This is a genomic window from Pontivivens marinum (genome assembly GCF_900231835.1).
In the GTDB taxonomy this organism is placed as follows: domain Bacteria; phylum Pseudomonadota; class Alphaproteobacteria; order Rhodobacterales; family Rhodobacteraceae; genus Pontivivens; species Pontivivens marinum.
Window position 1 is genome coordinate 227795 of record NZ_OCTN01000005.1, and the last position, 51474, is coordinate 279268.

Below are 51474 nucleotides of genomic sequence, written 5' to 3' on the forward strand. Positions count from 1 at the left end.
CTGACCTACCCGGGTTGGACCCTGTGCCGCTGGCCATACGGCTGAGCATGATTATCGCAGGCGGCGTTACGCTGGCCATCGCGGCAAAGGCGATCATCGGGCAGGAGCGAATCGCCGCCTCCGGCCGTCGTTTTGACGGGATCGCGGCCTGCATCATGGTGCTGTTTGTCATACCGCTCTTTGACGGGGTGGGTGGCACGATCCTGAGCGATCCGCAAACCTCGCTGCGCATCCTCGCCCTGTGCTTTGTGCTGAATTTGGGCACTACAATCGCGGTTCTGAAATTGGGCGAGGGTCCGCTGGGCCGTGCGCGGGCCGGTGCCTATGGCGTGCTGTCAGGAAATCGCACGGTTGCGATATACCTTGCGGCATTGCCCTATGATCCGCACATGGCGCTGTTCGTCGCGCTGTACCAGTTCCCGATGTATCTGACGCCGCTGGCGCTTGATGCACTTGGCCTGAACAATCGCAACGAAGCGGTCACATCACCCTGAGCCAACGCGCCTCATCCCGTGCCAACATATTGCGAGCGGGTGTGAATGATTTGAGGTCGGGGAACAGCTCCTGCACCTCGGCGCGGGCCTCAGGCGTTAAGCCCGACAGCGCCTGATCGCCGGGGAACAGAGTTTCGGTCCATAGGCCATCCGCACGGATCACCTCATGCCCCTCACACATCAAATGTAGGTAACTGACCGGTCCCGGTTCGCAGCGCGTCACCGTATCACCATTTATCAGGCCAACAGCCGGTGCCAGTGCCTCGGACTCACCTGTCATCAGCGCCAGCTTTAGCCCCGACAACAAAATGCGATGCTGTGGCGAAACCACCATATCACGGTTGGGGCAATCAGGGCCCAGCGCACCGCGGCTGATGTGGATCGGGGCCAGTTGCGGCTTTGCCTCAACTTCATCCTGCCGCAGGTCGCGACGGCCGACCCAAACCAAGGGGCGAATGCCGTTATCCCGCGTCGCCACCAGATCACCGGGCTGCAACGACTCCACCTTACGCAGGCCCGTTGGCGTCACGATCATCGTGCCGGGGGTAAAGCAGATGACGTTCGTATTATCATAGGTCAGGTCATCCGGCGCGACGCCTGTTAGCTGCAAGCCGCCCGCTGAATCCAGCACGCCATCCGCCGCATCATCGCGCAGCGCATTAATCGCCAAACCAAAATTGGTGCCATTAGCGGCATTATAAGCCGCCAATGTCCCTGAATTATAGAACGCCGACAAATCAACGAAATCGTTGTTGGTCTGGTCATCATCGTCGATGTTCTGACCGGTCGCTGTGTTAAAGTCGGTGATGATATCCGGCGTGCCATCCGCGATGAAAACGTCGAAGCCGTCACCGCCGGTCAGCGTATCTGTACCCGCACCACCGTCCAGCGTGTCGTTACCGGCACCGCCGGTTATCACGTCGTTGCCGTTACCACCCGTCATCGAGTCGTCGCCAGCACCACCGTCGATCTGGTCGGCACCGCCGCCGCCATTAATCGTGTCGTTACCGCCTAGGCCGTAGATAGTATCCGCACCGCCACCGCCATCGATGCTGTCAGCCTCACCCACATCCGCATTCGGGATGGTGGTGAAATAGATGTCAGTGATCGTCGCCGCTTGGTTCGAGGAACCCGCATTCTCATAATCGATTTCGATACGCGCAACCGGGCCGCCAACGGTAACCAGTATCGAACCCGCTGCATCCGCATTGCCTGTACCGGTATTGCCCAGCGCCTGATCCACGCCGGTAAATCCGTCGCCGGATGTATCGCTCAACGTTGGACCGGCGGTGCCACCACCACCCGAGACGAGGGTTACAGCGATCCGGTTTCCATCCGCATCATAAGCGCGAACCGTAACCTGATCCTGAAATCCTGCGCCACCAGCCGTATCAATATCGTTGATACGGAACTGCACATCAGAAACCTCATCCTCCAACGTGGCCGTTGTGGAGGAGAAGTTGATTGTCAGGACAGATGTGTTCGCATCCGCGCCTGAGCGTGTGCCGTATAGCTGACCCGAGGAGTTCGCATTGATCGCGCCAGTATCACCAACATCAATGCCGTTGGTGTACTGGTTGCTGTTCTGGAATGTGACATCGCGGCCATTGGCCTCCTCGTCATAATCCAGTGATACATTGATACCGCCCAAGTTTTGCGAAGCAAAACCGGTCTGATCTGCCGAGGCAAGCACATCCTCGTCATCAATCGCGCTGCCATCGCCCGATGGATCAGGAAGCTGCGACCACTCAAAAACCTGCCGCGTAGGCTCATCACCATCGCCATAGATGACATCCGCACCGCCGCGCCCCAGAATCGTATCAGAGCCGGAGCCGCCATATAGCGTATCCGCGCTGTTCGAGCCGGTAATGCTGTCATTGCCATCGCCGCCTAGCACGGTGCGAGGCCCCGCATCGTCGAGCGTTATTGTGTCATTGCCCTGCGCCGACACGTCCGAATAGTTGAAACCCGCGCTCGAAACGCCCGAGGCAGACCACGACCCGCCTTCGGCCAGCGTGCCCGTGCCAGATTCAGGAATGAAAAAGGCGTAATTGGTGCCGCCCGAGGTGAAGATATTGTAAACGCCAGTTAGGGTGGTTCCACCAACGGTGAACGTTGCTTCGCCAGACTGCCACTCATTCGTGTAGGTGCCATCGACCGATGAACCGGATAGGCTGAATTGCTGATTGGTGTCTGTATTGGTATTGGCAGATCCACCAGTGGCGGACGTAAACGTATTATCGGTCGCGTTATCGACCAGCGTAATCGTAACGCCAGCATCCTCGACCAAGCCTGTAGCGAGGTTAAGAACGTACCCATTACCGTAGCTGTAATTACTCGCCATTCTCACCCCCCCCGTGATTTAGGCTTCAGTCATCACATTCCCATAACCACCTAGAACTCCCTCTGCGGCAGTCAACGGCCAGCACATATTGATGCACATTATCCCGCTGTCTTTGCCCTTGTTTAGTATGAAACATTCCCCAACCGACCTCCAGCCCTATGACGTTAGGGCATTAGTAGAGTCAGTAGCCCCAATGGCCTGAAAAGGGAAAATAAACCGCTGAAATATACGTTTGAGACCATTTACAGCATCAAATGGCCCCAAACTCGTCGCAATTTTACATAGATTGGTGTGAAATCTGCCTGTCGCCCGCCGTCAACATTGCGACCGATTCGGCTAAAGCATTCCGATCTATGCGGAAATGTCGATACAAATCGCCAATTGTACCCGTCTGGCCAAAATGCTCGACCCCGTGCGGAATGGTGCGATGACCTGCAACCGCGCCCAGCCAGCTTAGCGTTGCGGGATGCCCGTCAATCACGGTGACAAGGGCGCATTCGCGGGGCAATTCACCGAGCAGCGTCTCGATATGGCTCTTAGCATCTGCGTTGCCACGGGCGCGATCACGTTGCGCCGCAGTCCACCCCGCGTTCAGACGATCAGCGGAGGTTACTGCCAGCACGCCCACATCACGCCGGTATTCCCCGATCATACCGGCAGCCGCAATCGCCTCATCCGCGACGGCGCCCTGATAGGCGATCACAACCGAGCAATTCGGGCCGGGTTTGCGCAGCCAATAGGCCCCGTCGATGGCCCCCTGCCGGAAATCGTCGTTCACGCGGCGCACGGGCTGCTCCAGCGGCTTGGTCGTCAGGCGCAGATAGACAGAGCCACCGGTTTCATCCCGCAGCCATGTCCGCTCATCCGGATCGCCCTCACCATCGCGCTGAACATAGTCAAAGGCCCAGCCCATGATGACCGCCAGCTCGTCCACAAAGGCAGGCTCAAACGCGGCGAGGCCATCCTGACTCATCCCGATCAGCGGCGACCCGATGGACTGATGCGCCCCCCCCTCAGGCGCGAGGGTCACGCCGGACGGGGTGCCGACCAGCAGAAAGCGCGCATCCTGATAGCAGGCATAGTTCAGCGCATCCAAACCACGGGCCACAAACGGATCATACACCGTGCCAACGGGGATCAAGCGTTTGCCGAACAGCGAATGGCTCAACCCTGCGGCGCCCAGCAGCAGCATCAGGTTCATCTCCGCGATGCCCAGCTCAATATGCTGCCCCTCGGGTGTGAACTCCCATTTCGCGGTGGAGGGGATGTTCTCGTTTATGAACGTGTCATCCTGCGGGGTGCGGGCGAACAGCTTACGCCGGTTCACCCATGGGCCCAGGCTGGTGGTGCCCGTTACATCGGGCGACATCGTGACGATCCGATCCGCCAGTGCGCTGTTCCCCTTGGACAGGGTATCGAGGATCTTGCCAAACGCGGTCTGGGTGGACACCTCGCGGTCGCTGGCCATCTCAATCGCGGGAACTGGCAATTTATCATCGGTAAAGCGGCGGCGTCCCTTGGCAAAGAACGGAGCGGCGTCCAGAAACTTTTGCAACACCTCAGGATCAGAAACAGTGGCGAACTTCTCCCACTCCTGCCCTGCCGGAACGCCCATGTGGTCTTGCCACGCGGCCATCTGCGTCTTGTTCATCAGGCCGCCATGGTTGTCCTTGTGTCCCGCAATCGGCGTGCCCCAGCCCTTGATCGTATAGGCGAGGAAGCAAACAGGGCGGTCATGGTCGATGCTGGCAAAGGTGTCGGCCATCGTCTGCACGCAGTTCCCGCCAAGGTTTTCCATCAGCGCGGCCAGTTCCTCATCCGTGCGCCGCTCAATTAGATCGGTCACATCGCCCTGATCGCCCAGCGCATCCATCAGACGCTTGCGCCACACGGCACCGCCCATAAAGGTCAGTGCGGAATAGAGCTGGTTCGGGCAGTCATCGATCCACTCACGCAGTTTCTCGCCGCCCGGTTCCTGAAATGCGGCACGTTGCAGCACACCATATTTGATCCGCACCACATCCCAACCAAAGGCATCAAAGATCTGCTCAACCCGTTTAAACAGCCCCTCGCGCACGATCCCGTCCAGCGATTGACGGTTATAATCAATGATCCACCACGTATTACGCAGGTCGTTTTTCCACCCCTCCTGCAAGCATTCGTAGATATTGCCCTCGTCCAGTTCGGCATCCCCAACCAGCGCCACCATGCGGCCCTGTGGAATATCCGCGCCCCAGCTTTTCGCCGCGATATAATCCTGCACCAGCGATGCAAACGACGTGATCGCCACGCCCAACCCGACCGAGCCGGTCGAGAAATCAACATCGTCGATATCCTTGGTTCGCGAGGGATAGGACTGCACACCGCCTAGCCCGCGAAAGGCCTCCATCTTTTCCCGCGTTTGATTGCCCATCAGGTACTGGATCGCGTGAAAAATCGGCGAGGCATGGGGCTTTACCGCCACCCGATCCTCTGGCCGCAGCGCCGAGAAATACAGCGCCGTCATAATCGACACCATAGACGCGGAGGACGCCTGATGCCCGCCAATCTTGATCCCGTCTTCCTTTGCCCGCAGATGGTTCGCATTGTGAATCATCCAGTGCGACAGCCACAGCAAACGTTGCTCAACGGTCTTGAGATGCTGGTTCGTGCTCATATCGGTCTATCCTTGGGCTGCCGCAATCAACCACCGATACCACTACGTGCGCGCTACTTTCTTGCAATTCGAACTGTGATCCGCCCATAATTTAGCATGATCCACTACATGATATGCTCAAATGGCTGAAAACACCTCTCTGGATGAGATCGACATCCGAATCCTGCGCGAACTGTCCCGCGATGGCCGGATCAGTGCCGCCGATCTGGCACAGCGTGTGGGGTTGAGCGCGACCCCCGTCATCCGCCGCCTGCGTCGGCTTGAGGATAGCGGCGTCGTCAGCGGCTATACCGCCCTGATTGACGAGACGGCTCTGGGTTATTCCATGTCGGTCTTTGTCTCGGTCAAACTGGACCGGCAGGTGGACGGGGCCATGCGCCGGTTCGAGGCCGCAATCCTGACCCTGCCCGAGGTGGTAGATTGCTGGCTGATGACCGGCAATCGCGATTACCTGCTGCGTATCGCCGTAACAGGGCTAAAGGAATTCGAGGCCCTGATGATCGAGCGTCTGGTCAAGATCGAGAGCGTCGCCTCCATCGAATCCTCGATCCCCATCCGCCGCGTAAAATCCGGTATCGCCCGCAGCCCCTAATCCCCAATGACAGATGCGCGACCCGCCGCTACGCTATCCGCAACAGAGAGGGTAACGCGATGTGTGGCAACAGCAGGGGAACGGCCATTCCAACCGTTCAGATCGACAATAAACGCACCCGCGTTACCGAATGGCGCTTTCCTGCGCGGGGCGACAATACTGGCTGGCACAAACACGCCTATGACTACGTGGTCGTGCCGCTGTTCACCGGAGTGCTGGAAATCGAGACCCCAGATGGCAAACGCATCACCGCGCAAATGACCCATGGCGTGCCCTATTACCGGAATCTGGGCGTCGAACATGACGTCATTAACGGCAATGATTTTGAATGTGCCTTTGTCGAGATCGAGCTTCTGGAACAGGCGGCTTCAGCATGACGCATCAGGGATCATGCCTGTGCGGGGCAATCCGCTTTACCGTCTCGGGCGAGTTGCCAGCCCCGAATGCCTGCCATTGCACGCAGTGCCGCAAACAATCGGGGCATTACTGGGCCTCGATCGACATTGCGCGGGACCGGCTACAGCTACAGGATGACGCACAATTGCGGTGGTATCAGGCCTCGGCCAAGGTTCGGCGCGGCTTTTGCGGCACCTGCGGCTCGTTCCTGTTCTGGGATCCCATCGGTGGCGCGGCAACGGCGGTTGCTATGGGCGCCTTTGATGGCCCCACCCAGACCAAGCTGGCGCTACATATCTTTACCGATGATAAGGGCGATTATTACGACATCACCGATGGGCTGCCACAGAACCGGCACTAGGCAGTTACGACCGCCGTGCCCCACTCACCGCATTGCGCGGCCAGCCCAGCAGGCAAAGCACGGTCGGTAAAGATCGTATCAATATCCGCGAGCGAGGTAATCCGCGCCGGCGCCTGCCGCTGAAATTTCGAGTGATCCGCCACCAGAAAAGTCCGTCGCGCCTGCCGGATGATGGTTTGACTGACGCCAACCTCCTGAATATCGAAATCCAGCAAGTCCCCCTCCGCATCCATTGCGGAACAACCGATGACCGCGAAATCGAATTTGAACTGCTGGATGGTCTGGATCGTCAGCGCACCGATCAATCCCCCATCGGACCGGCGCAGCGACCCACCGGCAACGATGATTTCGCAGCTCTCATTCTCGACCAGGATATTGGCCACGTTCATATTATTCGTCACCACCAACAGATTGCGGTGGGTCAGCAACTGACGGGCCACGGCCTCCGTACTGGTGCCGATATTCAGAAAGATCGAGGCATCATCAGGGATCGCCGCGGCACAGGCGCTGGCGATTGCGTCCTTTGCCCCGTCATTCAGATCGCGCCGATCCTCATAGCCGATATTGACCGTGCTGGATGGCAGGATCGCGCCGCCATGGACGCGCTCCAACTTTCCGGCATCGGCCAGATCGCTCAGATCGCGGCGAATGGTTTGATGGGTGACACCGAAATGCTCGGCCAATCCCTCAACCGTGACCTTTCGCGCGCGGCGCGCAATGTCGAGGATTTCAGGGTGGCGAAAGGTCTGTGACATGCCTCCACTTACCCGCGTTTACGCATGATTTCCAGCCGGATCACCGCGTAATTACCGGCCTATATCGCGCGCGGACAGGGACGAGACATCGGCAACAATCAGCTCCGCCAAGGCATTAAACGCCCCCGATTGCGCCGTTGAAATGCCCGCAATCGTGTCCCCGCCAGTTGGCTGAGTGATGGCAAAGCTCTGCGCATGCTCAAACGTGCCCCGGTTCAGCGCAATGATGAAATACTGCCCCTCCAGCGTGTATTCACCGCCGACCTGCCCCACGGCACGGCTAACCTGTACCTCCACCCGCAAATCGGCTCGGCTCAGCATGGGCCACGGTTCGGCCGCAACAGCCGTTTCCGGCAATCGCGCCGCCAGTGTCTGTGCAAGGCGCATCGTCAGCGCGCGCGGCGGCAGGTCCGCCCACAGCACATCATTGCGCAGGGAAACGGTGCCATCGGCCTGCTCCACCCCGATCTGTTCGCCCTGCGCATAATAGGGCAGGGAAACCTCGCGCAGCTCGATCGAGCGCGCAACACTGGTCGCCGCCACAGGATTAACGGTGACCGGCGCCAATTGGATGCGCGGTTCCGGCGCGGAAGTACACGCAGCCAACAGCACGGCAAGCATAAGGAAACGCATGGTTTAATCCTTTCAGGATGCGGTCAGCGACCGATCAGCAGCGAGTTCGGGTTACGCTCAATCTGACGCACCAATGCGGTGATCGCACGGGCAGTGTCGCGGAATTCACGGATGGCGCGCAGGGCCTCATCATTCACAACAGAGCCCTCGCCATAGGCGGCAATGGTCGCGCTAGACTGCACGCTCAGCGCATCCAGACGCGCCAGCAGATCAGGCACATCAACGGCAGCCAGACGAATGGCCTCCATCGTGCGTTCAGCCGCGCTCAACGTATCGCCCAGCCCCTGTGCAACGCCCGCACCGCGCAAATCCTGCAAGGTCAGCCGCACCTCGCGCAGGGCCTCGGTCAGGATCGCGGGCAGGTCCTGCGCGCCGGGTGCGGCAAGGATCGCATCGGCGCTGCGCAGCACGTCCTGTGCGGTTTGGGCCAATTGGTCCAGCTCGACATTCTCTGCGTCCGAAACCACGGCACCGATCCGCTCCATCAGCTCAGGCACGCCATCTGTCGCCTGCGCAACACTGGCCGCCGCACGGCCCGCATCGGCCAGTGCGGTTTGCAGGCGTTCGCCCAGCTCCGCCGCGACCAGATCGTCCAGCAAAGCGCGCGCACTGCGCACACCCGCACTGATATCTGCCGGAATTGCCTGCGTGGATGGGTCCTCCAGCAAAGCACGTAATGCGGCCAGCGAAGCCGTTGCCTGCGCTGGCAATGCCTGGGTCTGCGGGTCGGACAGGATGGTATCAACCTCCGCGATTACGCCACTCAGCGCATCCGGAATGGTTTTGGAGGCTTCGGCGATTTCCGACAGGCTTGCCGCCGCCTGCGTGGCAGAACTCAGCGTTTCGCCCAGCAATTGCGCGACATTCGCATCATCTATCGCGGCCAATGTGCGGTTGATCGTGACCAAGCTGGCCAAGGTTTCCGCAGGCAATGCTTGCGTTGCCTCATCATCCAGAATCCCCCGTGCCGATCGCAGCACACCCGTCAGTTCCGCCGGAGCAGCCGCCAGTTCGGGGTTGGACAGGAACGTATTCGCCGTATTGGCCAGCGCATCGACATCCTCAATCAACGCGGCCAGTGTTTCGGGCAGGTCAGCGGCACCATCGGTCAGCGCGGCAATGCCAGTGGCGGCCGACGCCCCCTCCTGCAATGCAGTGGCAAGACGCCCCGCAATATCCGCTTCGCCAAATTCAGCCAGAATATCCTCGGCCTGCGCCAATGCACGGCCCAGCGCATCCGGCGCGGATTGCAGGGCGGGGCTAGACGTAACCGCCTGAATATCCGATAGCAATGCCGCCGCCTGGGTCGGCAGGGAACGCGCCGCCGGATCATCAATCAGACCCTGCGCCGAGGACACAAATTCCTGCGTTGCGCGCAATGTCGCGGCAAGGTCGGGCGTCAGTTCGCTGGTCGTTTGATCCACGGTCCGCGCCAATGCGGAAATATCGGCAACCGTCGTGGTGAATGCCTCAACCAATGCGGCCTCCTGCGCGTCCTCCAGCAAACCACGCAGAGCGGTCAGACCGGCCAGCAATTCACCCGGCGCCTGTTTCACACCATCCGATTGCAGCAACCCACGCAGATCGGAGATGGCGGCATTTGCCTCCACCGGAATTTGGCGCAATTCGGGATCGCTGAGCAGCGAGGTAACTGCGTTCAATGCCTGTGTTGCGGCAGTCATGATCGCCTCAACCGGCAATTCGTCGATACGGGTGATCAGCCCCTCCGCCGTTTCGGCCAAGCCTGATGTCGGCGTTTCAACCGTTGGAATCCGCGGGAAGGGACGGTTATCCAGATTCAGCTCCGCCGGTTCCGCATCCGGAATTTCGGCCAGTTCGATGCTTTGCGACCCGGACAGAATGGAGGGGGAGGTCAATTGCGCGCGCAGGCCGCTATCCGCAACCAGTTCACCCAACAGCGCAAGGGTCAGGCTGGCATCCGCCCCCGATGGCAGGCCAAATCGGCCCGGCTCAATCTCAAACGCGGCCAACAGTTCAACCGCGCGGCTGCCCTGCTCACCGGCCAATCGGGCCGAGACACTGGTAACGGACCCGACCGGAATCCCGCGATAGGACACCTGCGCCCCAACGCGTAAGCCGTTGACCGAACCCGGGAAAACCGCAGAGATCGTTACCGGTGCGCGCACCAGCGTATCAAATAGCGAGGATCGCGCCGTGTCTGCATCGGGGTACAGCCGGAACGCCCGCTCCGCCGTCACCTGTTTGCCATCAGGAAACACGGTGTCAAATGTAACACCGCCGCGCAGCAGCGCCGTCAGGCTGCCCACATCCAGCGACGCACCGCTGGTATCAAGGTTGAAGCTAAATCCCGACGCATCCCAGAACCGCGTCCCCTCATTGATCAGATCATTATAGGGTTCACGCACAAAGGCGGTATAGACGATGCGACTGCCATCATCGGACAGCGCTACATCCTCAACCTGCCCGACCTCGATCCCCTTAAACAGCATGGGCGACCCGATCGAAATCGAGCTGGCCAACGACGTGTTCAGCGTCAGCCGCAGGCCCGGTTCATCCAGTGGCGTCAGGGGCGCGCGCTCCAACCCGGTGAAATCATAGGCAGTGCGACCCGGATTCATTGGCAATTGAACGCTCAGATAGGAGCCGCTGATAACCGTGCTAAGCCCCGAAATGCCCTGCGCGGTAATCTCGGGCTCCACGATCCAGAACACCGCCTCGCTGGTCACATAGGGGGCGATTTCAGGCTCTAGCCGGATATGTACCAACACGTCATTCAGGCCGGCGCCAAAGCCGACTTCCTCAACATGCCCAATCGTCACATCGCGGTATCGTAACACCGTTTGCGACGCCGAAACCCCAGAGGCGCTGGCGAAATGCACAACCACAACAGGCCCGCGCGAGGTAAAGGTCTGCACCGTCACCACAGCCGCCACGATCAACGCAACCAGCGGAATCGCCCATACCAGCGAGAAACGTTTCCATAGCGGCGTATGGGCTTCCGTCTCGATCCGGGGCGCGGGGGGCTGCGGCATGTCAGTCAATTCAGATATCCTTCGCCGTACTCTCAGGCTGATCCCAGATCAGCCGTGGGTCAAATGACTGCGCCGATAGCATTGTAAATGCCACGGACAGTGCAAAACAAACTGCGGCCGGACCGGGATGCACGCTTGCTGCTGCGCCCAGTTGCACCAACGCCGCCAACAACGCCACTACGAACACATCGATCATGGACCAGCGCCCAACGAATTCAATGATTTCATGCAGGTGAACCCGCGAATGGCGGCTCAAACCACTGGGCCGCGTGACCGACCACGCCAATAATGCAATCACGCCAAACTTACTCAACGGAACCACCACCGACGCGAAAAAGATAATGGCCGCAATGCCGTAGGCGCCCGCCTCGACCAGAACCACAACACCACCGACAATGGTATCCTCATGCGTCGTGGCCAATTGCCGTGTGGCCAGCATCGGGTACAGGTTGGCCGGAATATAGGCGATGACCCCAACGATCAGCCACGCCCAAACCCGTTGAATACTTTGGGGTTTTCGTGAATGCAGCTTTGCCGCACAGCGTCGGCAAGTGGTCTGGTCTGCATTATGCACCAGCTCACACCGATGGCACGCGACCATGCCTGCCTCACGCGCTGTGGTGACGCTCATTTCTCATCATCCAGAATGGACCAGATCGAAGCCGAATCCGTGATCTGACGCTCAAATGCAATGATAACGACCGCCGCGCAAAATGCCCAAAAGGCAGGGCCAAATCCGATGGTGGCCAGATCCGCCACCTTGACCAAGGCAACTGCGGACCCGAGCACGAAAATCTCAGCCATGGACCATGGGCGCAGCGCCTCTGACCAACGGAATACCCGTGCAGCATGGCGCGGGGCGGCCCCCCCACGCCATAGTGGAAACAGGGCGTAGACCAGAAAACCCACGCGCATCAGCGGGATAGCAATAATGCTGGCCGTAACCGCAGCCGTTAGCGGGATCAACCAACCGGTCAGGAATGCCGCCGCAACACCCAGCAAAGTCGTGGTGTTGCCAAAGCCCAATTCCTCAATCGACAGGAACGGAAAGAACAGCGCAAACAGGATCAGGATCGCCACAGCAAAGGCCATGGCCAGCGTGCGATCCAGCGATGTTTGCCGCCCCGAAACCAGCATTCTGTCACAGCGCAGGCAATAGGCCCGCTGTCCGACCCGCAGGTCAGGCACATCGTGTAGCGCGTCACAGGAGGGGCAAGCGAGTAATGTCATGCAGCCAAGATAGTGCATCCGCGGCCATAGGCCAGCACCGCAAATCCGAATTTATCCACAGGCTGGAAAGTGGCTGCTTTCCGGCTGCTCTGTGGCTGGCAGAATCTGCCCTATCGCATTCTGGAAATATCCCCGCCGGAGGCATTCAACCGGCGGGGATATGCGCCACGTTACAGGACGTAGCGGCTCAGATCGGTGGAGCGGCTCAGCTCTCCCAGATACTTTTCTACAAACTCAGCGTTCACCACGACCGCCTCACCGGAACGATCCGGCGCGGTAAAGCTTAGCTCCTCGAACACCCGTTCCAGCACGGTGTACAAACGTCGCGCACCGATATTTTCGACGTTGCTGTTCACCTCCGCCGCGATGCGGGCGAGGTTTGAGATACCGTCATCGGTGAACGTAACCGTCACGCCCTCCGTTCCGAGCAGAGCGGTATATTGGCGGGTCAGGGCATTGTCCGTCTCCGTCAGAATCCGCACAAAATCGCTCTCGGTCAGGGCGCGCAGTTCAACACGGATCGGCAGGCGACCCTGAAGTTCGGGCAACAGATCCGACGGCTTTGCCACGTGGAACGCACCCGATGCGATGAACAGGATGTGGTCGGTCTTCACCGGGCCATGCTTGGTGGAAACGGTCGTTCCCTCGATCAAAGGCAGCAGATCGCGCTGCACACCCTCACGGCTAACCTCACCACCACGGCCATCCTGTTTCGAGGCAACCTTGTCGATCTCGTCAATGAAAACGATGCCGGATTGTTCAACGACCTGCACCGCCTCACGGGTCAGAGCTTCCTCATCCAGCAGTTTATCTGCTTCCTCAGCGATCAGGATTTCATAGCTGTCGGCCACGCGCAGGCGTTTTTTGGTTTTACGCCCGCCCATCGCCTTACCGAACAGCGACCCAAGGTCCATCATCTGACCACCACCGGGGGGCATTCCGGGAATTTCCATATTGCCCAGCGGGTTCGAGGTATCAGACACCTCAACCTCGATTTCCGTATCGTCCAGCAGGCCGTCGCGCAGTTTTTTGCGGAACATGTCGCGGGTTTGCTCGCGTGCTCCCTCACCGGCCAATGCGGCGATGACGCGGGCCTCGGCGGCCTCATGCGCCTTGGATTTGACCTCCTCACGACGGTATTCGCGAGTCATCACGATGGAGGCGTCCACCAGATCGCGGATGATCTGTTCCACGTCACGGCCGACATAACCGACCTCGGTGAATTTGGTTGCCTCAACCTTGATAAACGGGGCGCGGGCCAGTTTGGCGAGGCGGCGCGAGATCTCGGTCTTACCTACGCCGGTGGGTCCGATCATCAGGATGTTCTTGGGGTAAACTTCCTCGGCCATGGCATCGTCCAGCCGTTGGCGGCGCCACCGATTGCGCAGGGCGACGGCGACGGCACGCTTTGCGTCCGCTTGGCCGATGATAAAGCGATCCAGCTCCGAGACGATCTCACGGGGGGTCAGGTCGGTCATGTAATGTCCTCTCCTAAGGGCAGAGATAGGGGGTAGCCGGAGGTCAGATGACCTCAACCGTGGCGTTGCCATTGGTGTAGACGCAGATATCGGCGGCGATGCTCAACGCACGGCGGGCAATTGCCTCGGCGTCCATATCCTGATCCATCAGCGCGCGTGCTGCGGCCAGTGCGAAATTACCGCCCGATCCAACTGCCGCGATGTCATGTTCAGGTTCCAGCACATCGCCCGCGCCGGTCACGATGAACAGGTCGGTCCCGTCGGTGACGATCAGCATCGCCTCCAGATTGCGCAGGTATTTGTCGGTGCGCCAATCCTTGGCCAGATCAACGCAGGCGCGGGCCAGTTGGCCGGGGGTTGCCTCCAGCTTCGTCTCAAGCCGTTCCAGCAGGGTAAAGGCGTCGGCGGTTGATCCGGCAAAACCGCAAATCACGTCCGAACCACCGGGGCTGAGCCGCCGGACCTTACGCGCGGTGCCCTTCATCACGGTGGGGCCAACGCTGACCTGACCGTCGCCCACAACGGCAACGCGGCCGCCCTTGCGCACCGCGACGATGGTTGTGCCGTGCCAACCGGGGAAACGTGTGTCGTCGCTCATATCGCTCTCCTCATGTCGTCGTTCCGTGGCAGATAGGGGCTGCAAGCGGGATTTGACAGGGCAGAAGCATGCGGCGCGGATATTTCGGGAATGCGAGGCCGCTCAGCGCGCGGTCCGGGCACGACGCAACAGCGGTGGCGCAATCAGCCATCCGGCCAGCGCGCCGCCCAGATGCGCCTGCCATGCCAGCGTGCCACCCAGCCCGAAATGCAGCGCGATGTTCAGCACCGTCATCGTGCCGATAAACTGCAAAACCGGTGTGATCGGCCGACCGCTGGCGCGCAGGGCTGTAAACTCCCACCGCTTCCACGCGGCCATAAAGCCAAAGGCAGCGCCGGACGCGCCCACCATCGGGATCAGGCCGTCCGGTCCCAGCAGTGCAAATCCCGCACCGCCCGCAATGGCAGTCACCGCAAACAGCACCAGCATCCGCAACTCACCACAGAACATCACAACCATGCGCCCGATGGACAGCAGGATCACCGTATTCATCACCACGTGGATGATACCGCTGTGCAAAAAAGCGTGCGTTATGAACATTGAATAGGGTTGCAGATCAAAGGCCGGCTGCACCTCGTCAAAGATCAGCGGCCGCCAGAACGCGCCATGGGTATAGGCCCAGCGCCGTGTGATATCGGTCAGGCCAAGGTCCGATAGTTGCAGCAGCCCCTCGATCGCCAACAACAGGACTGTCAGCGCCCATAGGGCACGCATTGGCGGGGTCGCGGGGGGCTGTTGATCTGTCATTCCTATTGCTTACGACAGTCCGCCCCAGATGCAAATCATGATTAATGCACCGATCTTATGGAACCAATTCAATGTTCGATTGTTGAGCAGTAATGGATTGCGCCAAAATTTCAGCTAACTAATCCGTTGTTCTAACTGTAGTTTTACTGAATCATCTTGTTTGGAAAGAGCAAACCATCGGAATGCAGGTAAAAATCGCGGTCACGCAAAATAGCGCTACGAAACCGGATTTGGCCGCTGATATTGCAGGTGCTTCACAGCGCCACATGATCCGCGATCTGCCTGCACGCAATTACGATGCAGATAACCGCCGTGATTTGCACGCGGAAATGTGGTACGCTTCTGGTAGCGACCACCGCCCAATGCGGGCGCATGACGGGATCAGCGCGCATGCGTTTGGCCGGTCAGCGGCTGAAATACCGGGCTTTATTGATGTTGATGTGCGCGTGGGGGCCGCACTTGTCACTTGTGATTACGCCGACTGCATCTGTGCGTCGCGGGATCGCAGGTTGAGTAAAGTGGACCCCCCTGATGACAACCTTCGAAGATCCCCCACCCGACCCGATTATCGAGCATATGCGCGGTGGCGATATGCGGGTTCGCAGCCTTCTGATCACGATCTATGAGGATCTGATCCTGCCGCGTGGTGGTGAGGTGGGGATCATGGCGCTGCAACGCTTGTTCGAATTGCTGGGGTTGGAGGCAGGCGCCGTACGCACTGCGGTTTCGCGACTGGTGGCCGATGGGTGGTTGATCCGCCGGCGCGACGGGCGGGCCAGCTTCTACCGGCTGGGCGACACGCAAATCCAGACATATGCCGATGATGCACGGCGCGTTTATGCGGCGGTCGGACGGGCCACTGGCAATACCTGGATGCTCGTTCATCATCACGACGCGGATTTGCTCGGCACCGCGGCACGTCTGAAAGGCGCGGGTTTTCTATCGCCTAGCCGTGACGTTTTCATCTGGCCTCTGTCGCGCCCGATCCCCGAAAACGTCATTCCGGCGGATGCGATTGTAAGTCGCGGTGTGTTGTTGTTAAGCGCTCAGCACCGTGCCGCCCTGTGTCCACGGGGAACGCGGGCGGCCTATCTGGCCTTGCTCAAGGACATCACGCAGGTGGAGCACAAGTTGGAGGATGTCACGCTGGATACCTCGCAGGCGATGGCCCTGCGGCTGCTGTTAATCCATCGCTGGCAGGCGATCCTGCTGTCGCATCCGGAATTATCGACCGAGATCGAGCCGGATGACTGGCCATGTGAAAATGTACGCGCGCGGGTTGCCGGCCTTTACCAGCGCGTGCAGCAGCAAAGTGAGGAGTGGCTACGCTCCCACGCGCCTGAGACGACAGGCACGGCATGGGCGGATTTACCGACCCGTTTCTGAACCCGTTTGGGCGCCGATTTCTCGCCCGATGTAACCGAGCAAAAAAGTCGGGATTGACATGTCCTACTATTTTAGTCAGTTTACTCGGAAGTTAAGCCAGCGACATACGGTTGCGAGCCAGAATGTTCAGAAACGGAAAGATAGACATGTCCGAGTCCTGTGCGACGGCCGCAAACCCGCAACGCAACCGCATTGATACGATTGAGGCGAACCGCCCGATCCATGATGCCCGCGTCCTCGTCGGCAGCGATGGCAAGGCTGTTATCCGTCTGGGTGAGACAGAATACACCCTGCGCATCACACGCCAGAACAAGCTGATCCTGACAAAATGACCTATCACGATCGCGATACAATGCCGCCACGTGGCGGTGCCGCTGTGGGTCATTTGAGCGAGCTGCCCCGTTTGGAGGCAGCGGCCATTTGCTATCTACGCCTGTGGTGCGCCGGAACCGAGGGGCGCGACGAGCTGATGCTGGCCTTTACCGATCTGGCCCCCACCGATGCCGCCCAGCGCGCCGAGGGTTTTGCCGAGCTGGTTCGCCTGATGCTGGAAACCGCCCGCCGCCCCCTGCAACGCCGCCATCTGGGCTGTGCCTGTGTATCGGGCGATGAATGTGCATTCGGCCATATGGTCGCCTGCGCCGCGATGGGCGAGCGTGAGGAGGCGATGCTGCTGGCCTCACTGCTGGTTCAGCCAGATGCATGGCTGCCACTGAGCCTGCAAGCGGAACGAATCGGGCTGGAAATCGCCCAGATGCACGTTCCCGCACCAAACATGACGCGCGCCACCCATACCGCGCCCAGCCGTAAGCCAAACTGAAAAAGCCAACCCTAAGAAAGACTTCGTTTATGCGACATCTAACTCTCGGCCTGCTGGCCGCCACTTGCCTGACAGCCCCCGCATTTGCACAGGATCGCGCCGCGGTTCTGGACACCTATGCGAACATCGCACAGGCAAAATTCGCGGACAGCCTGACGACTGCGCAGCGCTTGCAGGAAGCCGTTGAAACACTGATCGCGGCCCCCTCGGCCGAGGCACTGACCGCCGCACGTGCCGCATGGATTGCATCCCGCGTCCCCTACCAGCAGACCGAAGTTTACCGTTTCGGCAACGCCATCGTTGATGAGTGGGAGGGCAAGGTGAACGCATGGCCCCTCGACGAGGGCCTGATCGATTACGTTGATGCATCCTATGGCGGTGCGACCGACGAAAACGAATATGCCGCGCTGAACGTTATCGCGAACCCGACCTTCACCCTGTCTGGTGAGGAAATCGACGCGACCCATATCACTCCGGCCCTGCTTGAGGGCGCTTTGCACGAAGCTGATGAAGTCGAGAGCAACGTCGCGACCGGCTATCACGCCATTGAATTTCTGCTCTGGGGTCAGGATCTGAACGGTCATGATGCCGGCGCGGGTGAGCGTCCGTGGACCGACTACGCACTGGGTGATGACTGCACCAACGACAATTGCGACCGTCGTGGTGAATATCTGTCCGCAGCAACGGCGCTGCTGGTTTCCGATCTGGAGTGGATGACAGAGCAATGGGGCGACAACGGCGCCGCCCGTGTTGAGCTGTTTTCCGACGAGGGCGCAGGCATTTCCGCCATGCTGACCGGTATGGGCAGCCTGTCCTATGGTGAGCAAGCGGGTGAGCGGATGCGTCTGGGCCTGATGCTGAACGATCCTGAGGAGGAGCACGATTGTTTCTCCGACAACACCCACAACTCGCACTTCTATGACGGTCTGGGCATCTGGGGCGCATATAATGGCAGCTATACCGGCATTGATGGTCGCGTGGTTTCCGGCGCGTCGCTGTCCGAGCTGGTCGCGGCGGCTGATCCTGCTGTGGATGCAGAACTGTCGGCAAAGCTGGACGCAACTGTTCTGGCGCTTGGCCGTCTGAAATCCGCAGCCGAGGCTGGTTTTGCCTATGACATGATGCTGGAGCGCGGCAATGAAGCCGGTGAAGCATTGGTTATGGGTGGCGTGAACGCGCTGGTCGATCAGACACGGTCCATTGAGCGTGCAGTTGCTGCGCTGGAAGTTGCCTCGATCGAGTTTGAAGGCTCCGACAGCCTCGACAACCCAACGGCTGTTTTCGAGTAAGCTGATACTATACGGTTCGGGCGCAGCAATGTGCCCGAACCACCCCCGGAGCGATCTAGATGAGCAGTAAGACCCCAAGCCCCTGCATCGGCGTTTGCAAGTTTAAACGCGAGACGCATTGCATCGGTTGCTCGATGACCAAAACCCAGAAATCGATGTTCAAAACGCTCAAAGGTGAAAAATACCGTCGGGCATTTCTCACCTTTGTCATTCATCAGCAAAGTGCCCTTGGGCGATATCGCCACTGGGCACCGGCATATCTGAAACGCTGCGCCAAAAAGGGTGTCAGCGTTGATTTGCCCTAGGGATTAGCCACGACCCTTGGTGTGGGCGCGCAGCATCCATGCAAACTTGTCATGCACCATACCGCGTGAAATCAGCAAATCCTGCGTCAGCAGATCGCCATTCTGTTCAGCAACAGCAGCAGCACCGGACATTGTCTTGGACAGGGTCATCTGTGCCTTTTGCAGGTGGCCGATCATCTCGACATCGGTGTAGTGACCCTCAAGCTCCTCAACCTTGGACCGCGCGATCATGCCTGCCAGCGTTCCCTCGGCGTGCATGTCGAGCATTTTGATCCGCTCCGCCAGGTCGTCCTGACCGGCAAAGTGATCCTCGTAAATCGTCTGGAACAGCGCGTGCAGCGGGCCGAATGTGTTGCTTTCGACGTTCCAGTGGAAGTTCTGTGCCATCATCGTGGTGACAGCGGTTTCCGCGACGGCCTGATTCAGAGCATCCGCAATGGCGGCTTGGGCGTCAGGGGTTAGATCAAGTGCGATATCTGCCATTTTATGTTCCATTCACGGTTTGGGGTCTGGCTGCGCGTTGGCTCGACCATATTAGAATAATTCTAATGTAGTGCAGAAATCCGATCTGCCAACCCACAAATCAGCATTCTGAAATAACGTTGCGACTGTGCTTGCACTCGCGCGCGGATCAAATGCTCGACCGAGGCGGTGTCGCCTGCCATTCGACGCTCCAACAACCGCAACAGCCAGCTTTCATCAAAGCTGCGTTGTAACGTGCGAGGGGCGTAGAAAACCGGCTCGCGGCCCAATGCCTCGCTCAATGTAGCAACCAATATCTGCGCAAATGGTTCCACAGGCCCGTGCGGCGAAAGGACGCGACAGGCCTGCCACAGTTCTGTGCGGCGACCGGCGCGGCACTGTAATGCCGTTATACGCAACAGGGGCAGGGCGTAATCCGCCTCGATATGCGCAGGCGTTACGGCGGGTTGTGCCGATAGATGCAGCGGTGCAGGCTGGGACATGAGCGTGCTTTCGTCTGGCGGAGTCCAATGAACGGGTCTATACCTGACTAGTCTTATCGGAAATATTGAGCCCCATCAATGCGCAGCTTTGTCACAGCACTCGCCCTTATCGCACTGCCCGCCGCCGCAGATACGCCGCTGGACATGCCACATCTGGATATCATCCCCCGCACCGCAGCCGAGCGTGAGCGTATCGCTGCTGTAATTGCTGAAGCTAACGACACTGCCACCGGCGATACCGTTCACCGGTTCGAGCGGATGTCGGCCGGTGCCACAACATCCGAGGCGGCGGCGAATGGCGATGCGTTTTCACACCCCTCGGCCAATCTTAGCTTTGAGGAGCGCGGCGATTTTTTCATCGGCAACGGCCTGTTCCGGCGGCTATGGGCGACTGCGCCTGCCTCAACCATCGCGTCTGACGGCTTGGGGCCGCTATATAATGCGCGGTCGTGCCAGCGTTGCCATCTAAAGGATGGTCGCGGGCACCCGCCTGAAAATACCGATGATCTGACGACCTCGATGCTGGTGAAAATCGGTGTGGTCGGGCTGGATGCGGACCCTGCCTTGCTGGACGCGATCGAGGATTATGTCGGGGCCTCTGCGCATCCGGTCTATGGCGGGCAGCTACAGGATCGCTCCATCGCGGGTGTGCCGCCGGAATATAAGCTTGGCATCACCTATGAACCGTTTGAGGTCACCCTGAACGGTGAGGAGCCTGCGATTCTGCGCCGCCCGACCTATGAAGTCGGCTCCCCCGCCTATGGTCCGCTGGGCGACAACTGGGCGATCAGTCCGCGCATTGCGCCGCAGATGATCGGCCTAGGCCTGTTAGAGGCGATCGCCGTTGAGGATATTCTGGCCCTGACCGACCCTGATGATGCCGATGGTGACGGCGTTTCAGGCCGTGCGCAGGTGGTATGGTCGGATGAGTTTGACCGCGCGCTGCTGGGCCGTTTCGGGCTAAAGGCAGGCGATCCGACCCTGCGGGAACAGGCGGCTGATGCATTCTCGAACGATATCGGGATTTCCAGCCCGATCCTGCCCAATGATCACGGGGATTGCACCGCAGAACAGGCCGAATGTCTGGCCGCGCCGGGTGGTGGGTCGCCCGAACAGGACGGTACCGAAGTCGCACAAAACGCACTGGATCTGGTGACATTCTATTCCGCCAATCTGGCCGTGCCCGTGCGCCGTGATGAAGGGGACGCCGCCGTTCTGCGTGGACGCGCCGTGTTTCACGAGGCTGGCTGCGCCGCCTGTCACAACCCGACCTTTGTCACGCACCGCCTACAGGATGGCGGGCCGCAGAGCTTTCAATTGATCTGGCCCTATACCGATATGTTGCTGCACGATATGGGCCCCGATCTGGCCGATGGTCTGCCCGAGGGGCGCGCCAGCGGGCAGGAATGGCGCACGCCGCCATTGTGGGGCGTCGGCTTGACCCAAACGGTTAGCGGGCACACCTATTTCCTGCATGACGGGCGCGCGCGGTCCCTGACCGAGGCAATCCTGTGGCATGGGGGTGAGGCGGAAACCGCCCGCACCAACGTACAAGAAATGACGCCCGACACGCGCGCCGACCTGATCCGCTTTTTGGAGAGCCTGTAATGCGCCTATCCGCCCTGTATACCGCCCTGTTCCTGCCCGTTGCCGCCTTTGCCCAGACGGATACCCAGATCAACGCGGGGATCGTGGACCAGATTGTCGAGGGGCACATCCTGCCCGGTTTCGCCACGTTTGAGAGCAGCACTGTGCCGCTGGCCGCTGCGCAATGCGATGCGATGACCGCGCCCTATCAGGACAGCTTTGACGCGTGGATGGGGGTCAGCCACCTGCGCTTTGGCCCGTCAGAGCAGGAGGAGCGCGCCTTTGCCCTCGCTTTTTGGCCGGATACGCGGGGGGCGACACCGTCCACGCTAAATGCGCTGCTGGCCGAGGATACTCCGATAGCCGAGATGGATTTCAGCGAGGTTTCGATCGCCGCACGCGGGTTCTTTGCGCTGGATTGGCTGCTTTACGATCCGCAGGCGCCACAGATGGTCGTTGGCGCCCGTGCCTGTGATTTGGCCGAGGCGATTGCCGATGATATCAACCGCATCGCCGTTGATCTGAACGCTGCATGGCAGGATGAGGCCGCACTGCTCAGCAATCCGGGGGCGGGCGGCAATTACAGCTATCTGACCTATGATGAATCGCTGCGCACGCTATATGGCAGCCTGATTAACGGCCTTGATGTAACGGCGGAGCAACGTCTGGGCCGCCCTATGGGCACGGTCGAGCGGCCACGCCCCATTCGCGCCGAGGCACGACGTTCCGAACGATCCCAGCGCAATGTGGTTCTGTCGATTGCGGCGCTGTCTGATCTGGCCGATCCCTTTGCGGAATTCGCCCATGATGGCGGTGATGAACGCCTGCGCGCACAGTTCGCCGCAGCACTGCGCGGGGCGGAACGTTTGCCAGATCCGACATTTTCCGACACCGACACAGTTCAGGGCCGGTTTCGGGTGGAGTCAGTGCAAAGCCGCCTGAACTCGATCCGCGATATGCTGGGGCTGTTGGTCGCGCCGGCGCTGTCAATCTCGCAAAGCTTTAATGCGCTGGACGGTGACTGATGCAACGGCGGCATTTCCTGACAACCTTGGCCGCGGCCAGCGTTGCCCCCTCGGTCAGCTGGGCTGAGGCGGGCGATGCGCGGTTTCTGAGCGCGGCGCAAAATGCCGATGGCAGCTATGCGCTATACGGTCTGAACGCGGCGCTGGACATCGCATTCGCCCATCCACTGCCCGCACGCGGCCATTCGGGCGCCGCGCATCCGCACCGCGCCGAGGCGGTTATGTTTGCCCGCAGGCCCGGCCGCTTTGCCTATGTTCTGGATTGTGCGACCGGCGTGATCCTGAACCATCTGGCCCCGCCAGAGGGGCGGCATTTCTATGGCCACGGTGCCTTTACCGCCGATGGCACCATGCTGCTGACCACGGAAAGTGAATATGCCACCGGCGCAGGTCGGATCGGGCTGTGGGATGTGGCCGCAGGATATGTGCGCACCGGAGAGATTTCCTCGGGCGGGATTGGCCCGCATGAAATTATTCGCCGGTCCACCGGTGGTTTTGCCATCGCCAATGGCGGCATACGCACCCATCCCGATACAGGGCGTGAGAAGCTGAACCTAGACACGATGCAGCCCAACCTGACCCTGCTGGCCGAGGATTTGAGCGAGCTGTCCCGTATGACCCTAGGCTCGCAGGACCGGCTGAACTCGATCCGCCACATTGCCGAGGGGCCGCAGGCCAGCGTTGCCATTGGCATGCAGTGGAATGGCGACTTGTCTATTCAACGTCAGCCCGTCGCAATCGTCACCGCCACGGGCGATGTTATCCGGCCCACAGTGCCCGATGGCCTGATCGGGCGGATTCAGGGCTATATCGGCAGCATCGCGGCGGATGCGGACAGCATCGTCGCCTCTGCCCCGCGGGGTAGTTGTGCGCTGACCTTTCACAATGACGCCATGTCCGGCGTGATACCGGCACAGGATGCCTGTGGTTTGGCCAGTGGATCGCAGGGCATTGTCCTGTCGCAAGGTACAGGCCGGATTACCGTGCCCGGCACATCGCAGGCGCAGGATCATCCGGTGGCGTGGGATAACCACATGGTTGCTGTTCACGCCTGAGGTCTCAACCTTGTGAATGCTCCGTTTCAACAAGGGCTTGCTAATTCCGATTAAATCAGTCAGATAAATACCTGACTGATTTAATATCCTATTCAAGCCGCAGAATTGCATCGCCAGATGGGTCAACCGAACCGGAACCATGGCATGTCTGATATCCTACGCTCACTACTGGCCGCCGATGGATTGGCGCAGCAGGCTGGCATCGCGCTGAAACCCGAATTGCGCGCGGCATTGCTGGCCGAGCTACGCTTTCCCGCGAAATCCTCTGGCCCGATGCAATCCCATATGCCCGATCATGCAGGCGATAACGTGATCCCTCTGCCCACCATGCGCGATCCCAGCAGGAGGTCCGGATGACCGCCGCCACGAACCTGGTCGAACGGCCTGTCAGCCTGCTGAATCCGGTGGAGCGGACGGTCCTGACCGTGATGCGCCATTATCTGAACGCCTTTATCACACCCGAAACGCAGGGCTGGCGCCACGCCATGGCTGCCGCAACCGGCGTGTGGGGCGAGGCGCGGGGGCTGGCAATTGCCAATGCCATTCAGGAATTCCTGAGCACGGTTTTGCAGCATCGCCCCGTTCCCCTGCGCTATAGCGACCCACTGGACTTAAGTGCCCGTGGATATGTGACGCAGGACGAGGATACCGTGTTGAGCCTGATCGCCAATATGCGCCATGACCGTGTTACGCTGGCCCGCGATATGATTGGGCACCTGACCGACGGGCGCATTCATGCGCAGGTGGTGCGGACGGGATTAAACCTGGCCAACCGGCTGGACCCCTGCACCGATACAGGTCCACCACCAAAGCGCCCCCACCTGCGGATCGTGCGGTGAGCGTGCGCCGCCGCGTTGTCGTGGCGCTTGCCACACGACGCCGCATCTCCATGGCCACCATATGGCACCTGCTACAGGATGCGCTGCGTCCTGCGATACCGAAATCATGCAACGGACGTTAAGCAGGGGTCAGCCCGCGCAAAACGTCCGCAATCCCGTGCAATTGTGAATCCAGCGGGTTGGTGCGCCGCCAGATCATCCCGATCGTACGCTTTGGCACCGGATCGGCAAAACGCGCCACGCTGACCGGCGCAGTGCTGGTTTCCAGCGCGATGGCCATTTCGGGAATCAGGGTCACGCCGATCCCCGCACCGACCATCTGCACCAAGGTGGTCAGCGAACTGCCATCCAGCCCGTCACGCGGAATGCTGGTCGGCGTGGCGCAGAACGATAGTGCCTGATCGCGGAAACAGTGCCCCTCCTCCAGCAATAACAGGCGCATCTGACGCAGCGCCTCACCATCGGGAACCGGCTTATCCGCATCTGCCTGCGGGCGGACCAGAACGAAATCCTCGTCGAATAGCGGGGCCTCGGTAAAGGCGGCGTCGGACACCGGCAGGGCAACAACCGCCGCGTCCAGACGCCCCTGCCCCAGCTCCTCCAGCAGACCATTCGTTTGGGTTTCACGCACATGCAGGTCCAGCGCGGGGTTCAGCCGCGTCAAACGCTGCACCATTTTGGGCAACAGATAGGGCGCAACGGTGGGGATGATCCCGATCCGCAGGCGGTCGGGAACCCTGCCTGCCTCGGCCCGCGCCAGATCGCCCAAATCACCCACCGCGCGCAGGATGTCCCGCACGCGAACCTCCAGCGCCTCGCCCAAGGGGGTCAGTCGGACCCTGCGCGCTGTCCGCTCAAACAGTGGCGCGCCTAGGTTTTCCTCCAGCTCGCGTATCTGCACGGACATGGCCGGTTGCGAGATCGCGCACTGTTCCGCCGCATGACCAAAATGGCCGTGCTGCGCCAAGGCCTGAAAATAGCGAAGCTGTCTGAGCGTGACGTTGTTCATAGCTTTTAATTATCGCAACGATGAAAATATGCAACTTAATCTAATCAATCCGATCTGCTATGTGATTCCCAAGCCGGACCCAAAGGTCCCCCCAAAACACGCAAAATCAAAGATTTGGAGAGTAGCAATGGACGGAAATGATATGAGCACGGGCGGCAAATGCCCCGTCATGCACGGCAGCACCAACAGCACACGCACAAACCGCGATTGGTGGCCGAACCAGTTGAACCTGCGCATTCTGCACCAGCACAGTGCCGCAGCGGACCCGATGGGTGACGATTTTGACTACGCGGCCGAATTCGCGAAGCTGGATCTGGACGCATTGCGCGCCGACCTCGCCGCGCTGATGACCGACTCGCAGGATTGGTGGCCCGCAGATTACGGCCATTACGGTCCGTTCTTTATCCGCATGGCGTGGCACTCCGCAGGTACATACCGCACGGCAGATGGCCGTGGCGGCTCCACCTCGGGCAGCCAGCGTTTTGCGCCCCTGAACTCATGGCCTGATAACGGCAACCTCGACAAAGCACGTCGCCTGCTGTGGCCGATCAAGCAGAAATACGGCGCTCAGATTTCGTGGGCTGACCTGATGATCCTGACCGGTAACGTCGCACTGGAAACAATGGGCTTCAAAACCTTCGGTTTCGCCGGTGGCCGCGTTGATATCTGGGAGCCTGAAGAGGACATCTATTGGGGTGCGGAGGCCGAGTGGCTGGCGGAATCCGGTGGTGAGGGTTCGCGCTACACTGGCGATCGTGAGCTGGAAAACCCGCTCGCCGCTGTGCAGATGGGCCTGATCTATGTGAACCCGGAGGGGCCAGACGGAAACCCTGATCCGGCAGCATCCGGCCACGACATCCGCGATACCTTTGCCCGTATGGCGATGAACGACGAGGAAACCGTCGCTCTGGTCGCGGGTGGTCACACCTTTGGTAAGGCTCATGGCGCGGGCGATGCGGCGCATGTCGGTGCAGAACCTGAAGCGGGCCGTATCCAGGATCAAGGCCTCGGCTGGTTGTCCACCTATGAAAGCGGCAATGGCGTGCACACCATCACCTCGGGTGTTGAGGGTCCATGGACGCCAACACCGACAACGTGGGACATGACCTATTTCGATCACCTGTTCGGCAACGAATGGGAGCTGACGAAATCCCCCGCCGGTGCAAACCAGTGGCAGCCTGTTGGCCTGCCCGAGGATGCAAAGGCCCCGCAGGTTGATGGCAACGGCAACGTGCCCATCATGATGACTACTGCCGATATGGCGCTGCGCACCGACCCTGCCTATATCGAGATTTCCAAGCGGTTCCACGCGAACCCCGAGGAATTCGCCGACGCCTTCGCCCGTGCTTGGTTCAAGTTGACGCACCGCGATATGGGTCCAAAGGCCTGCTATCTGGGCCCGCTGGTCCCGTCCGAAGACCTGCTGTGGCAGGACCCGGTTCCCGCTGTTGATCACCCGCTGGTCACTGATGCCGATGTCGCAGCGCTGAGCGAGAAAGTCCTCGCATCCGGCCTGACCATCTCGGAACTGGTTTCGACGGCTTGGGCTTCTGCCTCCAGCTTCCGTGGTTCGGACAAGCGTGGCGGTGCAAACGGTGCGCGCATCCGTCTGGCCCCGATGAAGGATTGGGAGGTCAACCAGCCTGCTCAATTGGCAAAGGTTCTGGAAACCCTCGAAGGTATCCGCGCCGAGTTCAACGCGCAGGGTGAGACGAAAATCTCCATCGCCGACCTGATCGTTCTGGCGGGTAATGCGGCTGTGCAAGCTGCTGCGAAGAAGGCTGGCCACGATGTGACCGTACCCTTCACCGCAGGGCGTACCGACGCAACACAGGAACAGACCGACGTTGAGGGCCTCGCCGTGCTGGAGCCTGTCGCCGACGGTTTCCGCAACTACCTGCTGAAGGAATATAACGTTCCTGCCGAGGAACTGCTGATCGACCGCGCCCAATTGCTGACACTGGGCGCGCCCGAGATGACAGCCCTTGTCGGTGGTCTGCGTGTTCTGGGTGCCAACTTCGATGGCTCCACTGCTGGTGTGTTCACCGATAAGCCGGAAACACTGACCAACGATTTCTTCGTCACGCTGATGAGCATCGACATCGTTTGGACCCCAACCGATGAAAGCGAGCAGGTTTTCGAGGGTCATGACCGTAAAACCGGTGAGAAACTGTGGGATGCAACCCGCGTCGATCTGGTCTTCAGCTCGAACTCGCAACTGCGTGCATTGGCTGAGGTTTACGGCGCTGGCACTGACGGCACCCGTTTCGTCAACAGCTTCGTCGCCGCATGGACCAAAGTGATGAACGCCGATCGCTTCGACGTGAAGTAAGCCTGAACGCTTATGCCCTAAAACTACGGCTATCGGGGGAAACCTCGGTAGCCGTTTTCGTTGCGCGAGATCGCGCCGACATTACGGGACCGGGCCGTTGGTCTGAAGCCACACTACTTCCGACGTACAACGCTCATACAGCGTGCAGGTCAGACAGCTTATGAACTGCTTTACGCTTCGCGATTGAACGGGCAGTGCACCAAGCTTGCTTTGCAGAGACCATTGGCAATCGCTGCCCGGCCGGACTGAACATATCAGGGAAAATTGCGTTAAACTCCGCAAGAGCATCCTTGGTCATTGAGCTCAGCGCCTGTGGGCCGGGGAACATGCTTTCCGCTGGCCGCCCATTGGCAAAGATAATCTGATGAGCATCAAACACCAGATGGACATATGTAATGGATCGACAGCCCTGCATTCGGCGCACCTGCCCGCCACGGGCATCGGCCATATGGGTGGCACGAACCAGGACCTCCTCACCAGCTTGCTTCACAAGCATTGCATGTTGTGGGGAAACGACCAGTGACCGTTCCACCCCGAACAAACCAGCGCTTAGGATGAGCGGCTTTAGCTTCGGATTGCTTGTTAATGTGTCATGGCACAGCTTCCGACATGCCACCATCACCAATGGTTGCAGCTCGTTATCCATTGTCTGGATCAGGTCACCCTGACGTAACTGATCGATCCGCACTTCGCCATTCTGCGTCGCAATCATCGTTTCGCTGGAAAAGCAGACAACACCGGTTTCATCAATCTCCAGACTGTCACGGCCGGTGAATGACAGCGTAGGGCCGGAAAAATCCGTGCCGTTAAAATCGATAACACCATCGGCTATGTCATCATTCATAGCGCCGAATGCGGTGGCAAAATTCGTGCCTGCCGCAGCATTATACGCACTGAGAGTCCTGTCGTTGAAAACACCTGTCAGATCGACGAAATCATTATCACCGGTAAAGGTGGTAACGCCCTCATCACCAGCAGCGCCAGTATTACCAACACCAAAATCGATGATGACGTCATTAGATGCGCCATCCCAGATGAACAGATCGCTACCGTCGCCTCCAATCAGGGTGTCGTCACCACTGCCGCCATCCAACGTATCGGACTGCGTCCCGCCGTCCAATCTGTCAGAACCGTCACCGCCAGACAAAGAGTCAGTGCCCGCCAATCCGGTTAACTCGTTATCCTGCCCATTTCCGGTAAGGACATCGCCAATGGCCGTATTGCTGCCAATGACATTTTCAACATTAATGATCGTTTCTGTCGTGTTGTTATTCAGAAACGCGCTGCCGGTGTTCAGATCAACATTCAGAGTAATGTTCTGACCGGAATTTTCAAAGGTGACTGTATCGACACCGTCACCCCCATCAATGTAATCGCGGTTGATACCGGGGTCGATAAAGTCGTCATCAGCGCCACCCAACAGAGTGTCCGCGCCCGAGCCGCCTATAAGCGTATCGTTTCCTACGCCACCATTCAGCCGATCATTTCTGGCACCACCCGATAGGGAATCATCACCATCCAAGCCTGAAATCGTATCTGCTTGATTGGTGCCATCGAGCGTGTCATCGCCGTTGGTGCCATTTATGACAGCCATGCTCCCCGCCCCCAATGACCGCAGCGACCCAAGTGTGATTGCACATAGGCTAAAACTCTATGGCCAAGCCCAAACTAACCGATCCTGCTGACATTGGTAAGCCGTGCGGCGGGCAGGATTCGCCCCCGTGCGCGGGCACACGACAAGCTTCTGCACCTCAACACTGAGTTGAAATGCCCGAAATCCACCAATTCAGAGTGCATTGCATCAGTGTCAAAAACCATAACCAACTATAATAAAACATAAATTTTTACATATCGCATATTCAAACAAAGCTATCTATGTGACTATACCTAGCACAGTGCCAACCTTCCATTTGATCGCAACCTATCCTTTTGCCCCATCCTTTACCCTTCTGCCGGAGCGATATTTTCTCCGCAATTTGCGAAAACATTGCTCAAGAAATGGTAACCGTGGCGCGCCCTTCTCGTTAGTGGCCGCACTGATCATAGAGATGGCAAGCAATGACAAGCGTAACTTCGCAAGAGACCTACGAGTACCTTGGCACCGATGAAAACGATGCACAGGCTGATGGATATCAAAACCAGGATGGCGCCATTCTGGATGCAAACTCCGATGATGTTAGCAAGGTAAACGGCCTTGAAGGTGATGATGAAATCTTCACAGGCGACGGCAACAACCTGGCTGCCGGCGACATGGTCGGTGATGAGTGGTCCTATATCGACGGTAAGTGGGTATATGATACCTCTGCCGTCATCGTAAGCGATTATGGCGACTCCGACTCCTTTGACGACACAATCACAACCGGCAGCGGCAATGATGTTCTGCTGGGCAATGGTGGTGATGACACGCTTTCGTCCGGTGCAGGCGCAGATATTGTAAATGCGGGCCGTGGTAACGACGTCGCATTTGGCGGTACTGGCGACGACCTGATCAACCTTGAGGACGGCGACGATTACACCGAGGCTGGCCTGGGTGCAGATATTGTAAATGGCGGCGCTGGCGACGATGTCATCTTTGGTGACGTTAAGGGTGCGAACCTGCTGGCTGCATCTGACAAGTCGGCAACAAACTTCGCAAAGCTGGCCGAAGCCGCCGCTTGGTCCATGCAGGACACATACGGTACTTCCACTATCTCGCAGTCTGCTGCGACCGTTGCAGGCGAAACCTACACGATCTCCTTCGATCTGGCCGCTAACCTGGCTGGCGGAAAAGCGACCGGAAAGGTCGAGGTTCTGTGGAACGGTGAGGTTGTCGATACAGTTGAGGCCAAAACCGGTGCCTACGAGAAATTCACCGTTGATGTTCTGAGCACTGGCGATGAGGGCGAGCTGAGCTTCCGCGAATTGCTGCCCGAGGATAGCACCGTTTACAACTTCGACGGCCCAATCGTCACCTACGACAAGACGATGTCCTTCGGCGGCGAAACCACGACCGTTAAGGCATTCGCCGCAGGTCAAGCGAAGCTGTATCAGGTTGTCGATGGCGCACTGAAAATCTTCGACGTGCAGGCCAAGGAATATGTGGATGCAGGCTCCGCGCCGAACTTCCGGATCAACTCCGTTGGCTTCAATATCGACGACGATCTGATCTACGGCGTTGCGAAGTCCGCTGGTGTGGACTCGCTCGGCAATGCAGTAGCCACCACCGATATCGTCATGATCGACGCAGCCGGTGAAACTTACCGTGTTGGTGAAGGCTTCTATGGCGACTACGTCGGCGATTTCGACGATAGCGGCAACCTGTGGACGTTCCATACATCGTTGGACCGCATCAGCGTTGTCGACGTGGATCAGCTCGACGCGAACGGCAATCCAGAAATCACGTACTACAAGTTCCCTGCCGACATGTTCAAAGACCGGACCTATGATCTGGCCTTCAATGCTGCGGACGGTAGCTTTTATGCAGTCGTATCGCCTCGCAGCAACGGAGCCGAAGGCAAAGTCGTAAAAATCGACGTAAGCGAGGTTGCCAACGGTGGTGAGCCGACCTTCTCGGAAGTTGCGATCACCGGAACGCTCTATGGCGATCAGATGGAACCCGGCATGGCAAGCGGTGCCTATGGCGCGGTCTTCATGGATGGCGAAAGCAACCTGTATTACGGCCTGAACAAAGGCGATCACGACCTGGACTCCGGCACTGCGATCCAGGGCGCGATCTTTAAGGTAAATGTCGACTGGAAGACCGGTCAGGCCTATTCCGAATTCATGTCCGAGGCCCCCTCGACCGGCTCCAATGACGGCGCTGTCGATCCACGCTCCACCGATGCATTCAGCGAAATCGACGCTGATGCCGCAGTTCTGATCCGTGAACCCGCCCTGACCTTGGTCGTTGGCGGAAATGATGACCTGCGCGGTGGCGACGGCAAAGACGAAATGCACGGCAACGAAGGCGACGATAAATTGTTCGGTGGAAATGATGACGACATCATTTTTGGCGATCAGGGCAATGACTACGCCGCTGGCGGAACCGGCAATGACTTCGCATCAGGTGGTAGCGGCAATGATACACTTCGCGGCCAAGCGGGCGACGATGAGCTTGAGGGCGGTGAAGGTGATGACCAGTTGTTTGGTGGAGCCGACCAGGATGCAGTGAACGGCGATGCTGGTAATGATCGTCTATACGGCGGTGCCGGTGCAGATACTTTGAACGGCGGAACTGGCAATGACTCCATTTGGGGCGGATTCGACAACGATGTTATTTCCGGCGACGACGGTAACGACTTGCTGATCGGTCAAATAGGTGACGACCAATTGTCAGGCGGTGACGGCGACGATCAATTGATGGGACAGCTCGGGGACGATCAACTGTCCGGTGGTGCCGGTGCCGACCAACTGTATGGTGGAGATGGCAATGATGCGCTGAACGGCGATTCTGGAAATGACCGCCTGTTTGGCGGAGCCGGTACAGACATTGTAAACGGTGATGAAGGCGCCGACTCTGTTTGGGGTGGAGATGGCCATGATGCACTGAACGGCGATGCAGGAAATGATCGTCTGTTCGGCGGAGCTGGTGCAGATACTTTGAACGGCGGTGACGACAATGACTCCGTTTGGGGTGGGCTAGACAACGACGTTGTTTCAGGCGGCAACGGCAACGATATGCTGATTGGTCAGCTCGGTGATGATCAGCTGTCCGGGGGTGCCGGTGTTGATAAGCTGGTCGGTGGAACCGGTGCCGATGTCCTGAATGGCGGTGAGGGCAACGATCACCTCTGGGGTGGGCAGTGGTCCTCTGACAATGACGCCGACGTGTTTGTTTTCGAGGGCGGCACTGGCAAAGACTATGTACATGATTTCGAGACCGCGAATGACGCAATCGACCTGTCCGCGTTCGATGCTGATTTCATCTCAGTTCAGGAAGCAATGCGCGATTTGGGCTGGGCGACCGTGATCGATCTCAACAAACTGTCCGGCGGCAGCGAGGGTGATCTGGTTGTACTCAAATCGGTTGATGCCAATGACCTGAGCAAAGAGAACTTCCTGTTGGGAAGCGATACTCTCGAATTCTAAGCTGAAACCTGAGACGTCATCCTAGGTGACGCTATGATATGAATTGAAGCTGCCTCTAAATGGCAGCTTCAATTTTTTGTATCTGGCCCGATATTTCCTCGACGATCTGGGAAATCCTCGCATCCTCAATAGACGATGCTTGCGTCTCCAGCTCATTGGCCCCGTTCGCAATTTCAGTGAACCCCAATGTTAGCGAGGATCCACGCAATGAATGTGCCTGTTTGGCAATTGCACCGCGGTCATTTGATTGCCTCAGCTGCGCGATCTCACCGACACGCTGTTTGGAATCATTGATGAAATCCGCCACGATCTCGACCAGATCGTCGAGGGACAAATACTCCGTTAATTCCGCCACGGCACCTGGTGCCATCAAATTAATGAGTTCTGGTTTGTCATCCTCGGCAGGGGCTACCTCCGCCGGTATGGTTGGCGGCACGGTGGCGCTACCTTGATGATGCGAATTAATTGCTGTCTCCAATGCCTGTTTGAGTTCTTCGAACGGAATTGGTTTTGACAATACAGCATCAATTCCAACGCTTGCTGCATCCTCTGCGATGGCATCCATAACATGCGCCGTTAATGCGATGATCGGGGGAATATCAGATTTTGGCCATTTTTCACGGATGCATTGTGTCGCCTCCAAGCCATCCATCTCGGGCATCGCAATATCCATCAGGATCAGGTCGAATTTTCCCGGAGCGAATTCCTCAACTGCGATCCGACCATTTTTCGCAAGAACAGCCTCTATATTCATTCGGTCGAGATAGGTTAGCAGCAACCTTTGATTGATAATGTTATCCTCTGCGATAAGTATTTTCTTACCATCGAGAGTGATTTTGGGCTCATCAACCGGATGTATCTCCTCTGGGTCTTCTTCAAGTTCGGAAATCACCTCGACCGGAAGCTCGAACCAGAATGTAGACCCCACACCTGCCGTGCTATCAACATCAATGATACCACCGCATCCCTCAAGGATACGCTTGCAAATTGCCAGTCCCAGTCCGGTGCCCTGAGCCGCCGCGGTCAGGGGGTTCGCAACCTGAGAGAAATCCTTGAAAAGATCAGACCTCTTATCCTCAGGTATACCGACACCAAAATCTTGCACTTCAACCCGTAGCAAACCGCCCTTTGGATGAGGCGTCATTCTTGCGCGCAGGTAAATCACGCCCTCTTCGGAATACCTGCATGCATTACTAACAAGGTTAGATAAAACCTGCCGTATTCGCGTCGCATCTCCGGAGAATAGTTTCGGAACCGACCTGTCAATTTCCAAACTTATTGTCCGGTTTGCGGCGGCTGGATTCATACCCGCCAGCATTCGGACGCTTTCGGCCAAAGCTCTGATGTCGATACTTTCTTCCTCGAAAACAAAAACACCCGCATCCATTTTCGAGAAGTCGAGAACATCATTTACGATGCGGTTCAAACCCAAGCCCGCCGTTTTGGCGTAAGTCAAAAGCTCCAGCTTTTCAGGATCGGTTTCATCCATAGTCAGCAGGTCGATCATGCCCAACATGCCGCCCAGAGGTGTACGGATTTCGTGGCTCATCGTTGCAATAAACCGACTGCGTGCAAGGGATGCCGCCTCAGATTGCTCTAACGCTTTCCGCAATTCGGCCGTGCGCTGCACAACCGCATTTTCGAGATTCGCAGAATGTTCCGTAAGCTTTTTGTTGGCGAGAAAGAGCTCACGGCTCTTTTCCTCCAACAGCTTTTCTGCCGCCTCTCTGGCAACCTGTTCACGATTATAACGGCGGCGGGAAACGCGGTCATCTGGGACGGAAGTCATTACCCTACCTCAATTCAGCTCGGCCGCTTGATCTGAAATGTTGTCGAGTTGGGATCAGCATGGACAGGGCAACGCGAAATATCAGCCTTTTCATCGAATTGATCGACACATGCCTCGATCATGCCATGGCAAAAATCGACAAGCGGGCGTGGCGACGAATATGTCATATCCAAATGATCTGCTGTCACGCGCTCCGTCTCGAACTTTGGCAATTCGGCGTCAGGATATAGCTTTCTGACCTCAACGTGGATTTCGCCATCGATTGCCTCAAGCATGGCAAAGGCGTTTTTCTTGTCCGCGAAAAATTCAGGATAGTGCACAACGAAATGCGCTAGCATCCAGTGGCCGAATTTGCGCTGCAAAACATCACCGCTAAGTCCGGATTGCGCGCTTGCCGCCTCAACGATTTTCACCAGTTCGGAACAGGGATAATTGCCAACTGCGGTGAAGGCGCCACCATTTTCAAGGTTTGCCCGATCCAACATATCGTCGACTGCATCTTCACCGAAGGCTTCTTCTGCCATTTTGATCAGCTCAACAAAAATCGTACCCTTCACGGCATCGCTCCCCAACCTAGAATGACAACGATGGATGCATGGTTGCAGACAAATGTTGTCGTTAAAATTACCGTTGATAATGATGAAGTGTTGCCGCTTAATGTCAATCGTAGGAATTTATCGCGATGTGGTTATCAGTTTGTAGATTCAGTGTAATCAAAGATTTATAAGGGTTGTGCACTAGGTGGCATGATCGTGACTTACCAAAGTTGGGACATCGAACATCGGAGTTAAGTGCAGTTAAACGGTAAGGCGATTTCGGTTTTAATTATGAGTGATAGTCGGCTTAAAATTATTGTTGCTGAGGATAATCCCGTTCAGCGAAAATACCTGGCGCTGGTCATTGAGAAGCTGGGATTTGAGGTTTTGCAGGCCAGTGATGGTCTGTCTGCACTGAAATTGGTGCAGGAAACAGGCACACAAATCGTCATCAGTGATTATCAAATGCCAGGCATGGACGGCATTGAGCTAACTCAGCGCATCCGCGATCTGAACCTGGATTATTACGTCTACATCATCATGAATACCGGCAGCGAAGTGGATGGCGTTCGCAGTCAGGCATTGGACGCAGGTGTCGATGATTTTCTGACCAAGGGGCGCAGTCCCGTATTGCTACAAGCACGATTGCGGGCCGCTACACGCTTGATTCACCATGCATCGGAACTGGCGGAACGCACCCGAATTCTGAAGGAATCAAACGAGCGAATTGAGGCTGATTTGCGCGCCGCCGCAACGGCGCAACGACAGCTTTTGCCAAATATTCACGAGACTATTCTGGGTTTTCGCGTGGCGTCAGCCTTCGCTCCGTCCTCATTCGTGTCCGGCGACATGTTTGGCTGCATTCCGCTAAGCCCGACAAAATTGGGATTTTATGCCGTTGATGTTTCCGGCCACGGCGTACACGCCTCGCTGCTTTCCGTTGCGATCGGGCACCTGATCACGCCGGAATTTTTTCAAACCAAAGTGTTGGCCGACCCTGACAAGCCCGACCCCGCGGCACTGGTAGATGATCTGAATCAGCGGTTCTGCGCATTTGATAGTGATGAGTATTTCACCATGTTCTGCGGTGTAATCGATACGACATCCGGTGAATTTTACTTTTGTCAGGCTGGCTACCCATCCCCCTATTATGTTGAGGCCTCTGGCAAAGCACATGAAGTGGGCGATGGTGGGTTTCCTGTCGGCATGTTGAGTGTGGCGAGCTATGAAAACAACGTCATGACCTTCGAGCCGGGGGCATCGCTTGTGGTTCTTTCCGACGCAGCCTCGGAGGCGGAAAACGCTGCTGAGGTGGCGTTCGGCACAGACCGTTTGCGCGATTTGGCCGCCACTATTGCGGATATAGGCGCAGAGGCGCTTCCCGATAAGATTATTAACGCACTAGCGCAGTGGCGTGGCGGCCGACCCCTAGAAGATGACTTAACTATTGTGGCTCTAGAGAGGACCATATCGGATGATACACACAACCTCGTATGACCCTGATATTACGGCAATTAGACCGGGTATTGAGCGTTTGACGGCCATGAATGCCAAGGCGTTCAAGGATGAGATCATCAGCTTGATCGATGCTGGTTCCACGCAACTGATCGTAGACTTCAAGGACATCACTTTCGTTGATTCATCCGGCCTTGGCGCGCTTGTCGGCATTTTGAAAAAAATCGGCAATCGTGGTGATTTGGCCTTGGCGGGATTGAACTCGGATGTGGTTCGTATGTTCCAGATCTGCCGAATGGATCGCGTATTCACAAGCTATCCCGATGTTGCGTCGGCAGTACAAACGATGAGCGAGCGCCCGTGACGGGCCCTCAGATATTTCGAATGACGAATCGGCTGGACGATGTCGATGCGATGGTCGTCGAGTTAACGACGGCCATTGATGACAAGCTCGCCATGGATACGCGATTCAGATTCGAAATATGCCTTAGTGAGGCGCTTACAAATTTGGTTAAGCACGCCAAAACATCGGATGCAGACGCGCCAATAGAACTGCATCTTACGACCGAAAACGACACCGTCATCATTGATCTATTTGATCCGGTTGGCGCCCAACCTTTCGATTTGCGCACAAAGGCGCCCGATCTTGATCAGGTTGACCTGCTGGCAGAAAGCGGACGCGGCTTAGGCTTGATTGTGCAATGCGCCGATAGTGTTGATTACGGACCAGTTAATGGCAAGAATCGTTTGTCTCTAACTTTTACAAACGCCGCATAGATATTGGCGTTATACTACTTGGAATATTAGCTTTTTCAGGAGCGTGGACATGTCAAAAAATGGACTCTTCAGGGCCTTTGCGGCCGCAGCAATCGCGGTTCCATCGCTTACATTCCCGCTTGATGCCGTTGCACAGGCACTGGAGGCTGATGTTGAACCGCAAAGCATCGTTGTAGATGACGTTACGCTGAACGGAGCGGACTATAACAGCGTCACCATACGGTCCGAATCCCCGATTTACATCGATTACCATGACGGAGAGGGCTCCGCCCGTGCCTGTGATCGTGCCTCGGATGGTGCAACACCGCATTTCGGGCGCAACGGCGCCCTGACGGATCGCGAATATGAAATGGCGCGCGTCGCGTGGTCCTATTTCGAACTGCGATTTCAGCCGGATACAGGTTTGGTAAACGCGGTAGGCGGCTTCCCGTCCACGACGATGTGGGACACTGCATCCTATATCAGCGCCATGGTCGCCGCATATGAGTTATGCGTGATCGAGAAGCGGGATTTTGACGCGCGCGCCACGCAACTATTGGGCACTTTGCGCAACCTCGACCTGTATCGCGGCGAGGCACCAAACAAGGTGTATCACACCGGCACCGGCGAGAAGGTGAACTACGCCAACGAAGCTGGTGAAGTCGGAATGTCCGCGCTGGATATCGGTCGTTTGCTTGTTTGGCTGCGCATCCTAAAGGAACGGCACCCGCACCTCGCAAACAGTGTGGATAACGTTCCCATGCGCTGGAACTTCTGCAACCTCGTCAACGAGGATGGCCGGATGTTTGGCTCATTCACGCAGAGCGATGATACGACCCGCTATGTTCAAGAGGGGCGTCTGGGTTACGAAGAATACGCGGCCAAGGGCTTCGCCTTGTGGGGTTTTGATGTCGATCGCGCCATGTCACCAGAACCGCTATCCTATGTTGATATCTATGGTGTGCCCGTACCCTATGACGGACGTGATCCGCGTGTTTTCCACAACCAGAACTACGTTCTGACCGAGGGCTATATCCTCGACGGGCTAGAGATGGGATGGGATATGCCCACCGATCGCAGCGGCGACGGTATGGTTGCTTCCCATGGCTGGCGTGCGGAATTCGCGAACCGCATCTATTTGGTACAGCAGCGCCGGTATGAGCAAACGGGCATCATCACAGCACGGTCCGAGCACCAGCTGGATGGGCGACCCTACTTTGTGTATGACTCGATTTTCGCAGATGGATATCCATGGAACACCCTTGATCCAACGGGCGAATATCAACCGGATCGGGCTGCGGTCTCCGGCAAAGCGGCTGTAGGCCTTTGGGCGCTATGGGACACCCCCTACACGGACCTGTTGTTTGAAACTGTCGCGGACTTGTCCGTGCCGGAACGTGGTTTCCAAGAGGGTCTGTACGAAAACGGAAATGGCGTCATTCCCGTACAAACAGCCAACAATAACGGGATTATCCTCGCCGCGCTGCTGTACAAGGTCAGCGGACCGATTTTGCAGCAAGTTAGCGACAATGCGCAGGTTTGGGATACAGCATTTGCCGGCACCGATATTCGCGCCAACAAATGTCATCCGGATGCAACGCAGATCGAGGTGCCATGCTGTGCATGTGCCAATCCCGTTCAGCTGCCACCAGTGATCCCGCTGGATGAGTACCTCTACTGCCGTCCGATCCCGACATTCGGGGAAACGGCGGCAACGGATTGTCGGCCTGAATTGCACAACCTGCCACCGCCCGAACCGCGCCTTGTGCACGGTCAAAGCTGCCCGATACCGGATAATTACGAATGAGCGCACAAGGTAAGCCACGGCTGGTTTGGTTCGATGCGAACCGCGTTTTTGCGGCGTTTGGTGTTGTATTAATCCATTCCAGCACCGATTTCGCAGGGCAGCCATTCCCCGAGGCAGGAGTGGAGGGACGTCTCCTTCCAGTCTTTTTCCGCTCGATAGGTGAGTTTTCCGGCTCCGAAATGTTTTTCCTGTTCTCGCTGTTCCTGATGGCGCTGCGGGTTGACCGGAAAATGCCTTCCTACTCGACAGCGATCGGTCAGCAGGCGAAACGCTTGCTGGTTCCGTTCGCGTTCTGGGTGGTTTTCTATGCCTTTTTCCGGCTGATAAAGGCGGAGGTATTCGACTACACGCCCTTTATCTGGGATCAGATCACACAGCTAAAAAGCTGGGCGGGCTACTTTATATTGGGCAAATCCCAATACCACATGCACTTCCTGCCAACCCTGTTTGCGCTGTTCCTGTTCTATCCGATCATGCGGTTGGCGACGCGATATCCAATTCTGGGACTAACGGTGTTCTTTACACTGGGCGTGATGAACAACACGCAGGCTTTCCTGTGGTCCTTGGACGTGGACCCTGTGCTGCGCGAATACGCCATTCGGGCGATCAAGATTTTTGGATATGTCGGCTACGGACTTGCCGCATTTGCGCTGTATGGCCTGTGGAATGACGGCATTCCGCGTGGTGAATCGCGACTCGTGCGACGGGGCGGGCTGTACTTTGCCGGCATGGCCTATATCGCGACATTGCCGTTTTTTGGTTACGCGGTCGAAACAGGATCGTGGGGCGTTCGCAGCGGTTGGGACTTTTACGGCCACTTCCTGATGCCATTGTTTATCTTTGCCGTGTTTATGGGCGGGCAATATATGCCGTGGTCGCGGAAATGGTCTGAATACGCGAAATACACATTCGGTATTTACCTGATGCACCCGCTCTTTATCGATCTGTTCGATATCGTTCTGTATACATCCAATCTCTATCAGGCCTTATCGCCATGGATGATTGTACTCCTGCGGTTCCTGATCGTGTTTTATCTGTCCTACATGGCAGCCAGGCTGTTGGGACGGGTGAAACTGCTCGCATGGACAATCGGCCTTGGGGCGACACCTTGGGATCTGTACCTGAGCAAGAAGAAGGCAGGTGTCTAATATGGACGACTACTTCCTGAAATACGAAGACCGCCAGCCTCCTGAACCTCTGGGCTACAGCATAACCCGGGAGATGTTGTGGCAGTTTCTGGCTGTTATCGCGCTGGTCGTAGGGGCGTGGTATATCTGGTGGCGCTGGACAGGCTCGCTCAACCCCGAGGCGCTGTGGTTTGCGATCCCCTTGGTCATGGCTGAGACCTTTGCCTATTTCGGCATGATTCTGTTCGTGTTCAACCTGTGGAAGGATGATCCCATCGACATCCAGCCGGCGCCGGAATGCTTGGCTGATGTCACCGAAAACCACCCCGAGGGGGAGCGGCAGATCTCCGTCGATGTGATGTTCGCAACCTATGATGAGGATCCAGAACTGGTGCGGCTTGGCATTATAGACGCCAAGAATATGACCTATCCGCATCCGATCGATATTCGTATCCACATTCTGGACGACGGGCGACGCCCTGAAATGCGTGAAGTAACGGAATCCGAGGGCGCAAATTATATCAGCCGAACCACGAATGAGGGGTTCAAGGCCGGCAATCTGCGCAATGCGATGGAGCAGACCTACGGTGACTTTATGGTCATCTGCGATGCAGATACCCGCCCGTTTCCGACGCTGCTTGTGAATACGCTCGGGTATTTTCGCGACCCGAAAATGGCATGGGTCCAAACCCCCCAATGGTTCTATGATTTGCCCGCGGGCGATACACTCGACACAGTTTGGGGGAACCGCCTAGGCCCGATTGGTGCAAAGGCTGCGACGCTTATTCAGCGCATTGCGGGCCCGATCAGGGTTGGAGCAGATCCGTTCGTTAACGACCCCAAGATGTTTTACGATGTCATTCAGCGTCGCCGCAATTGGGTGAATGCGTCGTTTTGTTGCGGCGCCGGTTCGATCCATCGCCGTGAAGCCGTGATGGAGGCCGCCCTACGCAGCTTTGGCTCCAAAGTTCAGCAACGCACATATGCGGCCGAGGAGGTCATCACCCTCACCAGTAAGGAGCGCGAAGTTGCACCCGAGCTGATGGAGGCAATCCGCACAGAGGCGGCGGCGACCGAACTGTTAACGCCATACCGCTTTCACGTTTCCGAGGATATTTTCACCTCGATTGTTCTACACGCAGATCGCAGGCGTGGCTGGAAATCGAAGATGCATCCCATTGTTGAGAGCAAGATGCTGTCCCCGCAGGATTTGCTCACATGGACCGTACAACGCTATAAATATGCCGGCGGTAGCTTGGATATTCTGGTGAACGACAACCCGATCTTTAGGCCGGGCCTGACATTTTCGCAAAGATTGATGTATGGAACGACGTTCTATTCATACCTTGCACCGCTGTGGAACATGGTCTTTTTGTTTTCACCAGCAATCTACCTGTTTACCGGCGTTTCCCCCGTATCCGCCTATTCCAGCGACTTCTTCATGCACTTGATCCCGTTCCTGGTAACGCTGGAACTTGCGATGATGGTGGGCACATGGGGCATCTCGGGATACGCCGCCAAGGCGAGTTATCTATCCTTTTTCCCACTAGGAATGCGCGCGATCTATGCGGTTTTCCGTGGTCAGAAGATTTCCTTCCCCGTCACGCCAAAAGTTCGACAATCTGGAAACTTCCTGCGCCTCGTGCGCCCGCAGTTATTCGTCATTGGCGTGACTATCGTTGCTGGCATCTGGGGAAGCGCCGCACTCCTGATCGACAGTATGCCACATTCGCCAAGTGGTGTTGTTGCTAACCTGCTGTGGGGATTAAACAATTGCTTTGCCATGGCTGGCATTATCGGTGCTGCAATGTGGGTGCCGAAAGAAGATGAAGGGACGGTCGAGGAATGAGCTTTCGTCAGAATTTGATCAATGCCAGAAGTCACATCGTTTTTCTGGTCGCTCTTGGGTGTGGACTTACCTTGGTAACCTATATCGAATCCGGCCTTCAGGAGGAATCTGTGCACGTTGTTGAGGAAGTTCCCGATGCAATCGCTGCATTCGAGGATGTAACGCCTCTGCCCTTGGCAATCACCGGTGTCAGTACGCCAGAGGATCTGGAATACGCTGCAATTGCGTGGCGCTATTTCCAAAACAATACCAACCCCGACACCGGCCTCGTCAATTCAGTTGATAACTATCCCTCAACAACCATGTGGGAAACGGGATCGTATTTCGTTGCGACAACCTCCGCGCAGCGCCTTGGCCTGATTGATGAGGCCGAGGCCGTAGACAGAATTGGCCTCGCCCTGGATACACTGATCGGTATGCGCCGGTTCGATGATCTGCTGCCGAACAAAGCCTATAACGTTAATACTGGCGAGTTGGTGGATTATGCGAACCAGGCAGCCGAGCGGGGCCTAGGGTGGTCCGCTCTGGATATCGCCCGACTGGTCGGCGCCTTGGGCATTGTGCAGAACAATTACCCAGTGCTTGCACCGCAGGTTGCAGACCTGCTGGCACAGTGGGATCTGGAACAAATGATCGAGGATGGCCAACTGATCGGCGGCAATATCCGTGAGGATAACCTGCGCCGCGATCAGGAGGGCCGCGTTGGGTATGAACAGTACGCAGCCAAGGCGATGATGCTGTTCGGCTACGACATGTATCGCGCCTACCGTGCCGAAGATAACCTGATGGTTCAGGATGTTGAGGGGCTACCAATCCCCGTAGATACCCGCATGCATCGTGGTGTCACACCGGCATTCACAGTTAGTGAGCCCTACGTGTTTGACGGTCTGGAGTTCGGCTTTGATGCTCGGTCCCTGCGGTTTTCAACAGCGATCTATTCCGCGCAGGAGGCTCGATATGCAAATACCGAGATCCTGACAGCCGTGAGTGAAAGCCACATAGATGTAGCACCCTACTTTATCTACTCATCCGTATGGGGGGGCGGCTCCCCATGGTCCGTCATGACATTCACGGGTGAGCGTATGGACAGTAAGCGTACAATCAGCACCAAGATTTCCTTCGCTTGGGACGCCCTGTTCGGCACTGATTACACGCGCGAATTGCTCGCCGCAATTGCACCACTAGGCGACCCTGAGCGGGGATGGCCCGAGGGGATTTACGAGATCGATGGCAGCACGAACACCTCCGTAACCGTGAACACAAATGCAGTCGTTCTTGCATCCCTGTCATTTCGCGCTCACGGGCCGCTTTTACGAGTGGATCGTTGAGGTTAGCGGCTCTTTTAGCTTTGGTGATAGCGCCCTCGATGGCGCTGTCACAGCCATGCGTGACATCCTCCTTTGACGTACCGCTGCCCGGTGCAACCGGCATGCGTAGCTACGTTATGGATGTCCAATCAGCCCAGTTCCCGGGCCTATGGCAGGAGGGCATCGTTGCCGGCTATGCCTACCACATCTACGCTAATGGCGACGCCATATTGCAATCCAGCGCCTCAATGCCTGAATGGGTCATCACACTGAAATGCGATGCCTCTGCTCAGGAATGCACGACTGAAACGCTAGGCACACCACCTGACCGCGCGGATGAAGTTGCAGTTGCACTGGGGCAGTGCTTTTGGCGCAGCGATCTGACCGAGCGTGAATTTGGTCAGCAGCCCCCTCCGGAAGCCCGCATCTTGGCGCTCGAAATGACTGCTCCAACGACACCGAGCCTACCTATTGTTGAAATACCAAGGGCTGACATCACACAAATACCACGCTTGAACCACGTCACGCTGGAACTGCCCGCTCCACAGCAGCCGGATGCGCTGTCACCCGATTTCCGCAGTGTTGTAGTACTACATCCGATCTGCGCGACTGTGAGCTCTCCATCCGAGAGCGCGGGGTTGCTTCTACAGCAGCTATTAGTTGCCGCGGGCGCGAATCCGGGACCAGTTGATGGCATCATCGGACCACGAACCCGGAATGCATTGGCAAGTGCCCTGCCCGACTGGGATCAGACGCAACCAATCGAGCAGGCCGTAGGTAACCTAAGAGACAAAATCTGCCTCTACTGAGGGATTAGCGTCTCCTATATGGAGGGGGGCCTTTACGCCGATCTATCGCAGAGCAAGCGGCGCTAAAGTCCCTACATCCTTTAGCTTACAGTGATCTCCACGCACTTATTCCAAGGCCGCCGCTCCTGCTCCCGTTGCAATTTTCAGGGTTGCCCAAGCTTGGGCTGCGTCATTAATCGCCGAGGCTGCTGAGATGCGCGCGGTAGCGGCATTCCTGTCGGTGTCCAACAAGTCCAAAAGTGTGGTCGCGCCGTTGCGGTAGTTTTCCTGCGCTAGGCTCAACGCTTGCGCATAATCCCTCGCCGCTGTTTGCAGTAAAGATGCCCGTTGGCGATAACGGGACAGGTTGGATTGTGCGACCTGCACGTCCTCAACCGCGCTGAGGATTTCCGCGCGCCATGTCAGCTCGAACTGCTTTGCAACGGAGATTTGCGCGTCGCGATTTGCCCGCAGTAAGCTCTGGTTAAACACAGGAACTGATAATTGTGGGCCAAAGGACCAGCTGTCATTGCTGTCGCTGCGCCCGATGGACCCCGACAAGGATAGCGACGGATACAGCGCGGCCTCTGCAACGCCTACGTCGGCCAGTGAACCGGCCAGATCGGCCTCGGCACTGCGGACATCCGGGCGGTTGCGCAGCAGATCGGCAGGTATGCCGGTTTGCGCAGTATCTAGTATGCGAAGCTGCGCGGCACCCTTTTGCATCTGCTCCATGATCGGGCCGGCCGGTTCGTTTAACAAGGTGGCGATGGCGTAGACATTTGCGTCAAACAGCGCGGCGTAGCGCGGCAAATCGGCCCGCGCTGTGGATAGCAAGGCCTGTGCCTCGGCGATCTCGTATTGCGTTGCCCCGCCTGCATCGAACTGGCTTCGGGTGATGTTCACGGTTTCTTGGCGAGCCCGAACCGTGTCGCGTGTTAGGGCTAATACCTCTTGGTAATAGCGGGCATCCGAATAGGCCGCGATTATTTCTGCCAGCCACGCCAAGCGCGTTGTTTCAGCCTGTGCGCGGGTGCTTGCCAAGGAGGCAACCGCCCCTTCCTGTTCGCGCTGTACGCTGCCGAACAGATCCAGCACAAGCGATGCGCCCAAGCTTCCCGACGCAGTGGTCGCCGTTGCAACCCCCTCCCCGCCCGAGCGCGAGACGGAGGCAGACAAGGACCCGTCCATTGCCCCCGCCACACCTGTAGCCCTCAATTCGGCCTGCGCCTGACGGATCGCTTCGGTTGCGAGCATCACATCAAGGTTCTGCGCCAAACCGCGTGTAACCAGTTCTGTGAGGATCGCGTCATCATAGGTCAGCCACCACTGTTCTGTCGCTACAGCGCCAATGCTATCCGCCGTACCGCCCACAAAGCGGGTCTGCAACGGGACCTCGGGGCGGTGATATTCGGGGCCAACCGTGCAACCCGCGACCAACAAGCCGGCAATAAGGACGTAAGATTTCATTGTTCTTTCTCCATGCGGGGACGGAATATCGCTGTTGTTTTAATAACGGCCACATAAAAAACGGGGATCATGACGATACCGATCACTGCGGAAAACACGATGCCACCAAGCATGCCCGTTCCGATCGATTTCTGGGCGTTCGCACCAGCGCCAGAGGCCAGAACGAGCGGAGTAATTCCGAACCCGAAGGCCAGTGACGTCATCAGGATCGGACGCAAACGCTGGCGTGACGCGGACACGGCTGCCTCGACCAGCGCCATACCTTGGGAACGTAGATGTTCGGCAAATTCGACAATCAAAATGGCGTTTCGCGCGGCCAGCCCAATGGTCGTCAGCAATCCAACCTTAAAATACACATCATTTGATTGGCCAAAATACCACGTCGCAGCCAACGCACCCAAGATGCCCACAGGCACCGAGAGCATTACAGCAAAGGGCACGCTCCAACTTTCGTACAATGCTGCAAGGCAGAGAAACACCACCAAGGCGGAAAGCGCATAGAGCGTTACCTCCTGATTACCGGATAACCGCTCCTGATAGCTTAGCCCTGTCCATGCCGGCGCAAATGTTCCGTCCAAACCGGCGGTCAGCTCCTCCATCACGATCATGGCGTCGCCTGAGCTAAGCCCTGCGGCTGCCTCGCCGGAGATTTCCAACGCGCGCGTCCCGCCATATCGTGCAAGTTGCGGCGTCAAGGACACCCATTCCTGAGTGACAAAGGCTGACAGCGGCACCATTTCCGAGCTGTCATTGCGGACATACCATTGATTTATATCTTCGGGTTGCATCCGCCATTCGGCATCGCCCTGCACGATCACGCCACGCAGGTCATTGCCAAGCGGAAAATCATTTACCGTCGAGCCGGAGAACACTGTGGACAGCATCGAATTCACGTCAGACAGCGACACACCCAACGCCTCGGCCTTCTGCTGATCAATCTGCAATCGCAACGCCGGCTCGGTCGCCGCATCATTACCACGCAAATTGGCGACACGCCCGTCCTGCGTCGCCAGCGCGACCAGTTGATCGGCAGCCGCACTCAACCCCTCTTGGCCGACGCCGGATTGATCGACCAGATACATTGTGAAGCCAGATGACGTGCCCAAGCCGGGAATGGCGGGCGGCAGCAATGCAAATACGGTGCCCAAACGGGATTGAGAAAACGCACCATTTAACCGGTTCATCAGGTCCGATGCGCTGTCACCGGGGCGCTCCTCGTAGTCCTTGAGCTTAATGAACATCATAGCGTAATTTTGGCCCGTGCCGCCAAAGCTGAATCCCACATTGGCGAATACGCTGGTGATTGCCTCGGATTCATGGGTCAGCAGATGATCCTCAATGGTAGAAACCATCTGCTCGGTTTGCCGCACGGTGGACCCTTGCGGCAGTTCGACAATCGCCATCAGCACGCCTTGGTCCTCGGTTGGCAGGAATGATGACGGCAACCGGTCATAGAGCGAATATGCCCCCAGCCCGACAAGGCCCAGCACAATCATCATGCGGAACGGGCGCAGTGCTAGGCGATTGATCGCGCTGCCATATCCGTGTGTCAAACCATCCAGCCGCGCATTGAACCAGCGAAACGGTGCGATGGGTTGCTTACCATGATCCGCTTTCAGCAATTGCGCGCACATTGCGGGCGTCAGAATCAGCGCAACAAACAGAGACAGAACCATTGCCGAAATGATCGTGACCGAGAACTGTTTATAGATAACCCCGGTCGAGCCGGACATGAACGCCATCGGCAAGAACACCGCCGACAGAACCGTAACGATGCCGACCAGGGCGGTCGAAATCTCTCCCATGCTTTTCTCTGTGGCCGCGATAGGATCGAGGCCTTCGTCCTTCATCACGCGCTCGACGTTCTCGACGACAACGATGGCATCATCCACCAGCAAACCGATGGCGAGCACCAAGGCAAACATCGATAAGGTGTTGATCGACATGCCAAAGGCCGCCAGCACGCCAAATGTGCCTAGCAAAACGACCGGAACCGCAATTGTCGGGATGATTGTCGCTCGCCAGCTTTGCAGGAATAACAGGATGATCAGGAAGACCAGAACCACCGCCTCGATCAGCGTGTGATAGACTTGCTCAATGGACTCTTCGACAAAGGGGGATGTGTCATATGGATATTCAACGGTTACGCCTACGGGGAACGCGGATTCAAGCCCATCAATAACCTCGCGCACGGCCTCTGCCGTATCGACGGCATTCGATCCTGTTGCCAGATTGACCCCGAAACCCGCAGCGGGATGACCGTTATACCGGCTGGAACTGCCGTAATCTTCCTCGGCCAATTCCACCGTCGCAACATCCGCGAGGTATACCGCTGAGCCATCCGAGTTCGTTTTGAGCAGGATGTTTTCAAAGTCTTCGATAGAGGTCAGCTGTGATTGCGCCGATAGGGACACCGTATATTGCTGCCCTTGCACGGTAGGCTGGGCGCCTAAACTGCCGACAGTGACGTTTGTGTTCTGCTCCGACACAGCCGTTGTGACATCAGCCGCTGTCAGTTGGTATTCATACAGGCGCGTGGGGTTCAGCCAGATCCGCATGGCATATTCCGTGCCGAACACACTGACCGATCCGACCCCATCCGTGCGTTGCACCGCGTCCAGAATGGTGCTGCTAAGAATATCGCCAAGCTCCAATGACGTATAATTGCCATCCTCGCTGACCAGCGCACCTACCATCAGGATGGAGGAGGTGGACCGTGTCACAGATACACCCGCGCTGGTCACGCTGTCGGGCAATTGCGACTCCACCAGTTGCAGCTTGTTCTGCACCTGTACCTGCGCCATGTCGGGATCAACCGAGTCGTCGAATGTCAGCGACACGCTGGCTGATCCCTCGCTGGAGGAAGATGTCATATATGACAAGCCGTCCAGCCCAGTCAGCCCGTTCTCGATGACAGTTGTCACCGAGTTCTCGACCGTCTCGGCTGAGGCACCGGAATATGACGCGCTGATCCGCACGGTGGTGGGGGCAATGTCAGGATATTGCGAGATCGACAGGCTGGTCATGCTGTAAGCGCCAACCAACATGACAGCGATGGCCAGAACCCACGCGAAAACGGGGCGATGAATGAAGAAATGTGCCATTATTCGGTCTCTTCACCGTCTGTCGAGGGGGCAGCGGCGGCGTCTGTATCAGCCAGATCACGCACCAGCCCATCCTCATCAATCATCGCCGCGACCGGAAGGACATCCTGTCCTGCCTGCAACGACGATAGCCCGTCCACAATGATCCGGTCGCCCTCGCTCAACCCCTCACGAACAATCCATGAATTTTGATAACTTCCGTCATCGCTCAAGGTGACTTGCTCGGCGGTGCCATCTTCACCGACGATGAACACCGTCAGATCGCCGGAATTTCCGCGGGTGGCGGCGCGTTGCGGCACAAGGAATGCCTGCACGGATCCTACAGTGATCTCACCACGCACAAAGGAACCCGGGATCACGACATGATGTTCGTTTTCAAACTGGAACCGCACGGTCACACTACCCGTTGTGGTCGATACGCTGTTGCCAGGTGTCACCATTTGCCCCACACCGCGAAATACATCACCGTTTTCAAGAAATAGCGTCGCCTGCATGTTATCGGCCTGCTGCAATGAGCCGTCGTCAATGCCCCGCCGGACAGACAGAATGCGGGAGCTTGCCTCGACCATATCCACGTAAATCGGGTCCGCTCGCACGATGGTCGTCAACTCGTCGCTTTGTCCCGATGTCACCAGATCACCGACCGACACGTCTGACACATCAGCCCGCCCGATAATCGGGCTTGTGATCGTTGTCCATGACAGCTCGACTTGGGCGTATTCAACAGCGGCTTCGTTCGCGTCGAGGGTAGCCTGCGCCTCTAAAAGGCTTGCACGCGCGGTTTCGACTTCTGCCTCGGTATAGCCGCGTCCCGCCAATTGTTCGGCACGGTCAGCTGCCGATTGCGCGACCTGAAGGTTGGCCTGTGCAATGGCGACATCTGCTAGCGCGGAGGCCTCTTGTGCTAGATAGGCAGATTTGTCGATCTGAAACAGGGGATCGCCCACTTCAAGTTGTTGACCGGGGGTGTAAAGGATCTCTTCGATGACGCCGCTCACACGCGGGCGGACCTCAACCTCCTGAAACGCAACGGCGCGGCCCGGTAGAGTTGCAACCTGCGGCACAGCTTGCAAAGTGGCCTCGATCACCCCTACCTCAACCGGTCCTGAGCCCATTGGCTGTGCGTTTGATGGTGTGTACATGGTCGCCACCACGCAAAATACGCTGGTAAAAAGCCGGATGCGGGAGGTCATCGCTGTTACATTCCTATCTGAAACCTTTACAATAATTCCCAGTATGCAAATGCTGCATAGTGCGCAAGGAAATCCCCATGACACTTTCGTTACGAGAAAAGCGCCGACTGGAAACTGCCCGTGATATCCACAAGGTCACTTTGAACCTCGCAGAGGCTCATGGGCTCGATGAAATCACTACAGAGGAAATCGCCGCAGCGGCGAGCATCAGCACGCGCACGTTCTTTAATTACTATGCAAACAAGGAAGCCGCTGCTATCGGCACGCCGCCAGGTTTTCGTGCGGAGGACAAGAGGGCGTTGTGTACGGGGACCACGCCAATTTCACAGGACCTGAAAACATTTCTAGACACACACATTGCCCGACTGGCAGAAAATGAGACCATCCTACGTAAAGTACGCAAAATCGCCCACGAAAACGCCAAGGCTCGCGCCGTACTAGATAGCATCCTCGCGTCGGAATGTGAGGAACTGGCAACCTGCCTGCGCTCACGCCTTGTCGACCCACATGTCGCAACCGCACTGGCCAATTTCGGCGTTACCGCAACGGCGCAGAGCATACGCCTTTGGGAACGCTCGGACGATCTAAGCCTTCCAGAAGCTTTCAACCGTATCTGGAACAGCCAAATAGCAGCCGCGCAGTTACTAACGGTTTCGACAAGCTGATCGCAATCGACTGAAACTCAGCTTACGGAAAGCTGCATCGCCGCGTCCTGAACGTCGGTCCACGTCCGTTCTGGGCCGTTAGTGCGTTGTAGTATGCACCAGCGCACAATGCACTGCGCACCACTTCCAAAGAACCGAGAAGCTTGGTCTCTACGTCTGTGTGGGGTGAGGTTTGACGCAGTGCGCACAGCCTGAAGATGCAGAGCCGCGCTGCCTTAGCATATGACAGCCTCTCTTCGCATTTTTGGTGCAAAGCGAAGCACTTGTATTGAGCGGATAAGTTAGCGAGCTGTGCTAACGCGCCTTTTGTAGCTCACTTATACATCACGCGATTTTATTTGCGTGCGGCCTATCCGCCACAGCGAATGTCTGGACTCAGCTGCTTCCAAAGTGCTTCCACGGGTGGAATCCCAACGCAGAAAGCCACCCTGAGGTGGCTGCTAAAGTATTGTAATGTCTGATATATTTTTGGTTGCGGGGACAGGATTTGAACCTGTGACCTTCAGGTTATGAGCCTGACGAGCTACCGGGCTGCTCCACCCCGCGTCAAAGGTGTATCATCATTGTTTAGAGAGAATTGAGATATTGACAGGTTTGGCGGTGACCTACTCTCCCACGACTTAAGTCGCAGTACCATCGGCGCGGCGGCGC

The 51474-nt window shown here is 57.5% G+C and carries 44 protein-coding genes and 1 tRNA gene (1 of these 45 running past the window's edge); 25 read left to right on the forward strand and 20 right to left on the reverse strand.

Going from position 1 to position 51474, the window contains the following annotated elements:
- A protein-coding gene (locus CR254_RS13210; protein ID WP_097930720.1) for a hypothetical protein crosses the window boundary here: on the forward strand, positions 1-494 show its 3' portion. The gene continues 445 nt to the left of window position 1, outside the view; only the last 494 of its 939 coding nucleotides appear in the window; the start codon falls outside the window, past its left edge; its stop codon occupies positions 492-494.
- Here CR254_RS13210 and CR254_RS13215 read toward each other — a convergent pair.
- Together CR254_RS13215 and CR254_RS13220 are read right to left on the reverse strand one after the other, a co-directional pair.
- Complete coding sequence (locus CR254_RS13215; protein ID WP_097930721.1) at positions 481-2838, reverse strand: Hint domain-containing protein; 2358 nt, start codon at positions 2836-2838, stop codon at positions 481-483. The genes CR254_RS13210 and CR254_RS13215 overlap by 14 nt on opposite strands.
- Positions 2839-3115: 277 nt before the next feature.
- Entirely contained in the window at positions 3116-5494 is a 2379-nt protein-coding gene (locus CR254_RS13220) for a thiamine pyrophosphate-binding protein (protein ID WP_097930722.1), read from the reverse strand.
- A 121-nt stretch (positions 5495-5615) separates the two neighbouring features.
- On the opposite strand from CR254_RS13220, the gene CR254_RS13225 reads away from it, so the two are divergent.
- From CR254_RS13225 to CR254_RS13235, 3 genes are read left to right on the forward strand one after another with little or no spacing between them, the layout of a single operon-like run.
- A complete protein-coding gene (locus tag CR254_RS13225; protein WP_097930724.1) occupies positions 5616-6086 on the forward strand; it encodes an Lrp/AsnC family transcriptional regulator in 471 nt (156 codons plus the stop codon).
- A 59-nt stretch (positions 6087-6145) separates the two neighbouring features.
- Entirely contained in the window at positions 6146-6463 is a 318-nt protein-coding gene (locus tag CR254_RS13230) for a cupin domain-containing protein (protein ID WP_097930726.1), read from the forward strand.
- Positions 6460-6843 carry a GFA family protein gene (locus CR254_RS13235; RefSeq protein ID WP_097930728.1) on the forward strand — a complete coding sequence of 128 codons (384 nt, stop codon included), beginning with the start codon at positions 6460-6462 and terminating at the stop codon, positions 6841-6843. The genes CR254_RS13230 and CR254_RS13235 overlap by 4 nt, the downstream gene beginning before the upstream one ends.
- On the opposite strand, the gene CR254_RS13240 is transcribed toward CR254_RS13235, so the two are convergent.
- The 8 genes from CR254_RS13240 to CR254_RS13275 form a co-directional block, all read right to left on the reverse strand.
- The gene (locus CR254_RS13240) at positions 6840-7598 is read right to left on the reverse strand and encodes a DeoR/GlpR family DNA-binding transcription regulator (protein ID WP_097930730.1); all 759 of its coding nucleotides are present in this window, start codon (positions 7596-7598) and stop codon (positions 6840-6842) included. The two genes, CR254_RS13235 and CR254_RS13240, sit on opposite strands and share 4 nt — an antisense overlap.
- 51 nt (positions 7599-7649) lie before the next feature.
- Positions 7650-8231 carry a PqiC family protein gene (locus CR254_RS13245; RefSeq protein WP_097930732.1) on the reverse strand — a complete coding sequence of 194 codons (582 nt, stop codon included), beginning with the start codon at positions 8229-8231 and terminating at the stop codon, positions 7650-7652.
- 23 nt (positions 8232-8254) lie between these two features.
- Positions 8255-11245 carry an MlaD family protein gene (locus tag CR254_RS13250; protein ID WP_245851639.1) on the reverse strand — a complete coding sequence of 997 codons (2991 nt, stop codon included), beginning with the start codon at positions 11243-11245 and terminating at the stop codon, positions 8255-8257.
- 10 nt (positions 11246-11255) lie between these two features.
- Complete coding sequence (locus CR254_RS13255; RefSeq protein ID WP_097930735.1) at positions 11256-11876, reverse strand: paraquat-inducible protein A; 621 nt, start codon at positions 11874-11876, stop codon at positions 11256-11258.
- Entirely contained in the window at positions 11873-12475 is a 603-nt protein-coding gene (locus CR254_RS13260; RefSeq protein WP_245851629.1) for a paraquat-inducible protein A, read from the reverse strand. The genes CR254_RS13255 and CR254_RS13260 overlap by 4 nt, the downstream gene beginning before the upstream one ends.
- A 170-nt stretch (positions 12476-12645) precedes the next feature.
- Positions 12646-13953, reverse strand: coding sequence for an ATP-dependent protease ATPase subunit HslU (hslU, locus tag CR254_RS13265; RefSeq protein WP_097930739.1), 1308 nt, complete (start codon positions 13951-13953; stop codon positions 12646-12648).
- Positions 13954-13996: 43 nt separating this feature from the next.
- A complete protein-coding gene (hslV, locus tag CR254_RS13270) occupies positions 13997-14551 on the reverse strand; it encodes an ATP-dependent protease subunit HslV (RefSeq protein ID WP_097930741.1) in 555 nt (184 codons plus the stop codon).
- Between the two features lie 102 nt (positions 14552-14653).
- Entirely contained in the window at positions 14654-15298 is a 645-nt protein-coding gene (locus CR254_RS13275; protein ID WP_097930743.1) for a rhomboid family intramembrane serine protease, read from the reverse strand.
- Positions 15299-15829: 531 nt separating this feature from the next.
- Here CR254_RS13275 and CR254_RS13280 point away from each other — a divergent pair.
- From CR254_RS13280 to CR254_RS13300, 5 genes are all read left to right on the forward strand, one after another.
- The gene (locus CR254_RS13280; protein WP_097930744.1) at positions 15830-16684 is read left to right on the forward strand and encodes a PaaX family transcriptional regulator C-terminal domain-containing protein; all 855 of its coding nucleotides are present in this window, start codon (positions 15830-15832) and stop codon (positions 16682-16684) included.
- 146 nt (positions 16685-16830) lie between these two features.
- A complete protein-coding gene (hemP, locus tag CR254_RS13285) occupies positions 16831-17016 on the forward strand; it encodes a hemin uptake protein HemP (RefSeq protein ID WP_102882796.1) in 186 nt (61 codons plus the stop codon).
- Entirely contained in the window at positions 17013-17504 is a 492-nt protein-coding gene (locus tag CR254_RS13290) for a hypothetical protein (RefSeq protein ID WP_097930748.1), read from the forward strand. Before hemP ends, CR254_RS13290 begins: the two co-directional genes overlap by 4 nt.
- A gap of 29 nt (positions 17505-17533) precedes the next feature.
- Positions 17534-18793 carry an imelysin family protein gene (locus tag CR254_RS13295; RefSeq protein WP_097930750.1) on the forward strand — a complete coding sequence of 420 codons (1260 nt, stop codon included), beginning with the start codon at positions 17534-17536 and terminating at the stop codon, positions 18791-18793.
- A 59-nt stretch (positions 18794-18852) separates the two neighbouring features.
- On the forward strand, positions 18853-19098 hold the full coding sequence (locus CR254_RS13300) for a DUF1289 domain-containing protein (protein WP_097930752.1): 246 nt from the start codon (positions 18853-18855) through the stop codon (positions 19096-19098).
- Between the two features lie 3 nt (positions 19099-19101).
- Here the strand turns inward: CR254_RS13300 and CR254_RS13305 are convergent, their stop codons facing one another.
- Both CR254_RS13305 and CR254_RS13310 read right to left on the reverse strand, forming a co-directional pair.
- Positions 19102-19581 carry a Dps family protein gene (locus CR254_RS13305; RefSeq protein WP_097930754.1) on the reverse strand — a complete coding sequence of 160 codons (480 nt, stop codon included), beginning with the start codon at positions 19579-19581 and terminating at the stop codon, positions 19102-19104.
- Between the two features lie 62 nt (positions 19582-19643).
- A complete protein-coding gene (locus tag CR254_RS13310) occupies positions 19644-20063 on the reverse strand; it encodes a hypothetical protein (RefSeq protein ID WP_097930756.1) in 420 nt (139 codons plus the stop codon).
- 78 nt (positions 20064-20141) lie between these two features.
- On the opposite strand from CR254_RS13310, the gene CR254_RS13315 reads away from it, so the two are divergent.
- The 5 genes from CR254_RS13315 (at position 20142) to CR254_RS13335 (ending at position 24569) form a co-directional block, all read left to right on the forward strand.
- Positions 20142-21671 (forward strand): di-heme oxidoreductase family protein, encoded by a 1530-nt coding sequence (locus CR254_RS13315; protein ID WP_180955994.1) that lies wholly within the window; start codon positions 20142-20144, stop codon positions 21669-21671.
- Positions 21671-22675 carry an imelysin family protein gene (locus CR254_RS13320; RefSeq protein ID WP_097930758.1) on the forward strand — a complete coding sequence of 335 codons (1005 nt, stop codon included), beginning with the start codon at positions 21671-21673 and terminating at the stop codon, positions 22673-22675. The genes CR254_RS13315 and CR254_RS13320 overlap by 1 nt, the downstream gene beginning before the upstream one ends.
- Entirely contained in the window at positions 22675-23730 is a 1056-nt protein-coding gene (locus CR254_RS13325; RefSeq protein WP_245851631.1) for a DUF1513 domain-containing protein, read from the forward strand. Before CR254_RS13320 ends, CR254_RS13325 begins: the two co-directional genes overlap by 1 nt.
- Before the next feature lie 144 nt (positions 23731-23874).
- Positions 23875-24087, forward strand: coding sequence for a hypothetical protein (locus CR254_RS13330; protein ID WP_097930762.1), 213 nt, complete (start codon positions 23875-23877; stop codon positions 24085-24087).
- Positions 24084-24569, forward strand: coding sequence for a hypothetical protein (locus tag CR254_RS13335; protein ID WP_097930764.1), 486 nt, complete (start codon positions 24084-24086; stop codon positions 24567-24569). Before CR254_RS13330 ends, CR254_RS13335 begins: the two co-directional genes overlap by 4 nt.
- 118 nt (positions 24570-24687) lie before the next feature.
- Here the strand turns inward: CR254_RS13335 and CR254_RS13340 are convergent, their stop codons facing one another.
- A complete protein-coding gene (locus tag CR254_RS13340) occupies positions 24688-25578 on the reverse strand; it encodes a LysR substrate-binding domain-containing protein (RefSeq protein WP_097930766.1) in 891 nt (296 codons plus the stop codon).
- Positions 25579-25705: 127 nt separating this feature from the next.
- On the opposite strand from CR254_RS13340, the gene katG reads away from it, so the two are divergent.
- A complete protein-coding gene (gene katG, locus CR254_RS13345; RefSeq protein ID WP_097930767.1) occupies positions 25706-27910 on the forward strand; it encodes a catalase/peroxidase HPI in 2205 nt (734 codons plus the stop codon).
- Between the two features lie 133 nt (positions 27911-28043).
- Here the strand turns inward: katG and CR254_RS13350 are convergent, their stop codons facing one another.
- A complete protein-coding gene (locus CR254_RS13350; RefSeq protein WP_097930769.1) occupies positions 28044-29504 on the reverse strand; it encodes a Hint domain-containing protein in 1461 nt (486 codons plus the stop codon).
- 464 nt (positions 29505-29968) lie between these two features.
- Between CR254_RS13350 and CR254_RS13355 the strand changes: the two genes are divergently transcribed.
- Positions 29969-32977 carry a hypothetical protein gene (locus CR254_RS13355; protein ID WP_097930771.1) on the forward strand — a complete coding sequence of 1003 codons (3009 nt, stop codon included), beginning with the start codon at positions 29969-29971 and terminating at the stop codon, positions 32975-32977.
- Positions 32978-33032: 55 nt separating this feature from the next.
- Here CR254_RS13355 and CR254_RS13360 read toward each other — a convergent pair whose 3' ends face one another.
- Both CR254_RS13360 and CR254_RS13365 read right to left on the reverse strand, forming a co-directional pair.
- Complete coding sequence (locus tag CR254_RS13360; protein WP_097930773.1) at positions 33033-34766, reverse strand: ATP-binding protein; 1734 nt, start codon at positions 34764-34766, stop codon at positions 33033-33035.
- Positions 34767-34780: 14 nt separating this feature from the next.
- A complete protein-coding gene (locus CR254_RS13365) occupies positions 34781-35323 on the reverse strand; it encodes a heme NO-binding domain-containing protein (RefSeq protein WP_097930775.1) in 543 nt (180 codons plus the stop codon).
- Positions 35324-35557: 234 nt separating this feature from the next.
- On the opposite strand from CR254_RS13365, the gene CR254_RS13370 reads away from it, so the two are divergent.
- The 8 genes from CR254_RS13370 to CR254_RS13405 are packed head-to-tail and all read left to right on the forward strand — an operon-like array spanning position 35558 to position 44412.
- On the forward strand, positions 35558-36799 hold the full coding sequence (locus CR254_RS13370; protein ID WP_245851633.1) for a PP2C family protein-serine/threonine phosphatase: 1242 nt from the start codon (positions 35558-35560) through the stop codon (positions 36797-36799).
- On the forward strand, positions 36777-37121 hold the full coding sequence (locus CR254_RS13375) for an STAS domain-containing protein (protein ID WP_097930777.1): 345 nt from the start codon (positions 36777-36779) through the stop codon (positions 37119-37121). Before CR254_RS13370 ends, CR254_RS13375 begins: the two co-directional genes overlap by 23 nt.
- Positions 37122-37141: 20 nt before the next feature.
- Entirely contained in the window at positions 37142-37534 is a 393-nt protein-coding gene (locus tag CR254_RS13380) for an ATP-binding protein (RefSeq protein ID WP_097930779.1), read from the forward strand.
- 49 nt (positions 37535-37583) lie between these two features.
- Entirely contained in the window at positions 37584-39320 is a 1737-nt protein-coding gene (locus CR254_RS13385; RefSeq protein WP_097930781.1) for a DUF3131 domain-containing protein, read from the forward strand.
- Complete coding sequence (locus CR254_RS13390) at positions 39317-40468, forward strand: acyltransferase (RefSeq protein ID WP_097930783.1); 1152 nt, start codon at positions 39317-39319, stop codon at positions 40466-40468. The genes CR254_RS13385 and CR254_RS13390 overlap by 4 nt, the downstream gene beginning before the upstream one ends.
- 1 nt (position 40469) lies before the next feature.
- Positions 40470-42296, forward strand: coding sequence for a glycosyltransferase family 2 protein (locus tag CR254_RS13395; RefSeq protein WP_097930785.1), 1827 nt, complete (start codon positions 40470-40472; stop codon positions 42294-42296).
- The gene (locus tag CR254_RS13400) at positions 42293-43624 is read left to right on the forward strand and encodes a DUF3131 domain-containing protein (protein WP_097930787.1); all 1332 of its coding nucleotides are present in this window, start codon (positions 42293-42295) and stop codon (positions 43622-43624) included. The genes CR254_RS13395 and CR254_RS13400 overlap by 4 nt, the downstream gene beginning before the upstream one ends.
- Before the next feature lie 38 nt (positions 43625-43662).
- A complete protein-coding gene (locus tag CR254_RS13405) occupies positions 43663-44412 on the forward strand; it encodes a hypothetical protein (protein ID WP_097930789.1) in 750 nt (249 codons plus the stop codon).
- 105 nt (positions 44413-44517) lie between these two features.
- On the opposite strand, the gene CR254_RS13410 is transcribed toward CR254_RS13405, so the two are convergent.
- The 3 genes from CR254_RS13410 to CR254_RS13420 are packed head-to-tail and all read right to left on the reverse strand — an operon-like array spanning position 44518 to position 50107.
- Positions 44518-45861, reverse strand: a complete 1344-nt coding sequence (locus CR254_RS13410; protein WP_097930791.1) for an efflux transporter outer membrane subunit — start codon at positions 45859-45861, stop codon at positions 44518-44520.
- Positions 45858-48965 (reverse strand): efflux RND transporter permease subunit, encoded by a 3108-nt coding sequence (locus CR254_RS13415; RefSeq protein ID WP_097930793.1) that lies wholly within the window; start codon positions 48963-48965, stop codon positions 45858-45860. Before CR254_RS13415 ends, CR254_RS13410 begins: the two co-directional genes overlap by 4 nt.
- Positions 48965-50107: an efflux RND transporter periplasmic adaptor subunit gene (locus CR254_RS13420; RefSeq protein WP_245851635.1), complete on the reverse strand. Its 1143-nt coding sequence runs from the start codon at positions 50105-50107 to the stop codon at positions 48965-48967. Before CR254_RS13420 ends, CR254_RS13415 begins: the two co-directional genes overlap by 1 nt.
- A gap of 128 nt (positions 50108-50235) precedes the next feature.
- Between CR254_RS13420 and CR254_RS13425 the strand changes: the two genes are divergently transcribed.
- Positions 50236-50823 carry a TetR/AcrR family transcriptional regulator gene (locus CR254_RS13425; protein WP_097930797.1) on the forward strand — a complete coding sequence of 196 codons (588 nt, stop codon included), beginning with the start codon at positions 50236-50238 and terminating at the stop codon, positions 50821-50823.
- A gap of 469 nt (positions 50824-51292) precedes the next feature.
- Here CR254_RS13425 and CR254_RS13430 read toward each other — a convergent pair.
- Positions 51293-51369: transfer RNA gene (locus CR254_RS13430), tRNA-Met, on the reverse strand.
- Positions 51370-51474 lie beyond the last annotated feature (105 nt).

Excerpts from the sequence above, each read along its gene's own strand:
- CR254_RS13215 (WP_097930721.1), bottom strand. The coding sequence starts at position 2,838 with ATGGCGAGTAATTACAGCTACGGTAATGGGTACGTTCTTAACCTCGCT.
- CR254_RS13220 (WP_097930722.1), bottom strand. The coding sequence starts at position 5,494 with ATGAGCACGAACCAGCATCTCAAGACCGTTGAGCAACGTTTGCTGTGG.
- CR254_RS13225 (WP_097930724.1), top strand. The coding sequence starts at position 5,616 with ATGGCTGAAAACACCTCTCTGGATGAGATCGACATCCGAATCCTGCGC.
- CR254_RS13230 (WP_097930726.1), top strand. The coding sequence starts at position 6,146 with ATGTGTGGCAACAGCAGGGGAACGGCCATTCCAACCGTTCAGATCGAC.
- CR254_RS13235 (WP_097930728.1), top strand. The coding sequence starts at position 6,460 with ATGACGCATCAGGGATCATGCCTGTGCGGGGCAATCCGCTTTACCGTC.
- CR254_RS13240 (WP_097930730.1), bottom strand. The coding sequence starts at position 7,598 with ATGTCACAGACCTTTCGCCACCCTGAAATCCTCGACATTGCGCGCCGC.
- CR254_RS13245 (WP_097930732.1), bottom strand. The coding sequence starts at position 8,231 with ATGCGTTTCCTTATGCTTGCCGTGCTGTTGGCTGCGTGTACTTCCGCG.
- CR254_RS13250 (WP_245851639.1), bottom strand. The coding sequence starts at position 11,245 with ATGCCGCAGCCCCCCGCGCCCCGGATCGAGACGGAAGCCCATACGCCG.
- CR254_RS13255 (WP_097930735.1), bottom strand. The coding sequence starts at position 11,876 with ATGAGCGTCACCACAGCGCGTGAGGCAGGCATGGTCGCGTGCCATCGG.
- CR254_RS13260 (WP_245851629.1), bottom strand. The coding sequence starts at position 12,475 with ATGACATTACTCGCTTGCCCCTCCTGTGACGCGCTACACGATGTGCCT.
- hslU (WP_097930739.1), bottom strand. The coding sequence starts at position 13,953 with ATGACCGACCTGACCCCCCGTGAGATCGTCTCGGAGCTGGATCGCTTT.
- hslV (WP_097930741.1), bottom strand. The coding sequence starts at position 14,551 with ATGAGCGACGACACACGTTTCCCCGGTTGGCACGGCACAACCATCGTC.
- CR254_RS13275 (WP_097930743.1), bottom strand. The coding sequence starts at position 15,298 with ATGACAGATCAACAGCCCCCCGCGACCCCGCCAATGCGTGCCCTATGG.
- CR254_RS13280 (WP_097930744.1), top strand. The coding sequence starts at position 15,830 with ATGACAACCTTCGAAGATCCCCCACCCGACCCGATTATCGAGCATATG.
- hemP (WP_102882796.1), top strand. The coding sequence starts at position 16,831 with ATGTCCGAGTCCTGTGCGACGGCCGCAAACCCGCAACGCAACCGCATT.
- CR254_RS13290 (WP_097930748.1), top strand. The coding sequence starts at position 17,013 with ATGACCTATCACGATCGCGATACAATGCCGCCACGTGGCGGTGCCGCT.
- CR254_RS13295 (WP_097930750.1), top strand. The coding sequence starts at position 17,534 with ATGCGACATCTAACTCTCGGCCTGCTGGCCGCCACTTGCCTGACAGCC.
- CR254_RS13300 (WP_097930752.1), top strand. The coding sequence starts at position 18,853 with ATGAGCAGTAAGACCCCAAGCCCCTGCATCGGCGTTTGCAAGTTTAAA.
- CR254_RS13305 (WP_097930754.1), bottom strand. The coding sequence starts at position 19,581 with ATGGCAGATATCGCACTTGATCTAACCCCTGACGCCCAAGCCGCCATT.
- CR254_RS13310 (WP_097930756.1), bottom strand. The coding sequence starts at position 20,063 with ATGTCCCAGCCTGCACCGCTGCATCTATCGGCACAACCCGCCGTAACG.
- CR254_RS13315 (WP_180955994.1), top strand. The coding sequence starts at position 20,142 with ATGCGCAGCTTTGTCACAGCACTCGCCCTTATCGCACTGCCCGCCGCC.
- CR254_RS13320 (WP_097930758.1), top strand. The coding sequence starts at position 21,671 with ATGCGCCTATCCGCCCTGTATACCGCCCTGTTCCTGCCCGTTGCCGCC.
- CR254_RS13325 (WP_245851631.1), top strand. The coding sequence starts at position 22,675 with ATGCAACGGCGGCATTTCCTGACAACCTTGGCCGCGGCCAGCGTTGCC.
- CR254_RS13330 (WP_097930762.1), top strand. The coding sequence starts at position 23,875 with ATGTCTGATATCCTACGCTCACTACTGGCCGCCGATGGATTGGCGCAG.
- CR254_RS13335 (WP_097930764.1), top strand. The coding sequence starts at position 24,084 with ATGACCGCCGCCACGAACCTGGTCGAACGGCCTGTCAGCCTGCTGAAT.
- CR254_RS13340 (WP_097930766.1), bottom strand. The coding sequence starts at position 25,578 with ATGAACAACGTCACGCTCAGACAGCTTCGCTATTTTCAGGCCTTGGCG.
- katG (WP_097930767.1), top strand. The coding sequence starts at position 25,706 with ATGGACGGAAATGATATGAGCACGGGCGGCAAATGCCCCGTCATGCAC.
- CR254_RS13350 (WP_097930769.1), bottom strand. The coding sequence starts at position 29,504 with ATGGCTGTCATAAATGGCACCAACGGCGATGACACGCTCGATGGCACC.
- CR254_RS13355 (WP_097930771.1), top strand. The coding sequence starts at position 29,969 with ATGACAAGCGTAACTTCGCAAGAGACCTACGAGTACCTTGGCACCGAT.
- CR254_RS13360 (WP_097930773.1), bottom strand. The coding sequence starts at position 34,766 with ATGACTTCCGTCCCAGATGACCGCGTTTCCCGCCGCCGTTATAATCGT.
- CR254_RS13375 (WP_097930777.1), top strand. The coding sequence starts at position 36,777 with ATGATACACACAACCTCGTATGACCCTGATATTACGGCAATTAGACCG.
- CR254_RS13380 (WP_097930779.1), top strand. The coding sequence starts at position 37,142 with ATGACGAATCGGCTGGACGATGTCGATGCGATGGTCGTCGAGTTAACG.
- CR254_RS13385 (WP_097930781.1), top strand. The coding sequence starts at position 37,584 with ATGTCAAAAAATGGACTCTTCAGGGCCTTTGCGGCCGCAGCAATCGCG.
- CR254_RS13390 (WP_097930783.1), top strand. The coding sequence starts at position 39,317 with ATGAGCGCACAAGGTAAGCCACGGCTGGTTTGGTTCGATGCGAACCGC.
- CR254_RS13395 (WP_097930785.1), top strand. The coding sequence starts at position 40,470 with ATGGACGACTACTTCCTGAAATACGAAGACCGCCAGCCTCCTGAACCT.
- CR254_RS13400 (WP_097930787.1), top strand. The coding sequence starts at position 42,293 with ATGAGCTTTCGTCAGAATTTGATCAATGCCAGAAGTCACATCGTTTTT.
- CR254_RS13405 (WP_097930789.1), top strand. The coding sequence starts at position 43,663 with ATGGCGCTGTCACAGCCATGCGTGACATCCTCCTTTGACGTACCGCTG.
- CR254_RS13410 (WP_097930791.1), bottom strand. The coding sequence starts at position 45,861 with ATGAAATCTTACGTCCTTATTGCCGGCTTGTTGGTCGCGGGTTGCACG.
- CR254_RS13415 (WP_097930793.1), bottom strand. The coding sequence starts at position 48,965 with ATGGCACATTTCTTCATTCATCGCCCCGTTTTCGCGTGGGTTCTGGCC.
- CR254_RS13420 (WP_245851635.1), bottom strand. The coding sequence starts at position 50,107 with ATGTACACACCATCAAACGCACAGCCAATGGGCTCAGGACCGGTTGAG.
- CR254_RS13425 (WP_097930797.1), top strand. The coding sequence starts at position 50,236 with ATGACACTTTCGTTACGAGAAAAGCGCCGACTGGAAACTGCCCGTGAT.